The organism is Neobacillus sp. PVCKKU3, assembly GCF_058323225.1.
On record NZ_JBLVQN010000005.1, the window covers coordinates 114,402 to 172,072 of the forward strand.

A 57,671-nucleotide genomic window follows, 5' to 3' on the forward strand; every position below is an offset into this window, starting at 1 on the left:
TTTCAGAAGCTTTTCTGCGTGTCCTCCACGTCATATAGACAGAGGCTTGTCATTCCAGCTTCGATGTTTAAACTCCCTATAACAGCTTAAAGGTTAAAACTTTATTATTGTTACGTACAACGCAGCCTATATTTGTATGTTACATCAAATTAATCTACAGTTCAATGTTAAAAAAATCCAAACAGGTTACTTTATTATTTGTAACTCTTTCGGGAATTTTGTTAATGCTCTCGCTCCATCGGCTGTAATATACACATCATCTTCAATGCGTACGCCTGCAACACCAGGAACGTAGATGCCCGGTTCAATAGTGTATACCATCCCTTCTTGAAGAACAAGCTGGTTTGTTTCCTTTATGGAAGGATATTCATGGATGCTAATTCCCAGTCCATGGCCAAGCCGATGTGGAAAATATTCTCCATAGCCTGCATCCCCGATGATTCTTCTGGCAGTCAAATCAACTTCAGCTGCTGTTACACCTGGCTTGCTTGCCTCTAATGCGGCTAACTGTGCTTTTAATACCGTATCATAGATTTCCTTTTGCTTATCGTTAATATCCCCGTAAGCAACTGTTCTTGTAATATCAGAACAATAGCGGTCGACGATTACACCCAAATCAAATAAGATGAAATCGCCTTTTTTAATTCTGGTCATGCCTGGATTGCCGTGTGGAGAGGCGGCGTTTGCACCAGTTAACACCATAGTTGAAAACGACATTTCTGTTACGCCTTTTTGCTTTAGTGCGTATTCAAGGGCGTTAAGAACATCAAGCTCGGTTTTCCCTTCTTTAATTTCACTGGCGCCAAACTGAACTGCGTAATCTGCAAGGGCGCACGCCTCTTCAATCGCTTTTAATTCTTCTGCATCCTTAATCATGCGGAGAAGTCTTAATTTTTCTTCAGCAGAAATGAACGCTGCATTTGGGAATAATTCCGTAAGCTGTTCATAGCGTTCCACATTCATGTGTTCTTTTTCGATGGCAGCTTTTCCAACGGTAATTCCGCGCTTCTTAATCGCATTTACAATCATATCCCATGGATTGACAATGTCGTTAAAGCCAATGATTTCATGCTGCCAGCCGGCATTTTTTGCATTGTAAATCTCCATTTCCGGACAAACCAAAAACGGTTCTTCTTCTTGAAAGACAGCAAGAGCAAGCAATCGTTCGTGCGGGTCTGTATAGTAGCCGCTTAAGTAAAATACATTTTCAGATGAAGTAACAAAGCTTACATGAATATCATTTTCCTTCATCCAGCTTTGCAGCTTTTCAATTCGTTGATTCATTATCAGGGTCCTCCCTTTTTAAAAGCATTTCCTATTTGAGAGTATCAATAGAAAAATAAAATGTAAACTATCTGATTTTATGATGTGCTAAAACAAGATTGATATGGGTATATTGTGGAAGGATTTCCGAAACTTTTATGGAAGTAGTTAATATAGTTTTTGAAAGGGGTAATGGAAATGAAAATTTCTTATCACGGTCATTCTGTCGTCAAAATTATCACTAATGGAAAAACGATTTTAATTGATCCGTTTATTACAGGAAATAGCTTAACAGATTTAAAGGCCGAGGAAGTACATGCAGATGTGATTGTTTTAACGCATGGGCATAATGACCATGTCGGTGATACTGTGGCAATCGCGAAAAGGTGCGGATCGCTTGTTGTTGCTAATGCCGATCTGACTACATATCTTAGCTGGCAGGGCGTTGAAACACATGGAATGAATATCGGCGGAGCATGTCATTTTGATTTTGGAACAGTTAAACTGACCCAGGCCTTTCATGGTTCAGGCTACGCAACACACAACAATGAAATCATTTATTGCGGCATGCCGACAGGAGTTTTATTTAGCAGTGAAGGCAAAACCATTTACCATGCAGGCGATACTGGATTGTTTTCCGACATGAAGTTGATTGGTGAACGTAATCCAATTGATGTGGCCTTCCTTCCAATTGGCGATAATTTTACAATGGGGCCAGAGGATGCTGCCTATGCCGCTAAGCTATTGGAGGCAAAAACAGTGGTGCCAATTCACTACAATACATTCCCGCCAATCAAGCAGGATCCTAATCGATTCATTGAATTACTTGAAGAGAAAAACGGAAAAGTGTTAAACCCGGGCGAAGCAATCGAAATTTAACTACTTTTTTTCCTCCTTATAGCATAAAAATGAAACAAGCAGTCTGTTAAGGAGGAAGGAAGATGAAAAAGAATAGATATTTACTATGTATTTTACTGGCAGCACTTATGATGTATTTTGCGGTTCCGAGGCTTTCGGTAACGGCTGAGGGGACGCAAGGAATTTTTTCAATCGCTTGGCTTGGATTTGCTCTAATGGTCATTGCCGGAAATCTTACCGCGCTTCTTTATACACCAAAAAAGCACATCTCAAAGCAGCAATTGGGGCAATTAAAGAAGAAATCCCGCTCTTTTCATTAAGGAGCGGGATTTCTATTTAGAGAATCCGCATTGAATCAAGGCTTTTTTAACTTTATAATGAAATTGGAGACATTTTCGGATACGGATAGATTGGAATTTGATTATAAAGGGTGAAGGTCTTGGCGACAAAGCATGAACAAATTTTAGAATATATTGATGGACTGCCGATTGGGGAGAAAATCTCTGTCAGGCAAATTGCCAAAGCTATGAGTGTCAGCGAAGGAACTGCCTATCGTGCCATTAAAGAAGCCGAGAATAAAGGCTACGTCAGTACGATAGAACGGGTTGGCACGATTCGGATTGAACGGAAGAAAAAAGAAAATATTGAAAAGCTTACCTTTGCGGAAGTGGTCAACATTGTCGACGGTCAAGTATTGGGCGGAAGAACGGGACTGCATAAAACGCTTAATAAATTTGTGATCGGTGCTATGAAATTGGAAGCCATGATGCGCTACACTGAGGCGGGGAATCTATTAATTGTTGGAAATCGAACACAGGCCCATGAGCTTGCGTTGAAAGCTGGAGCAGCCGTACTCGTTACCGGAGGCTTTGACACGGAGGAGCAAGTTAAACGACTAGCAGACGAACTTGAGCTTCCGGTTATCTCTTCAAGCTACGACACTTTTACTGTCGCTACGATGATAAATCGGGCGATTTACGACCAATTAATTAAAAAAGAAATTATTTTAGTAGAAGATATCTTAACACCCTTATCGGAGACTTATTATTTAAAAACAACCGATAAGGTTTCAAGATGGCATGAATTAAACCAGCAAACGACACATAGCCGCTACCCTGTTGTTGACCATAACATGAGAATCCAGGGGATGGTAACAAGCAAAGATGTTTTGGGGCAGGATATGGATATAACGATTGATAAAATAATGACAAGGCAGCCTATGACTGTAAACGGTAAAACAAGTATTGCTTCAACGGCACATATGATGGTCTGGGAAGGTATTGAAGTACTTCCTGTAGCCGACGACTCCAATCACTTAGACGGGCTGATCAGCAGGCAGGATGTCCTGAAGGCACTGCAAATGAACCAGCGGCAGCCGCAGGTGGGGGTAACTCTTGATGATATTGTCACCAATCAGATAGGAATTTTACAGGGGAAAGATAAAGGGGAAGATGCTTTTACCTGTGAAGTGACCCCGCAAATGACAAATCACCTTGGGACCATTTCCTATGGTGTATTTACGACCATCGTCTCCGATGCCGCCAACCGAGTGCTGAAAAACTATAAAAAAGGCGATCTTGTCGTCGAAAATATGACAATTTACTTTATTAAACCGGTTCAAATGGAAAGCACATTGGAAATCTATCCAAGAGTGCTGGAAGTAGGTCGAAAGTTTGGAAAGGTAGACGTGGAAGTATTTAATGAAGGCGTTCTTGTCGGAAAAGCAATGATGATGTGCCAATTGATTGACAGATAACATGACAAATAGCCGCTTCCTTCGTATTCAGGGAGCGGCTATACTTATGTTACTTTTCTGTCTCAAGCATTTCAGCTTCTTCAATAGCAAACCGATGGTAATGCTTATATTTTTTGAATCCTACCCAACTAAATAAGACTCCATATATAATGAATATGGCTGCAACAATATAAGCTGCAGTTGAGGTGGAAAGGAAGATGGTATTAATCCCAAACATAAGGACAAAAAGCCCGAGGGCAATATTGGACTTAGCGGAAAGCCATTTCTTTTCAACAGGACGATTGCTCCGGATGTATTTTGTTTTATAAAATAAATAAAAAGCAAATAAAATAACGATAAGAAAAACCAAACCTAGCATCTAATGTTCCTCCAATTTTAAAAATCACCTAATATTTTACCTGTATTTGAAGGAAAATGCTACAATGTTCATAAAAGGATGGTTGAAAAGGAGAATATATGAAAGAGAAAATACTGGAAACAATCAAACAATATGACACGATTATTATCCATCGCCACGTTCGTCCTGATCCTGATGCCTATGGTTCACAGGGCGGATTGGCAGCTATCTTAAAGGCGTCTTTTCCGGAAAAGAATATTTATGCGGTAGGGCAGGAGGAGCCGACCCTCCACTTTATGAGGAGGCTAGATGAAGTCGCAGACGAAGTTTATGAGGGTGCACTGGTGATAGTCTGCGATACGGCCAATCAAGAAAGGATTGACGATAAGCGCTATACCAAGGGGGATATGCTGATTAAAATCGATCATCACCCAAATGAAGATCCGTATGGCCATTTATTGTGGGTCGATACGACTGCAAGCTCCTGCAGCGAAATGATTTATGAATTTTATTTAGATGGAAAAGAAAAAGGGCTAAAAATAAATGATGAAGCAGCAAGGCTGTTATTCGGCGGCATTGTCGGGGATACCGGAAGATTTCTGTTTCCGAGTACAACGGACAAGACATTTGCCTATGCGGGAGAGTTGATCCACTTTAATTTCTCGCGTACGGAGTTGTTTGACAGAATGTATGAACTAGAACCAAATATTGTTAAGTTAAATGGGTACATATTGCAGCACTTTGATATGCAAGAAAACGGCGTTGCAGCAGTTAGACTAACAAAGGACCTGCTTGAGGAATACCATGCAAGACCTGCAGAAGCGTCATTGTTAGTCAGTACTTTAGGGGATGTAAAAGGGATTAAAGCATGGGTTTTCTTCATTGAGGAAAGTGACCAAATAAGGGTGCGGCTTCGTTCAAAGGGACCGGTCATCAATGTGGTCGCCAGGAAGTTTAACGGAGGAGGTCATCCGTTAGCGGCAGGTGCTTCCATCTATTCTTGGGATGAAGTAGATAATGTACTTAGAGAACTACATGCAGTTTGTAAATAATACACAAAGAAACGGCCTGATGAGGCCGTTTCTTCATTCAGCGAATTCCATTTCCAACTGTATGGTCAGGGTGGTATAGATAACCATTTCCTTTACCTTAAGGCGATAGCGCTTTTCGTTTAATTCATATGGTTTGTTTTCAATGATTTTTTTCAGCATGTCTTTGCTTTTAGCGACTGTTTCCAAATCTTTTGCCAGTACGATTTTGATATCATCTCTGACGGCCTCTTCTGTTTGAAAAACACTGAACTGATCTAATTTATATTTCTCCCAGTTGGTTATTCGGATATTTATTTTTTCAATTGTGATTTTTCCTAAATTTTTATTATTCAATTCAGCGTAATCTTGTTGCCAAATTTTAACGTCGTCTTTTAACTCTGCTATATCCTTCTGCTGCTTTCTGATTAATTTCGCATTGTCCTCTTGAAAAACTCCATAAATATATAAAAATATGCACCAGCTGATGGCACCGCCGACGGCCATTCCGGAAATAAAACGCTGCCAGGAAGGTCTGCGGTAATAAGGAGGAATTCTCATGACGAAATATGCTCCTGGGTCAGCCAGTTAATAATCAGTGCACCTGTCTGGGCACCGCCCAAGGCCGAAAGAATTAATAGAAATTGTTTAAATAGGTCTTTCGTATCCGCGTTTAAAAAACCGCGTTCAAATGTATAAACCGTATCAAAAGTTCCTCCTATCGCCGCAACAATCGCCCAAATTCTAAGGGCGGATGATAATCGGTAAACCGTTGTTAATGGAGGCTGTCCAGTTATAAAGGAGGCAATCCCCCCAATAAGCGAACCTCCGAGCACAACTCCCAACGCAATAAAATAGCTTTCGATAAAAGCTGGAAAAAAACCAAGTTCTTTCATTCCTTCAACCGCCTTTGTCTAGCCAAATGATCTTTATACATTTATATGGACAAGTGCAATTTAATATGAGTTGGCAGTGAAAAATAGAACATATTTTCTTTTTTTCATATCAAGTTTTATAATGGAAGTAAGATAAAAGTAGAATGAGAGGTGCGACCGGATGTCTTTTATTCACCTTCATGTATATAGTGCCTATAGTTTATTGACCAGCACGGCGTCTGTATCCGATTTAGTGGAGAATGCCCGAAGCAAAGGATTTCGGACGCTGGCATTAACCGACCGGAATGTTATGTACGGGACGATTGAATTTTATAAGCTTTGCAAAAAACAACAAATAAAACCAATTATCGGACTGACGGTGGATATCGAAAGTGAACGGATGGAAGAAGGAACATATCCACTTGTGTTGTTAGCGGAAAATGACGCAGGCTATAAGAATCTATTAAAGATATCCAGTGCGGTGCAAACAAAGGCTGAAAATGGACTTCCTCACAAATGGCTCAAGGCTTATTCTAAGGGGCTCATTGCCATTACACCGGGAATAGAAGGGGAGATTGAGCAGGCTTTATTAACAAACGAAGTGGCTTTGGCCAAAGATCTTGCTCTTGAACTTTCTGGTATTTTTGGCCGCGGCAATTTTTATCTTGCCCTTCAAAACCATCAGCTTGAACAGGAAAAAACACTTAGAGAACAGCTCCTCCGGCTTTCAAAAGAATGGAATATCCCGCTCGCGGCCACTAATCAAGTCTATTATTTGGAAAAAGAAGATATGTTTGCTCATGAATGCCTGTTAGCCATTAAAAATGGTGACAAATTGCAGGACGACCATCGTCAGCAGCTGGGCAGTGACCAATTCTATTTAAAAAGTTCTGCTGAAATGGCTGAGTGCTTTGCAGATGTCCCGGAGGCGCTGGAAAATACGCTTAGGATTGCTGAACGTTGTAATATAAACATAAATTTAGACAAAACGTACCTGCCATCCTTTCCAACAGAAAACGGCATGCCGGCGAAAGAATATCTGGAAAAACTTTGTCAAAAAGGTTTAAAGGAAAGAATTTCGGAGGAACCATCAACGGAGTACTTGGACCGCCTGGCCTATGAATTGAATGTAATTAAGCGGATGCAGTTCAGCAATTATTTTTTAATTGTTTGGGATTTTATGAGATACGCACGGGAAAAGGGGATTTTAACCGGACCGGGCAGGGGATCTGCTGCGGGGTCCCTAGTCGCCTATGTATTATACATAACCGATGTTGACCCGCTTGAGCATCATCTGTTGTTTGAGAGATTTTTAAACCCTGAACGGATTTCCATGCCTGATATTGATATCGATTTTCCCGACCATCGCCGGGATGAGGTCATTGAATATGTGGCACAAAAATACGGTGAGCTGCATGTTGCGCAAATTGCTACATTTGGTACACTTGCTGCGAAAGCGGCCTTAAGGGATGTCGGAAGGGTGTTCGGTCTTAATACGAAAGAGTTGGATTATATGTCAAGGCTTATTCCTTCTCGCCCGGGTCTAACCTTAAAGGATGCCTATAAGGAATCGGAAGGTTTACGGAAGTTCATCCAGGAGACTCCTTTAAATAGCCGATTGTTTGATACAGCGCTGAAACTGGAAGGGCTGCCCCGTCACACCTCAACGCACGCTGCAGGTGTTGTCATCAGTGAGAAGCCGTTGATCGACTTAATTCCGATTCAGCAAGGATCAGGTGAGATTTTTTTAACCCAGTTTTCTATGGAATACTTAGAGGAACTGGGCCTGCTTAAAATGGACTTCTTGGGGCTTAGAAATTTATCGTTAATTGAAACGATCCTGTCTTCCATCTATCGCCACACAGGAAGGAGATTGGATATTGGCTCTATACCGCTTGATGATGCAAAAACCTTCAATCTATTAGCTCAAGGTGAAACAACAGGTATTTTTCAGCTTGAATCAGAGGGAATGAGGAAGGTGTTAACACGCCTGAAGCCGACTCGTTTTGAGGATATTGTCGCTGTCAACGCTTTGTACAGGCCAGGTCCGATGGAAAATATCCCGCTTTTTATTGACAGGAAGCATGGCCTGCAGAAAATTGATTATCCGCATCCTGACCTTCAGGCGATCCTTGAGAATACGTACGGCGTCATTGTCTATCAAGAACAAATTATGCAGATTGCATCCATCATGGCAGGATTTTCCCTTGGTGAAGCAGATCTGTTAAGAAGAGCGGTTGGGAAGAAACAAAAAGAAGTGTTGGATAAAGAGCGGCAGCATTTTGTCCAAGGCGCGCTGAAGAAGGGATACAGCGAAACCTTGGCGAATGAAATATATGATTTGATTGTCCGATTCGCCAATTATGGGTTTAATCGCAGCCATGCCGTGGCGTATAGCTTAATTGCCTATCAGCTCGCCTTTTTAAAAGCCAATTATCCGGTTCACTTTATGGCTGGCCTGCTTACCTCCGCCATCGGAAACGAGACGAAAATCGGCCAGTATATTTTAGAAGCAAAACAAAAGGAAATTGATATTCTGTCTCCTTCCATTAATTTGAGCAGTTATTTATTTCAAGTGGAGAAAGGAAAAATCCGCTATAGTCTGGGTGCCATCCGCGGGGTTGGGGCGGCTGCTTTGAAGGAAATTCTTCAAACGAGAAAACGAAAGAAGTTTAGCGATTTATTTGATTTTTGTATCAGGGTATCGGGAAAGGCAATCAATCGTAAAACACTTGAATATCTAGTCCATTCCGGCAGTTTTGATGAATTCGGGGAGGACCGGGCCGTCCTCTTGGCCAGTCTGGATGTTGCGATCGAGCATGCGCAAATATTTAAAACGGATGATACAAATCAAATTGATATGTTCGAGGATGAAATGATTCCGAAACCGAAATATGTGCAGGTTGATGAAATGACCCAACAAATAAAGCTTTCCTATGAAAAAGAGGCGCTTGGTTTATATCTTTCCAATCACCCAATCTCCATTTTTGAAAAAAAGCTTAGACGGGCAGGTGCTCAAGCCTTATTTCAATTAAATAGCCAGATCAGGAAGGCGCAAGCAGGAGTCTACATTACATCCAAAAAATCAATCCGGACGAAAAAAGGGGAATCAATGGCCTTTTTAACGATAAGCGATCCAACCGGTGAAATGGAGGCAGTCGTTTTTCCTGATGCATACCGAAAATATTCCCAATACTTAGGGGAAGGATGCTTTGCCCTGCTTGAAGGGAAAGTCGAAGAACGTGATGGAAAGCGGCAATTGATTATTCAACAAGTTACAGAAATCGAGAAATGGCTGGATGCGCATGCAGCAGTCAGACAGACTGTGCTATATTTAAAAATAACCCATGACAAGGAAGATGAAAGGACTCTTCAAGAATTAAACAAGCTTCTAAGTAGCAATAAGGGGAATGCAACGGTAGTCCTGCATTATGACACCACAAAGAAAACAGTAAGGTTAGGCGCGGAAAAAAATATTAACCCCCATCCGGAAATCATCCAATCCTTAAAGGATTTATTGGGTGGTCATAATGTAGTCTTGAAAGATTAAATCTTTACAACTTTGGAAGATATGTTATAGTGGTAAGGAGACATGTGTGGTCTGACCACCAATGTTAAAACGGGGAATTTATTTTATTTTTTTATTCATTTGCGGGGTGACAGTCTTGACTTTAAGAGAAGAAGCATTACATATGCATCGAATTAATAAAGGGAAATTAGAGTCGAAATCGAAGGTGCCAGTAAGAAATGCACAGGATTTAAGCTTAGCCTATTCTCCAGGGGTAGCAGAACCTTGTAAGGATATTTATGAAAAACCGGAAACTGTCTACGACTATACAATGAAAGGGAATATGGTTGCAGTTGTTTCTGACGGAACAGCCGTACTTGGACTTGGCAATATTGGCCCTGAAGCAGCGCTGCCGGTTATGGAGGGTAAAGCGGTCTTGTTTAAGAGCTTTGCAGGCGTCGATGCCTTTCCAATTTGTTTAAATACTACCGATGTAGACAAAATTGTTGAGACTGTTAAGCTTTTAGAACCTACCTTTGGCGGGGTAAATCTTGAAGATATTGCCGCCCCAAACTGCTTTGTCATTGAGGAAAGATTAAAGAAGGAAGCGAATATTCCAGTGTTCCATGATGACCAGCATGGAACAGCTATAGTAACTGTAGCTGGACTTGTCAATGCTTTAAAGCTGACAGGCAAGAAAATGACGGAAATTAAAGTCGTGGCTAACGGTGCAGGAGCAGCGGGGATTGCCATTATAAAATTATTATTTAGCTATGGTGTAAGAGATATCATCATGTGTGACACTAAAGGTGCGATATATGAAGGTCGTCCGGAAGGCATGAACAATGTTAAGGCTGAAGTGGCGAAGTATACGAACCGCGACAGCTTGGCAGGAAGCCTGAAGGATGTAATTAAGGGTGCAGATGTATTCATAGGTGTATCCGCTGCTGGTTCGTTAACCAAAGAAATGGTTGCATCCATGAATACGGATCCGATTATCTTTGCGATGGCAAATCCGGTACCGGAAATTATGCCTGATGAAGCGAAAGAAGCAGGGGCAAAAGTGGTGGGAACAGGACGTTCTGATTTTCCAAATCAGGTAAACAATGTTCTAGCATTCCCTGGGATTTTCCGGGGAGCACTTGATGTTCGCGCTACCCATATTAATGAAAAAATGAAAATTGCTGCAGTTGAAGCCATTGCTGGTTTAATTAAGGAAGAGGAAATCAATGCAGATTATGTCATTCCGGGACCATTTGACGCGCGGGTTGCTCCCAATGTAGCTGCCGCTGTGGCAAAAGCTGCAATGGAAACAGGTGTAGCACGAATAAAAGTAGATCCTGAAGATATAAAGGAAAAAACAAAAAGGCTCGCTCTAATTGGCAAAAGTGAGTGATTCTTTCGTGAGCAATTCTAAAGTGTACCTAGAGATTTTAAAACAGCTAAGAGAAATGATAACGGATGATGGACTAAAGCAGGGGGATAAAATTCCTTCGGAACGTGAACTGTCTGAGCGCCTGAATGTCGGGCGCTCTTCCGTTAGAGAAGCACTGAGAGCTTTGGAACTGTTAGGCTTAATTGAAACACGTCGGGGTGAGGGTACTTATCTTCGTGACTTCCGGGGAAATCAATTGGTCCAGCTTCTCAGCACGTTTATTTTGCAGGATGAAAAAGCAAAACTGGATGTCTTCGAAACAAAAAACTTTATCGAAATGGATGGTCTGCGCCTCGCACTGAAAAGAATGGACCAATCGAATATCGCTGCCGTGAAAGAATGGGTGACGGAGTCAGAAGGATTCCAGGATGATGAATTTTTTTATCAGATTTTTGAAGCCGCAGACAACCATCTTTTTTTTAAGATATGGGAAATCTTAAAGGATTACTATCATTCGTTATCTTCTTCTCCTGTAGAGTACAAGCGTGAAGACTATCTATATTTATTGGATGCAATGGCTGATAAAGACGAAATGAAGGTCCTTTTGGCATACGTTCAATTACGAAAATTGTCATCTGTCTAACGACAGAAAGCAACAGATTTTGAACCTTTTTTATTTTATAGTAAATTATACAAGCCCCTTTATAGGGCATTTTTAAATCCTTCAGTGGTCTGGCCACCTATCGGTATATGTATGAGAAAGCCAATTGTTAGAAAGACTGCTGATAGATTATCGTCATCAGCCAAAATTCCATACAAGGAGGTTTATTTTTTGGCGCTTAAAGATTTATTTTCCAAAAACCAGACAAAAAAGAAGAAATACGCAACCATTCCTACAGAAGCGGCGAAAAGCGACGTTCCTGAAGGAATAATGACAAAATGTCCTTCATGCAAAAAAATTATGTATACAAAAGAACTTTCAAAAAACTTAAAGGTTTGTCTTCATTGCGGACATCATTTTCCTATGAATTCAAAGGAGCGTATTGAAAGTTTTCTTGATGAAGGAAGCTTCGAGGAATTCAACGAAAATATGATTTCAAAGAATCCTTTGAATTTTCCCGACTATCTAGAAAAGGTTGAAAAGGACCGCAAAAAAACCAATATAAATGAAGCGGTTGTCACTGGGGTTGGTACAGTTAACGGCCATAAAGTCGTTGTGTCCGTTATGGATTCAACCTTCCGTATGGGCAGTATGGGATCGGTTGTCGGCGAAAAAATTACCTTAGCGATTGAAAAAGCGGATGAATTGTCCGTTCCATTCGTTATTTTTACAGCATCGGGCGGAGCCAGGATGCAGGAAGGTGCACTAAGTTTGATGCAAATGGCGAAAACAAGTGTTGCCTTAAAGAAATTCAGCGACAATGGCGGTTTAATCATTTCAATTATGACCCATCCAACAACTGGCGGGGTGTCTGCTAGCTTTGCATCATTGGGGGATTATAACCTTGCCGAACCTGGAGCATTAATCGGTTTTGCGGGACGCAGGGTGATTGAGCAGTCAATCCGTGAAAAATTGCCGGAAGACTTTCAAACAGCAGAGTTTTTGTTAAAACATGGGCAGCTTGATGCCATCATTTCCCGATTAGAATTGGCAGAGAAAATTGCAACGATACTTGATATCCATCAGCCAGGGGGTGTGTTTGAATGGCAGGCGAATTAGAATTTGAACGCCCAATCAATGAACTGAGAAAAAAAATAGCTGAGCTTAAGGAATTTACAGATACCACTGATGTGGATTTGAGTTCGGAAATCAATAAATTAGAGGCCCGGTTGGAGAAGCTGGAACGGGAAATATATGAAAATATTAAACCGTGGGACCGGGTGCAAATAGCCCGCCATCCTAACAGGCCAACAACCTTGGATTACATTTCCTATCTATTCGACGATTTCTTTGAATGCCATGGGGACAGGACTTTTGGCGATGATGAAGCGATTGTTGGCGGGATTGCCAAATTTAAAGGGTTGCCTGTCACTGTAATAGGCCATCAGCGGGGAAAGGATACGAAGGAAAATATCCGCAGAAACTTTGGAATGCCACATCCTGAGGGCTACAGAAAGGCTTTGCGGTTGATGAAGCAAGCTGATAAGTTCAACCGGCCGATTATTTGTTTTATTGATACGAAAGGCGCATACCCTGGTAAAGCAGCAGAAGAGCGGGGACAGAGTGAAGCAATTGCCCGTAACCTGTTTGAAATGGCAGGGTTGAAAGTACCAGTTATCTGTATTGTCATTGGTGAAGGCGGAAGCGGCGGCGCGCTTGGACTAGGTGTTGGCAACCGGATTTACATGCTTGAAAACTCCACCTACTCAGTCATTTCGCCTGAGGGAGCGGCGGCAATTTTATGGAAGGACGCTGCCTACGCTAAAAATGCGGCAGAATCTATGAAAATCACGGCGCCTGACCTAAAGGAACTAGGAGTTATCGATGATATCGTTCCAGAAATTAAGGGCGGTGCTCATAAGAATGTGCAAGGACAAGCTGCGGAAATTGAACCTGTCCTAATCAAATCCTTGGAGGAGCTTTTGAAGCTTTCTGCTGACCAATTAATTGCTGATCGATACAAGCGTTTTAGAACAATTGGAGAGTTTGGATTGATAAATGAATACATTGGAGTAAATTAGGGAAAATGCGTGCTCGTTTGGGCACGTTTTTTCGTTGGGCATTCACAAAAAGTTCATATAAAATTGGCTGTAAAACCCATGATAACGTTCTCATTATGATATGAAACGCTTTCAGTTAACGAACTATTCCGTCTATTCTAAAATGGCTATTGACATAGTTGTTATGGTTATTCCTTCGTGATATTTTATTAATATTCAAGGGTTTTATGTTAATAATAGAAGAAGGAAAACAAATGTAATTTTAAACCATCCTTCTTAAAGAGGCTTACATAGTACCTTTATCCTATTAATGAGGTGATTACCATGAAAAAAATTGGGGTGCTGACAAGCGGCGGGGATTCACCGGGAATGAACCCAGCAATCCGCGCTGTTGTCCGAAAAGCCATTTATCACAATGTTGAAGTTTATGGCATCTACGGTGGTTACTCAGGGTTAATTTGCGGCAATATAAAAAAGCTTGAGCTCGGTTCAGTTGGAGATATCATTCATCGCGGAGGAACAATGCTTCAATCGGCCCGCTGCCCGGAATTTAAAACAACAGGGGGCCAGCAAAAAGGAATTGAACAGTTAAAGGCTCATGGTATTGAAGGACTTGTCGTCATTGGCGGTGACGGGTCATATCGTGGTGCGAAGGCATTGACAGAGCTTGGCTATCCTTGTGTTGGTGTACCGGGTACGATTGATAATGACATTCCAGGAACTGATATGACAATCGGTTTTGACACGGCATTAAATACAGTCATTGATGCAATAGATAAAATTCGCGACACGGCTACCTCGCACGAAAGAACTTTTATTATTGAGGTAATGGGGCGAGATGCCGGTGATATTGCCTTGTGGGCAGGGCTTGCCGGAGGAGCGGAAACGATTCTGATTCCAGAAGAGAATTACAACATGGACGAGATTGCTGATCGTTTGAGAAAAGGTCAAGAACGTGGGAAAAAGCATAGTATTATTGTGGTCGCCGAAGGTGTATGCAGCGGGGGTGAGTTTGCTAAGCAGCTAAAGGATGCCACCAACCTCGATACAAGGGTATCAGTATTGGGACATATTCAACGTGGGGGTTCGCCAACTGCCGCAGATCGGGTGCTTGCCAGCAGATTGGGTGCGAGAGCAGTGGAACTTCTAATTGAGGGCAAAGGCGGCCGTGCTGTCGGTGTGGAGAATAACAAGCTTGTCGACTACGACATTATTGACGCTCTTGCCAAAAAACATACATTGGATCTTGAACTATTTAATCTTTCTAAAGAACTTTCGATTTAAAAAAGGGAGGGCAAGAAATGTTGCGCAAAACAAAAATTGTTTGTACGATTGGCCCTGCAAGTGAAAGTGTTGACAATTTAACACAATTAATGAATGCAGGAATGAATGTAGCACGATTAAATTTTTCTCATGGGAATTTTGAAGAACACGGCGCTAGAATCAAGAATATCCGTGAAGCAGCCGGTTTAACAGGTAAAACAGTTGCCATTTTGCTTGATACAAAGGGGCCTGAAATTCGTACCCACAATATGCAAAATGGAGCAATTGAACTGAAGTCCGGAGAAGAAATTATTGTATCAATGACCGAAGTGGAAGGAACCACAGAGAAATTTTCCGTTACATACGAAGGTTTAATTGATGATGTACAAGCAGGCTCCAAAATTCTGTTGGATGACGGTTTAATAGGGCTGGAAGTTATCAACATTGATCATTCTAAGGGTGAAATTAAGACGAAAATTTTAAACAGTGGTACATTGAAAAATAAAAAAGGTGTTAATGTGCCGGGAGTTTCAGTTAACCTGCCCGGTATTACAGAGAAGGATAAACAGGATATTTTATTTGGAATTGAGCAGGGCGTTGATTTTATTGCGGCCTCATTTGTTCGCCGTTCCAAGGATGTCTTGGAAATTCGCCAGCTTTTAGAAGAAAACCAGGCAACACATATCCAAATTATCCCTAAAATTGAAAACCAAGAAGGCGTCGATAATATTGATGAAATTCTTGAGGTTTCAGACGGACTGATGGTAGCACGCGGTGACCTTGGAGTAGAAATTCCTGCAGAAGAGGTTCCATTGGTGCAAAAATCTTTGATTAAGAAATGTAATGCCCTAGGTAAACCGGTTATTACTGCAACACAAATGCTTGATTCAATGCAAAGAAATCCAAGACCAACTCGTGCGGAAGCAAGTGACGTGGCCAATGCCATTTTTGATGGAACAGATGCTATTATGCTTTCTGGAGAAACTGCTGCAGGGCTATATCCGGTTGAAGCAGTGCAAACGATGCATAATATCGCTTCACGGGCTGAGCAGGCTCTGAACCATAAAGAAATCCTTTCACACCGCAGCAAGAATGCAGAACACAACCTAACTGATGCGATTGGTCAATCGGTTGCTCATACAGCATTAAATTTAGAGGTAAAGTCAATTATCACGCCAACTGAAAGCGGACATACAGCAAGGATGATTTCAAAATATCGTCCGAAGGCAGCGATCGTGGCAATTACTGCGGATGAATCAACCTGCAGGCGTCTGGCACTTGTCTGGGGAGTTTATCCACGGATGGGAAGAATGTGTACCACGACGGATGAAATGCTTGAAAGCGCCGTAGAGGAAAGCTTAAACAGCGGCATTGTTAAACACGGTGAGCTGGTGGTTATTACTGCTGGTGTTCCTGTCGGAGAAGCGGGAACAACGAATTTAATGAAAATCCATGTAGTGGGCGATATTATTACGAAGGGACAAGGGATTGGACGCAAGTCCGCTTTTGGAAAAGTCGTTATTGCCCATGATGCAAATGAAGCTACTGAAAAGGTAAAATCAGGTTCCATTCTTGTAACCATCGGCTCCGACCGGGAAATGGTTCCGGCCCTTGAGAAATGTGCCGCCCTTATTACAGAGGAAGGCGGCTTAACAAGCCATGCTGCTGTTGTTGGTTTAAACTTAGGTATTCCTGTTATTGTGGGAGTTGAAAATGCACTCAAACTGTTTAAGGAAGGCCAAGAAATCACGGTGGACGCATCAAGAGGCATTATTTATAACGGACATGCTAGTGTACTATAATAAAAAAACTCGCCAGCCGGCGAGTTTTTTTAGCTAATAAGAAAGTATAAATTCAACTACGCCTCATGAACCGTCCTATCGGACTTGCCAATCGGCGAGTTTTTATTTAGTTTTAAGCTTCTTTTCCCATGATAAACTTCCATAAATCATGAAAAACATTGGCCCTGTATAGCGTGCTTAGGATGACAAGAGTTACGGGACCGACAATTAATCCAAGAAAGCCGATTAGTTTAAAACCTACGAAAAGTGCAATTAGTGTTGCCAAAGGGTCTAGTCCGATGTTTGAAGAAAGGATTTTTGGCTCCATGATCTGTCTTTGAACCAACACGATTATGTAAAGGACACCAAGTCCAATGGCAAGCCCAACGTCGCCGCTTATAACTTCGTACACAATCCAAGGGACGAATACCGCTCCTGTACCAAGGTAGGGAATAATGTCGACTAGACCAGTCAAAAGGGCAATGGTAATGGCATAGTCCACACGAAGAATAAGCAATCCAACAAGAATGATAACCGTTGTTATGGAAATCAGCGTCAACTGCGCTCTAATAAAGCCGAAAAGCGCCTTTTTCAAATCAACAAATACTGTTTTTCCACTTGTTCTGGCTTTTTGTGGTAATAGCCTTCCACCCATCGCCTTTAAACGGTACCAATCCTTGCTGATGAAAAAGGTTGCCAACAAAGAGAAAATCAATACGGTTGCAGCATTTGGAATCCATGAAATAACATTAGGAATGCTGCCAAAAAAGCCTTGAATAAAGTTTCCGACAGTTGACCCTACCCTTTTGCCGATATTTTGAATATTGGTAATGATCGTGTCTTTCTGCCCGGGATTCAACTTATTAAAGACGCTAGTTAATTGATTGTACAAATCTGTAAAATAGTCTTCAAGGAATTTAATTAAAGTGTTTAAATGCTCTGGAATAACTTTAGCTAAGTAAGTTGCTCCGGTAACGATCTCGACTACCAGCAAAGTAAGCAAGCCGGCAAAGATGGCAAATATAATAATAAGAGCAACAAAAACAGCAAGTGCTCTTGGCATTTTTGTCTTATTTTCAAAAAGATTGACTAGCGGGTTTATAGCAAGTGCTATAATAAGGCCTATTAAAAATGGATAGGTTATTTTTGATAAATAGTAAAAGGAAAGCAGCCCTAAAACAACAACGCCGATAACAATTAAAAACCTAATGCTCCGGTTTATGTATTTGGGATTCAAAAGTAATAGACCTCCATTTTTTTAAAATCGCTTACTCTATTTTACCATTTTATTAATTTTTCTGCATATTTTTCCATCGCTTAAAATTTCTTCTTAAATTTATACGTTTAGTTATTAAAATTAGTTTCAGAGGAATATAGAAAAAAACTACTGGAGTTATTGTATTCCACATCATTGATAATGTTATGGTAAAATAACTTTAAGGGGGATTTGGTGAAAACACAGGCTGAAACTATGTGAAATGGCTCGTGTTTTTAGCGCCGTTTTTTTTGAAATAATATTTTTTTGCTATTTTCAATTCCTTTTCATTCACAAAAATCTGATTATTGTTTATAATAGGCTTGTAAGCAATATCTTTTTTTACATAAACCGTATAGGAATACTGGAATACTTGAAAAATTATTTATTCCTGTGAATGAAAGGGCATACAGACTTTTTGGTTTTAATCCGAGCAATCGCTCAGTCACCTAGGGTAATGATCAGTTTATCGGCGATGATTTTGCAGTGGAAATCTTCAAATTACTTTATGCCGTTTCTTTTTATCCTAGACTGAGGATTTTCCGGTTTAAAAGAATTAATGAAGCAGTGGGTAATGGGGAATTTTACAATGTAAAGGAGAGATTTTTGATGACAGTAACACGTGGTCTCGAAGGGATTGTGGCAACTACTTCTTCCATTAGTTCAATTATTGATGATACGCTGACATACGTTGGCTATAACATCGATGATTTAGCTGAAAATGCAAGCTTTGAAGAGGTTATTTATCTATTATGGCATCGCAAGCTGCCTAATTCAGAACAATTGGTTGAATTAAAGCAACAGCTTGCTGAAAGTGCTGCACTTCCACAGGAAGTAATTGAGCACTTTAAATTGTTCCCGGTTCAGACAGTACACCCAATGGCAGCACTTCGTTCAGCTGTTTCTTTATTAGGACTTTACGATACAGAAGCAGATGTAATGGAGAAGGAAGCTAATTATCGTAAAGCGATTCGTCTTCAAGCTAAAATGCCATCTATCGTGGCAGCTTTTGCGCGTATCAGAAAAGGACTAGAGCCAGTTGCACCTAGACAGGATTTGAGCTTTGCAGCGAATTTCTTATATATGCTTTCCGGTAAAGAACCGGAACAAATTGCAGTAGAGGCAATTGATAAAGCCCTGGTTCTACATGCCGACCACGAATTAAACGCTTCTACATTCACAGCCCGTGTCTGTGTTGCTACATTATCCGATGTATATTCTGGTATCACAGCAGCAATCGGAGCGTTAAAAGGACCTCTTCACGGAGGTGCAAATGAAGCGGTTATGAAAATGCTTACCGATATTGGTTCACTTGAAAACGTCGAGCCTTATATCCGCGGCAAGCTTGAGAATAAAGAAAAAATTATGGGCTTTGGCCACAGGGTTTACCGCCAAGGAGATCCTCGTGCCAAGCATTTAAAAGCAATGTCCAAAAAATTAACAGAACTAACTGGCGAACCACAATGGTACGATATGTCAGTGAAAATTGAGAGCATCGTAACCGGTGAAAAGAACCTGCCGCCAAACGTTGATTTCTATTCCGCATCTGTATATCACAGTTTAGGTGTTGACCATGACCTAATGACGCCAATTTTCGCTGTCAGCCGTGTATCCGGATGGCTTGCTCATATTTTAGAGCAATACGACAACAACCGTCTGATCCGCCCGCGTGCTGAATACACAGGTCCTGGAATGCAGAAATATATTCCAATCGAACAAAGAGGATAACATTTTACTTTTTTTCGAAAAATTGGTTAAATAAGATTTGGTAGAGGTTAGGGGTGGATACCTGCTAACCTTTACTTAAGTCTTTACCATATCATCAGGTTTTCACGTTTTTACATACTAGGAGGGAGAACTACCATGCAAGGTGAAAAAATCACGGTAACAAATGGAGTCTTAAACGTACCAAACAATCCAATTATCCCATTCATTGAGGGAGACGGCATCGGTCCAGATATTTGGGCTGCATCTGAGAGAGTTTTAAATGCAGCTGTTGAAAAAGCCTATAAAGGCGAGCGTAAATTAGTTTGGAAGGAAGTTCTTGCTGGAGAAAAAGCATTCAATCAAACTGGCGAATGGCTTCCAAAAGAAACTTTAGATGTAATTAATGAGTACCTAATTGCCATCAAAGGTCCACTTACTACTCCTGTTGGCGGAGGAATTCGTTCGTTAAACGTAGCTTTACGCCAAGAGCTAGATTTGTTTGTGTGCTTACGCCCTGTAAGATGGTTTGAAGGTGTTCCTTCACCAGTTAAGCGCCCGCAAGATACAGATATGGTTATCTTCCGTGAAAACACTGAAGATATTTATGCTGGTATCGAGTATGAAAAAGGAACTGAAGCAGCTAAAAAGGTAATCGACTTCCTTCAAAACGAAATGGGCGTAAATAAAATCAGATTCCCTGAAACTTCTGGTATCGGTATTAAGCCTGTTTCTCAAGAAGGTACAACACGTCTTGTCCGTGCTGCGATTAACTATGCAATTAAAGAAGGTCGTAAATCCGTTACACTCGTGCACAAAGGCAATATCATGAAATTTACAGAAGGCGCGTTTAAAAACTGGGGTTATGAGCTTGCAGAAAAGGAATTTGGCGATAAAGTCTTTACCTGGGCTCAATATGATCGCATTAAAGCTGAGCAAGGTTCAGATGCTGCTAACAAGGCGCAGGCTGATGCTGAAGCTGCTGGCAAGATTATCGTGAAAGATGCGATTGCTGATATCTTCTTACAACAAATCCTAACTCGTCCTCGTGAGTTCGATGTTGTGGCTACAATGAACTTAAACGGCGACTTCATTTCAGATGCACTTGCAGCACAAGTTGGCGGTATCGGGATTGCTCCAGGAGCTAACATCAACTATGAAACTGGACACGCAATCTTCGAAGCAACACACGGTACTGCACCGAAGTATGCAGGTCTTGATAAAGTAAATCCTTCATCGGTCATTTTATCAGGTGTACTACTGCTTGAGCACTTGGGCTGGAATGAAGCAGCTTCAATGGTCATTAAATCAGTGGAAAAAACTATTGCTTCAAAAGTAGTTACTTATGACTTCGCTCGTTTAATGGAAGGCGCAACTGAAGTTAAAACTTCTGAATTTGGTGACGAACTAATTAAGAACATGGAATAAGAAAAGCTAATGTGATAACAACAAAGTGTATTTAGGGCTGTTTTTATAACAGCCCTTTATTTAAAAAGTTCATTCAAAAAGGGGAGAAAAAGTATGTCATTAAAACGTAAAAAGGTTTCTGTAATTGGCGGAGGTTTTACTGGAGCAACTACTGCATTTTTGCTTGCCCAAAAAGAGCTTGGTGATGTTGTATTAGTTGATATTCCGCAAATGGAAAATCCCACTAAAGGGAAAGCGTTAGATATGCTTGAAGCAAGCCCTGTTCAAGGATTTGATGCCAATATTACCGGAACATCAAATTATGAAGATACGAAAGACTCAGACATCGTTGTTATCACAGCAGGTATCGCACGCAAACCGGGCATGAGCCGTGATGATTTAGTGCAAACAAACCAAAAAGTAATGAAAGCTGTTACCTCTGAAATCGCAAAATATTCTCCAAACTGTACCATCCTTGTATTAACGAACCCGGTGGATGCCATGACCTACACTGTGTTTAAGGAATCTGGTTTCCCTAAAAACCGTGTAATCGGTCAATCCGGTGTACTTGATACAGCTCGTTTCCGCACCTTTGTTGCACAAGAATTAAACATCTCTGTTAAAGATATTACAGGCTTCGTACTAGGCGGCCATGGGGATGACATGGTTCCGCTTGTACGGTATTCTTATGCCGGTGGTATCCCATTAGAAACTCTAATTCCAAAAGATCGGTTAGAAGCAATTGTTGAACGCACAAGAAAAGGCGGCGGTGAAATCGTTAACCTTCTTGGTAACGGAAGTGCCTACTATGCCCCTGCAGCCTCATTGGTTGAAATGTGTGAAGCGATTTTAAAAGACCAACGCCGTGTATTACCTTCTATCGCTTACCTTGAAGGTGAATATGGTTATGAAGGCATTTATTTGGGTGTACCGACTATCCTAGGTGCCAATGGTATTGAAAAAGTAATCGAACTTGACCTGACTGCAGATGAAAAAGCTGCGTTAGATAAATCGGTTGAATCTGTCCGCAATGTCATGAATGTCTTAGTTTAATATTAATGCTTTGGTATTCGGGAAGGGCGAAAAGGCCTTCCCGAATTTTCCTGAGTTTATGAAATCGTTTTCAATGGAGGTTTGTGATGCTTTTAGGAAAAAAACGTAAGCTAGGAAGAAGAATTGAAGAAATTACCGTTGGGGAAAAACTCTCCTTCTCGGAGAAGGTGGAGGATAAAGACCTTCTTTTATATTTAGGAATAACCGACGATGCTAATCCACTCTACATACAGCACGACTATGCTTCACAGACCCCTTTTGAAAAGCCGATTGTTCCAAGCGTTATGCTGACAGGGATGATAACTTCAGCCATCTCAAAATATCTCCCTGGTCCGGGAAGTCATGTAATGAGCCAAACGATTGAATTTACAAAGCCTGTTTACCATTATTCAACAGTTGAATTTCTATTTGAAGTAATCGAGGTAAATCGTGAAGGGCATTTTGTTGCTATTCGTGTTTCGGCATTCAACGAAAAAAACGAAACGGTTATCACCGGTGTGCTTAAAGTCTGTCCGCCATATCGTCTGGAAGAAATCCATGCCAGAGCATTAGATAATTTTTAATAGGAACAGCTTTATTCTTCTAATTATAATTGCTGGTTTTTATTAATAGATAGTCTCCGCTGACGGGCCTGTTGCTTTCCGCTCCGGGCACTCGCTTTCCGCGGGGAGGTCCTGGAGCCTCCTCGGCGCCTTGGCGCCTGTGGGGTCTCCAGTGACCTCTATATCCCGCAGGAGTCGAGTGCCCTCCGCTCCAATCAACAGGGAGGTAAATCAACTAAAAGTATTGCAACACACTTTTTCTAAGATTGCTAAGTGTGTTGCAATACTTTTTATTATTTTCCCAAGTTGGGTATGGAGTGTAGGATTACTTGCATTCTTCAATCTCTCTAACCAGCATTAACAAAGCCTTTCCAGCCATATTGTCTCCGAAGCTTTGGTCAAGACAACAGAACAACCTCTTTTTTTATTTTTTATTGTGAGTTTACGGTCTTTATTAAATACACCTGTTGATTGGAGCGGAAGGCGCGAAGACTCCTGCGGGAGTACGGGGCAGGGGAGACCCCGCAGGAGCGATAGCTCCGAGGAGGCTCCCCGGCACGCCCGCGGAAAGCGAAGCGCCTGGAGCGCAAATCAACAGACCTGTTGAAAAACCTTTAAACTAATAACATCATAAAAAATTAACGCGTTGAAATTGTTAAAGATTGGGGTGAACTAAAAGGATATCGAAAGTTATTCAACAGCATGAGGAATGTGCAGATACACATTCCTTTTCGTATTTTCAGTGCGAGTTATCCGATAAAGGTTTTCTTTTCGGATTTATATTATAATAATGTTAAATGAAGGAAAGAGAGAAGCGAAATCGGAGGGCCTTACGATGAAAACAAAGGTATTGGTAGTTGATGACGAACACTCTATTGTGACACTTCTAAAATACAATTTGGAACAGGCGGGATATGAGGTAATTACCGCAATGGATGGGGAAGAAGGGCGGCAGCTAGCTGTACAGGAATCACCAGACATCATCCTGCTGGATTTAATGCTTCCTAAAATGGATGGTATGGAAGTGTGCAAGCAGCTTCGGCAAGAGCGTATAATGACACCTATATTGATGTTAACGGCAAAAGATGAAGAGCTTGATAAAATCTTGGGCTTGGAGCTTGGCGCGGATGACTATATGGTGAAGCCGTTCAGTCCAAGGGAAGTGATTGCACGTGTTAAGGCGATTCTTAGAAGAACTTATTTGCAGACGGATGCGGGAGACCCAAGCCCAAAAGAAGATTCATTGATTACGATTGGAAAAATAACTATTTTTCCGGGAAAATATGAAGCATTTATTGAGGGGAATTTGCTTGAGCTAACTCTTAAAGAATTCGAATTGCTGCACTACCTTGCCCAAAACAAAGGAAATGTCTTAACCCGGGATCAATTATTAAGTGCTGTTTGGAATTATGACTTTGCTGGCGATACTAGGATAGTCGATGTACATATTTCTCATTTAAGAGAAAAAATTGAAAAGGATACCAGAAAACCGGCTTATATAAAAACTATTCGCGGACTTGGTTACAAATTGGAGGAGCCAAAAGAAGAATGACAAAGTTTCGAACTAAACTTTTGTTTTCTTTAATTATATTAATTTTTTCAGAGTTAATCGGATTGGGAATTCTGTTCGGCCAGTTGTTCCATAGCTATTTTGTACATTCATTTAATGAAAGGCAAATATGGTGGATCCTATCCGTCAGTCTTTTAATTGACCTTATCATCATTGTTTATCTCGGAATCCGAATTTCCAGCAGATATATAAAGCCGATAAAGTCTGTGACAAATGTAGCGGTTGAACTCTCAAAGGGAAATTACCGTGCCCGGACAACTGTTGACAGAAATGATGAAGCTGGGATGCTAGCTGTCACCATTAACAGGCTGGCAGAAAATCTTCAGGAACTCAAAAAAATGCAGGAAATGCAGCAGGACCGTTTGAAGGCATTAATTGAGAACATGGGAGCAGGTTTAATTCTTATTGACAGCCGAGGGTATATTAATTTAATTAATAAAGGCTATATTGAACTATTCCAAGTAGAACCATCTGATTATTTAAATAAGCTTTATTATGAGGTTCTTCAGGATAAAGAACTATGCCAGATCATAGCAGAGGTTTTCCGGACAGAACAAAAAGCAAGAAAGCAGCTGCTTATCCCATTGCAAATTGAAAGAAGATATTTTGATGTATACGGTGTTCCAATCATTGGGAAAAACAATGTCTGGAAAGGAATTTTACTCGTTTTTCATGACATTACGGAAATGAAAAAGCTCGAACAAACGCGAAAAGACTTTGTCGCCAACGTTTCGCATGAACTAAAAACACCAGTCACATCAATTAAAGGTTTTTCAGAAACTCTTCTGGATGGAGCAATGAATGACAAAGAGACATTGGAATCATTTCTTTCTATTATTTTAAAAGAAAGCGATCGGCTACAATCCCTAATCCATGACCTGCTAGAACTTTCAAAGATTGAGCAGCATAACTTCCTGTTAAACATTAATGAATTGGATTTATTCGAGCTGCTAGAGGACGTCATTACTCTATTATCCGGTAAAGCACAAGCGAAAAACATTCAGCTTGAGCTTGTCAGCGAGCAAAAAAGTGCCAGCCTAAAAGGTGATATTGACCGATTAAAGCAAGTTTTTATTAATCTAATAGGGAACGCCATTACCTATACACCTTTAGAAGGAGTGGTAAAGGTATTACTCGTTGAAGAGGACGAAGTTGTCCGTGTTCATGTTAAGGACTCCGGTGTAGGGATAAAGAAGGATGAAATTCCCCGGATTTTTGAACGTTTTTACCGGGTCGACCGGGCCAGAGATCGAAATTCAGGCGGGACAGGCCTTGGTTTGGCCATCGTGAAACATTTGATTGAGGCACACCATGGAAATATTAGAGTGAAAAGTGATTTAGGAAGCGGCAGCGAGTTTATAATCGAACTGCCGAAGAACGTGAACTATTTTTTAGGAAGGTGATTGAATGGAAAACAAAAAGCTTGTGCTGATTGATGGCAATAGTATTGCATACCGAGCCTTTTTTGCATTGCCGCTTTTGAACAATGATAAAGGTATTCACACTAATGCGGTCTACGGCTTTACAATGATGCTGATGAAGATTTTGGAGGAAGAGAAGCCAACCCATATTTTGGTTGCTTTTGATGCCGGCAAAACAACCTTCCGCCACAAAACCTTTGAAGAATACAAAGGCGGCAGACAGAAGACACCGCCGGAATTATCAGAGCAATTTCCGTTTATTAGGGAGCTATTAGATGCTTACGGAATATCAAGATATGAATTGGAGAATTACGAAGCGGACGATATTATTGGGACGCTTTCATTAACAGCTGAAAAAGACGGATTTGAAGTAAAGGTTATTTCCGGCGACAAGGATTTAACACAGCTTGCTTCACCGCATACTACCGTGGGGATTACCCGTAAAGGGATTACAGATATAGAGGTGTACACGCCGGAGCATGTTCAGGAAAAGTATGGCTTAATCCCTGACCAAATTATTGATATGAAAGGTCTAATGGGGGACTCATCCGATAATATCCCTGGCGTACCAGGGGTAGGCGAAAAAACCGCCATCAAGCTGCTGAAGGAATTTTCAACTCTTGAACAATTATTAGAATCAATTGACAAGGTTAGCGGGAACAAGCTGAAGGAAAAGCTTACAGAGTTTAAAGAGCAGGCGGCAATGAGTAAGCAGCTTGCAACGATTGAAAGACATGCGCCGGTGGAGGTAGACTTAGAGGATATCTCATATGATGGGTTTACGAGAGAAAAATTAATAGGCTTGTTTAAGGAATTAGGATTTTCATCGTTATTGGATAAATTTGGTGAAGATTCGGCAGTAGATGTGATACAAGAGCTTGAAGAGGTTGAATACATAATTCCATCCGAAATTAGCGGCGATTTATTTGCGAATACCAATTATTTTTATGTGGAAATGCTGGAAGATAACTATCATCAGGCGGAAATCATCGGATTTTCGATCGTTAACGACAATGGACATTTCTTTCTCCCGACGGAACAAGCGCTAAATTCGGAATCGTTTAAGAACTGGGCTGAGGATGAAGGGAAGAAGAAAACGGTATATGACGCAAAACGCACCGAAGTTTCCTTAAGAAGACAGGGAATTCATTTAAAAGGGGCGGATTTTGATATTTTAATGGCTTCTTATATTTTGAATCCATCAGAAACGGGTGAGGATTTAGCGGCAATTGCGGGTAAGTATGGCATTCGTAATATTCAATCTGATGAATCGTTTTATGGAAAAGGGGCTAAACAAAGGATTCCTGAAACAGACCGGCTTGCCGAGCACCTTGTCCGCAAGGGGATGGCTATGGCCGAATTAAAAGACAAATTAGAAGATGACCTAAAGAAAAATGAACAATATAGTTTATTTACGGAACTTGAAATGCCGTTATCACTCATCTTAGCTGATATGGAATCATGCGGCATTAAGGTGGAGCGGGAGCGCCTGGAGTCAATGGGTCGTGAGCTTAACGAACGGCTTATTGAAATCGAGGAGAAAATCTGTGAATTAGCCGGTGAAAAATTTAATATTAATTCTCCAAAACAATTAGGCGTCATTTTATTTGAAAAATTGCAGCTCACTTCTTTTAAGAAAACGAAAACCGGGTATTCGACCTCGGCCGATGTTTTAGAAAAGCTGGCTGGTGAACATGAGATTATTGAACATATTCTTCTTTACCGTCAATTAGGCAAGCTGCAATCCACTTATATTGAAGGATTGCTAAAGGTAATCGAACCAGAGACAGATAAGGTTCATACAAGATTCCAGCAAACCTTAACGGCTACAGGGAGGTTAAGCTCCATTGATCCCAACCTGCAAAATATCCCGATCCGTCTCGAGGAAGGGAGAAGAATCCGTCAGGCCTTCGTTCCGTCTGAGAAAGACTGGTTGATTTTTGCAGCGGACTATTCACAAATTGAGCTGCGGGTTCTTGCACATATTTCCGGTGATGAAAAGCTAATCCAAGCTTTTAAAGAGGATATGGATATTCATACACGCACAGCCATGGAGGTATTCCATGTTGATGCAGACCAAGTTACCTCCAATATGAGACGGCAGGCAAAGGCTGTAAACTTCGGGATCGTTTATGGAATCAGCGATTATGGACTCTCCCAGTCGCTCGGGATTACGAGGAAGGAAGCAGGGCAGTTCATCGAGCGTTATTTGAACAGTTATCCGCGTGTAAAGGAATATATGGAGACAATCGTCCATTCAGCGAAGCAGAAAGGATATGTCTCTACATTGCTCCATAGGAGAAGATACCTTCCGGAAATAACGGCCCGAAATTTTAACGTGAGAAGCTTTGCCGAAAGAACGGCAATGAATACGCCCATTCAGGGAAGTGCCGCTGATATCATAAAAAAAGCGATGATTGATATGGATGAGGCATTAAAAGATAAAGGGTTGAAATCACGATTACTCTTGCAGGTACATGACGAATTGATTTTTGAAGCTCCTGAGGAGGAATTGGAAATTCTTAAACAATTAGTGCCGTTAGTGATGGAAAATGCGATTGAGCTAACCGTCCCGTTAAAAGTAGATTATGCTTACGGACCAACATGGTTTGATGCAAAGTAAATACACCAGCAAAGGGGGCTGCATTGTATGCCAGAGCTTCCAGAAGTAGAAACAGTCAGGAGAACGCTGGAAAAGCTTGTTCTTCAAAAAACCATCGAAGATGTAACCGTGTATTGGCCGAAAATCATTAAAAATCCTGTTGAAGTGGAACAATTCATCGATGCTTTAAAAGGTGAGACTTTTGCTTCAATCGGAAGACGAGGAAAATTTCTAATCCTTTATACAGAGAATTTCGCCTTAGTTTCCCATTTGCGTATGGAGGGCAGATACGGATTATACCCGAAGGAAGAGCCATTTGATAAGCACACCCATGTGATTTTTCACTTTACAGATGGGACTGAACTGCGCTACCGGGATGTCCGGAAATTTGGAACCATGCATCTATACAAAAAGGGTGAGGAATTTACTAAGCCTCCCCTTATCCAGCTTGGTCCTGAACCTTTTTCAGAAGACTTTACCAAAGAGTACTTAGGGGAAATGCTTAAAAAAACGAATCGAAAAATTAAAACGGCTTTATTGGACCAAAATCTATTTGTTGGTCTTGGAAATATATATGTTGATGAAGCGTTATTTCGGTCAGGTATCCACCCCGAAAGGCTGGCGGGATCACTGAAGAAAAAAGAAATTGAGTTGCTGCATAAAGAAATTGTTGAAACTTTAAGTGAAGCAGTCGAAAAAGGCGGCAGCACGATTCGCTCCTATGTGAATTCTCAAGGGGAAATTGGCATGTTTCAACTAGAGTTATATGCCTATGGCCGCAAAGGGGAACCTTGTAAGAAATGCGGAACGCCCCTTGAAAAAACGACCGTAGGGGGAAGGGGCACCCATTATTGCCCGAAATGTCAAAGGCTTAAAATTAAAAGAGCAAAGAATGAATCTGTCTAGATTCCAGTTTTAACACTGGATAGGCTCCTGCCATATACTATCGTAGTATTTTGCAGGAAGGAGTCCTAGACACATCATGGTTCAGTTGTTCTCACTTCTCATACTCGCTCTTGCTCTCAGTCTTGACAGCTTTAGCGTAGGGTTTACGTATGGATTAAGAAAAATGGTTATGCCGTTTAAGTCCATTCTCATCATTGCATGCTGCTCAGCCATCTCATTGATGATTGCGGTATCAATTGGACATGGACTTGAAAAAGTATTATCACCGAGTATTACAGCAAGACTTGGGGGATTTATTTTAATCGGGCTAGGAGCATGGGTGTTATACCAGTTTTTCCGCCCTGAGAAAGAAAAAGAACCGATTGAACATGAAAAAACAATTGTAAACTTTGAAATTCGTTCATTGGGGCTGGCAATCAATATTTTAAGAAAACCGATGTCGGCGGATTTTGACAAATCCGGGACGATTACCGGGATAGAGGCATTAATGTTAGGCTTCGCTCTCTCACTGGATGCCTTTGGTGCAGGAATTGGAGCAGCGATGCTTGGATTCCCTCCCATTTATTTAGCATTGACTGTTGCGGTTATGAGTTCATTATTTGTGTTATTGGGAATTAAATTCGGGTCCTTTTTTTACCGTTTTGACTGGGTTCAAAAGTTTACGTTTATACCGGGAATCTTATTAATCATCATAGGAATATGGAAGATATAACAATAGGAAAGGGAAAGGGCAGGAGTATGTCACTTGTTATCGGTTTAACAGGCGGAATCGCCAGTGGAAAAAGCACAGTATCTAATATGTTAAAAGAAATGAATATAACAGTTGTTGATGCAGATGTCGAAGCGCGTCTGGCGGTAGACAAAGGAGAACCTGCCTACTTGAAAATCATTGCCGAATTTGGTCAGGATATCTTATTAGAAAATGGGGAAATAGACAGACAAAAACTCGGCGCAATTATTTTTTACCAAGAAGAAAAAAGGCAGCTTTTGAATCAAATTGTTCATCCCGAAGTTAGAAAAAGAATGATGGAGAAGATTCAAAAGGCTTCGGAGAATCAAGAAGAAGTAATTATTCTTGATATTCCTTTGTTATTTGAAAGCAAGCTGACCTTCATGGTTGAAAAAACTATCCTTGTTTATGTAGACAGAGAAACGCAGTTGAATCGGCTGATGCAGAGAAACCAACTATCAGAAGCGGATGCACAGGCCAGGGTCAATTCGCAAATGCCGCTTGCTGAAAAAGTAAAACTGGCCGATGCCGTGATTGATAATAATGGATCAATAGAAGAAACAAAAAAGCAGCTCATTGAAATATTAGCCGGATGGGGAATTCAAAAAACATATCAATAACCTATGGAAGGGGGCATTCACCCCTTCTTTTTTTATGTGAAGTTATCTGAATTATAAAACTTTTAAAAAATACGCTTTTTATTCATCACAAATAAAACTAAATGTGTTATACTAATACCATCAGATGGAGATAAAAGTATAACATTAATGCGGAAGGGGCCGTAAAATGAGAGCAAGAATTGCCATTAACGGGTTTGGAAGAATTGGAAGGATGGTTTTTAGACAAGCAATCCTTGAGAAAAAGCTAGATGTTGTCGCAATCAACGCCAGCTATCCTGCTGAAACGTTAGCACATTTAATTAAATATGATACCAATCACGGAACATTCCAGGGAGAAGTTATCCCTTTAGATAATGAACTGCTTGTAAATGGAAAAAGAATCAAGCTTTTAAGTAATCGTAATCCAGAAGAACTTCCATGGAGAGAATTGGGAATTGATATTGTCATTGAAGCAACTGGAAAGTTTAACTCTAGGGAAAAGGCTGCGCTGCATTTAGAAGCGGGAGCAAAGAAGGTAATCCTTACTGCACCGGGTAAGAATGAAGACGTTACGATTGTTATGGGTGTAAATGAAGAAATGCTCGATATTGAACACCATGAAGTGATTTCTAATGCATCTTGTACAACAAACTGCCTTGCACCAGTTGCAAAGGTTTTAGATGATAAATTTGGAATTGAATGCGGATTAATGACCACTGTCCATGCTTACACAAATGATCAAAAAAATATCGATAATCCACACAAGGATTTACGACGGGCTCGTGCGTGCGGACAATCTATCATTCCGACTACAACAGGAGCAGCAAAAGCATTATCCCTTGTTTTGCCGCAATTGAAGGGCAAATTACATGGTATGTCACTGCGCGTTCCAACGCCAAATGTTTCCCTTGTTGATTTAGTTGTAGACCTTAAGCAAGATGTAACGGTGGATGATGTTAACAAGGCGTTTAGAGAAGCTGCCGGAGGTCCGTTAAAAGGAATTTTAGACTTTACGATGGAACCATTAGTTTCAGTGGATTTTAATACGAATGAACATTCCGCCATTATCGATGGACTTTCCACGATGGTAATGGGGACAAGAAAAGTAAAAGTATTGGCTTGGTATGATAATGAGTGGGGCTATTCTACACGTGTAGTCGACTTAAGTTTACTTGTCGCCGAAGAAATGGCTAAAATGTCGCAGGTAAAGGTTAGCTAAATAAGATAAGATTAAAAAGAGGTTGCTTTACAGGCACCTCTTTTTATATTTTCCGGATATTGATATACACTAGAAACAAAGGTTTACAAGGAGGAACGCTAATGGCGATTTTATTGGGGCTCTTTACCCGTTTTAAAAGACAAATTGAAACAACAGATAAACAAACTGATGATTCTTTAAAAACTCATTATTATAAAGGGACATTTAATCAGGTTTTCGATTCAGTAGAACAAATTTTTAAAGAAGATGCTGATTGCCAAGTTACAACGGTTTCTAAGGAGCACGGCGAAATTGCTGTTGATATCCAGAAGCCCTTTCCATGTTTTCTTATTGCCACAATTGTCTCTGTTAAACCGATGGAAACAGCTGTGGATTTCACTATTTCATCCGAAAAGTTCGCAATGCTTGGGACCTATCCGGAATTAAAAAAACGTATTGTCGCCTACTATAAGCGAATTAGCCAAATACATACCAATATTGGAACAGGAAAAAACTATTAATACTTTTACTTGTGAAAAGGTGTTCTTTTTTATAAGATAATAGTAAGAATTGCTGCGGAAAATGTTCGGATTTACCTATTAGATTTGGAGTTGGTTTAGGAGATGAAATGCCCTTCATGTCAGAATTATGGCACACGCGTACTTGATTCCCGGCCTGTGGATGAGGGACGTGCAACACGAAGAAGACGAGAATGCGAAGAATGCGGGTACCGTTTTACTACATTTGAGAAAATCGAAGAGATTCCTTTAATTGTCGTCAAAAAGGAAGGAACGAGGGAAGAATTCAGCCGCGATAAAATCCTGCGCGGGCTTATTAAGGCATGTGAAAAGCGCCCTGTTGCTTTAAAGGAATTAGAGGACATTACACATGGTGTAGAGAAAGCTCTTCGAAGTCAGGGTGTTTCCGAAATTAAAAGTGATGAGATTGGCGAAATGGTGATGGACAGGCTCTCAAAAGTAGATGAGGTTGCATATGTCCGCTTTGCATCAGTTTACCGCCAATTTAAAGATATTAATGTTTTTATCGAAGAATTAAAAGAATTAATGAACAAAGAGAAATTATAAAGAGCTGTTTCGGCTCTTTTTTAGCTAATAGGAAAGGTTTGAATGAAAATGGCGCAGCATTGGCAGGAAATACTTCCAATCGATCGTTATATTGTTACCGCTAATGGACTGCTGCATGAGTATGACCGAAAAGTGCTGACGTTTTTATACCAGCCTTTAATTGGGTCAACTTGCTTTAGCTTGTTTATGACACTCTGGGCTGAACTGGAAGAAAATCGATTATGGTCGGAATCTTCCACACACCACTTATTAATGAATCTACTAGGTCGGAATCTAAATGAAATCTATGAAGCACGCCTAAAACTTGAAGGAATCGGCTTGGTGAAGACTTATGTTAAAACGGAGGATGAGGTTCGTTCCTTTATTTATGAACTCCACCCCCCGTTAAGCCCGGACCAGTTTTTTTTGGATGGTATGCTTAACATTTATCTTTATCGTAAAATTGGAAAAAGTCACTTTTCCCGTTTAAAACGCTTTTTCTCGGAACAGCAAATCCCGAAAGGTACAGGATATCAGGAAACCACTAAGGCGTTTCAGGAAGTATTTATGTCAGCAACACCCGGTACTATCCAATATATGCAGGATAACTCTGAGGATCTTGCTGCCGATACAGACCAGCACTTTATAGGGCGTCACGATTCAAGTGGTGTGCAAATTGATATCGGTACGTTTGATTTTGATCTGCTTATCGCCGGTTTAAATGAATCGCTTGTCCCGAACAAAGCTTTAAACCATAAGGTAAAAGAGGTTATTAGTAAACTCGCATTTCTTTATAACATCGATGCTATTCAAATGAAAAATATTATTCTCAGTGCTGTTAATGAAGCAAATGAAATTGATTTGGAAGAGTTGCGAAAAGCTGCGCGTGATTGGTATCAATTTGTGAACTATGACCAGCTGCCGACACTCATCGAACGTACCCAGCCGGCTGCCCATCGGGTTCAAACGGAAGAGCCAAAAACAAAGGAAGAGAAGCTCATTCATTATTTGGAAACAACGTCCCCTTTGCAGTTTTTAAAAGACCTGTCGGGAGGGGCAGAACCATCAAAATCGGAAATTGAGCTGATTGAGGAGATCATGTTCAATCAAAAGCTTCTTCCGGGTGTTTTAAATGTGCTGATGCATTTTGTGATGCTAAAGACCGATATGAAGCTGACAAAGGGGTACACCGGGACAATTGCCAGCAACTGGGCAAGGCTGCAAATAAAGACGGTCAAAGAAGCGATGGAGCAAGCCAAGAAGGAATCCCAAAAAACGGCCAAAAATAAACAGGCTACCGGAAAAACATCAAAGCAAAAGCCAATCCGGACGGAGTTTCTTCCAGAATGGTTTGACGAAGATCCATCCAAAAAGGCTGAGCCTCACAAGGAAACGACCAAAGATTTAGAAGCAAAAAAACGTGAAATAGAAGAAATGCTTAAGGCATTTGATGACTAGATGCTGGAGGTGAATTATGGAAAAGATCAACAAAACTCTAAAACGGTTAGCCTCACATGAGAATTTTCAAAAACGATTTGCGCAAATGCGTGAGGACACATTGGCCAATCCTGATGTCAGGGATTTTTTAAGGAAGCATCAGCAGGACCTCACGGAGGAGATTATTGAGAAGAGCCTGATGAAGCTTTATGAATATACGCAGCAAAGCAGGTACTGTCACAAGTGTGAAAGTCTTGAGGCATGTACCAACATGATGAAGGGGTATCATCCTGAATTAATTTTAACGAGGAGTTCCATCGATTTGCGGTACGACCGCTGTCCGCGAAAAATTATGGAAGATGAGAAGCGGAAAAATGAGAAACTCATTAAAAGTTTACATGTGCCAAAGGATATCCTGAATGCTTCGTTCGAGGAACTTGAACATGATGAGGAACGGATCGATGCCGTTCAGAAAGCTGCCGCTTTTTTACTGAAATATGAGCAGGGCAAGCCGGTGAAGGGACTTTATTTCTACGGGAAGTTTGGCGTTGGAAAATCCTATTTATTAGGTGCCATTGCCAATAAACTTGCCAAAAAGCAGATTTCTTCGATGGTTGTCTATGTTCCGGAGTTGCTGCGGGAGATGAAAAGCTCCATCGCCGATTCAACTTTAAACGAAAAAATTGATGCGTTAAAAAAAGAGCCGATTTTAATGCTTGATGATATTGGTGCTGAAGCGATGTCCAGCTGGACCCGCGATGAAGTTCTTGGACCAATCCTGCAATTTCGCATGCTTGAGAGTCTGCCGACTTTTTTTACTTCTAATTTTGATTTTCAAGGGCTCGAGCACCATTTAACCTACAGCCAACGCGGCGAAGAGGAAAAAATGAAGGCCCGCCGCATAATGGAGCGAATTCGTTCCTTGAGCGAACCCGTAATGGTGGGCGGTTCCAACCGCAGAAATTAATGTTACAAGGGATTCCGGTATTCGCCGGAGTCCTTTTTTACACTTTTAAAACTTCTATTTTGGCCAAGTCCCCCATATATATTAAAACAGAGATTCGGTTTTTAGGGGGGATTTGGTTGGCAGAAATCATCTTCCAAAATAAGATGGATGCAATCCGTTTTTATAATCATTTGCAAAAAGTATTAAATAATCTTCTTGATTATGAAAATATTCTTCTTTTTGAAGATCGACATATAGTGAAAATAATGGATGGCTCTTGTTCTGACCATTTATTTGCCAAGGTTAAAGACGCTTTTTATGAGTTTATTACATGTATCAAACGCGATGACTGGTTTATGGATATTTTGGAGCAACAATTTTTTTACGAAGACCTGGAGGAACGGCAGCAAATTTTGGAGATTCTTTATTCCATTTTAGAAGGACATCGCTTTGAACTGTCTTCTTTTTTACAGGAAAATAATGAGGAGCCTAATATTAAGGAAGCCATTCATCATGTTTTTCAGGAAAATATTTCGTTCTCGTTTGATTCCTTTGCGAAATTTAGATTGCGCTCGTATCTCCAGCTTCTTGAAAGCTATGTGGAGCTTTCGATTGATGAATATAAAATGGAGCAGGAATACCAAATGTTTGTGAATATGCTGAGAGATTTTTTGGCAAATCGGGAACCGAAAATTGAAGTGCTGCATCTATTATTTGATGATGAAATCACCTTTTACAATGAACATTTTGAAGAAATGAAACGAAGCGAATTGATTCGTTTAATTGACAGAAAACTGTTGGTGAATCATCCAGTATACGTCGATTCGGCCTCGATTGCCCCGCTATTATCACTAGCGCCAACATCTATATTTCTTTATACAAATGATCCGGAGGCCCCGCTTGTCAGAACGATTAAGAATATTTTTGAGGAAAGAGTGAAGGTCAGGCAATTCGAGGCGCTCCGGGAAGTGAAAAATTGGGTAGGAAAAGCAGCTTCTTCCGAAAACCATGGATAAAAGATACAAATTGTTGAAATAATTTGTCTTATGAAGTTGATTTTTTAAAACTAAATCATTATAATAACGTACATAGCTTATATCATAGTAAATGTAATGATAAGGATAACAGTATTTTTTTACGGTTTTTAGAGAGGGAGGACATGGCTGGAAGCCTCCTAACACGATAGAAATACTTACCACCTTTAAACTTCACCAGTGAACACTTCATTTTTCATGAAGCCAGTAATTGTTGACGGCAATCAGCCGTTACCCTGACCTAAAGTCATTTTCAGTATGCCCTGTTGGAGATTCTGAAAATGAAAAATTGGGTGGAACCACGTGTTAATCAAAACTCGTCCCTATTCCTAGGGACGGGTTTTTTATTTTTATTTTATAAGGAGGAATTGATGATGTCAGATGTTGTAAAAATTGCATTTCCTGATGGGGCAGTAAAGGAGTTCCCAAAAGGAACGACAACAGAAGATATTGCGGCATCCATCAGCCCTGGTCTGAAGAAAAAGGCTATTGCCGGCAAACTAAACGGTCAAATGTATGATCTTCGCCGTCCAATTCAAGAAGACTGTTCAATAGAAATCGTGACACCAGAATCTAAGGATGCCCTTGAGGTATTGCGCCACAGTACTGCCCACTTAATGGCACAGGCTGTTAAGCGTTTGTACCCGGGAGCCAAGCTTGGTGTCGGCCCTGTTATTGAAGGCGGATTTTATTACGATATGGATTTAGAGGAATCTTTAACACCTGAAGATCTTCCTAAAATCGAAAAGGAAATGGCGAAAATCGTTAGCGAGAACATTGAAGTTGTTCGCAAGGAAGTCAGCCGTTCCGAAGCGGTTCAGCTTTTTAAAGAAATTGACGATGAGTATAAGCTTGAGTTGATTGAAGCCATTCCTGATGAGGAACAAGTAACGATCTATGAGCAGGGGGATTTCTTTGACCTATGCCGCGGTATCCATGTTCCATCAACTGGAAAAATTAAAGAATTTAAGCTGTTAAGCATTGCGGGTGCCTACTGGCGCGGCGACAGCAATAACAAAATGCTTCAGCGCGTATACGGCACTGCCTTTTTCAAAAAGGAAGAGTTGGCTGAACATCTTCGTTTGCTTGAAGAAGCAAAAGAGCGTGACCATCGCAAGCTTGGTAAGGAGCTTAACTTATTTACTAATTCTCAAAAGGTAGGGCAAGGGTTGCCGCTTTGGCTGCCAAAGGGTGCAACAATCCGTCGTATCGTTGAGCGCTATATCGTGGACAAAGAGGTCAGCCTAGGCTATGACCATGTTTATACACCGATTATGGCAAACGTGGAGTTATATAAAACTTCCGGCCACTGGGATCATTACCATGAAGATATGTTCCCGGTAATGGAAATGGACAATGAGCAATTAGTGCTCCGTCCGATGAACTGCCCACACCATATGATGGTGTACAAAAATGCGATGCACAGCTACCGCGAGCTACCAATCAGGATTGCTGAGCTAGGCACAATGCACCGCTACGAAATGTCTGGCGCCTTATCCGGCCTGCAGCGCGTTCGTGGAATGACTTTGAATGATGCGCATATCTTTGTTCGTCCGGATCAAATTAAGGAAGAATTCCAGCGCGTTGTTCGTCTGATTCTAGAGGTCTATAAAGATTTCGATATTAAGGAATATTCATTCCGATTATCGTATCGTGATCCTCAAGATAAGGAAAAGTACTTCGATGACGATGTGATGTGGGAAAAAGCACAAAGCATGTTAAAAGAAGCGATGGATGACCTTGGCCTTGATTATTTCGAAGCAGAGGGAGAAGCGGCGTTCTACGGTCCTAAATTGGATGTTCAAGTCAGAACTGCTTTAGGCAAGGACGAAACTTTGTCGACTGTGCAATTGGATTTCTTGCTGCCTGAACGTTTTGATTTAACTTATGTAGGTGAAGACGGCAAGCAACACCGTCCAGTTGTTATCCACCGTGGCGTAGTTTCTACTATGGAACGATTTGTTGCTTACTTGATTGAAGAATACAAGGGCGCATTCCCAACTTGGCTGGCGCCTGTACAGGTTCAAGTGATTCCTGTTTCGCCAGAAGCACATTTTGATTATGCCCGCAAGGTACAGGAACAGCTTAAGGCTGCAGGCTTCCGCGTTGAATTGGATGGCCGTGATGAAAAAATCGGCTATAAGATCCGTGAAGCGCAAATGCAAAAAATTCCTTATATGCTGGTTGTCGGTGATAAGGAAGTCGAGGAAAACGCCGTTAACGTTCGTAAGTATGGCGAGCAGAAGTCGGAGACTAAGGCGTTTGAGGAGTTCTTAGCTGGGTTGAAGGCGGAAGTGGAGAAATAATATTGAGAGGGAGAGCAATCTCCCTCTTTTTGTTTTTTAAGGACAAAACTGCTTGAAATAGGGGCGGAAGTGTCCGAACCTGAGTAACCTTGGGACAAAACCGGTTGAAAATGAGATAGAAGTGTCCGAACCCGAGTAACCTTCGGACAAAACCGGTTGAAAAGGTGATGGAAGTGTCCGAACCTGAGTAACCTTCGGACAAAACCGGTTGAAAAAGAGATGGAAGTGTCCGAACCCGAGTAACCTTTGGACAAAATCGGTTGAAAATGAGATAGAAGTGTCCGAACCTGAGTAACCTTGGGACAAAACCGGTTGAAAAGGTGATGGAAGTGTCCGAACCTGAGTAACCTTGGGACAAAACCGGTTGAAAAAGAGATGGAAGTGTCCGAACCCGAGTAACCTTTGGACAAAATCGGTTGAAAATGAGATAGAAGTGTCCGAACCCGAGTAACCTTCGGACAAAATCGTCCCGGACTTACTCGTAAAAAGTATTTGAACTAATCCCAATTGCTTTAAAGTGCTTATTCAAAATTCTTCTAACTCTCTTTTTAGATTCAACCACCCCGCACCATTCATAAACAACATTAGTCGTTATTTTCATCCAAGGAAAAAGCAGCTTAATTTCCCTCACACATTGCAAAACAGCGTCTGTCACCAACTCTTCATGTCCGCAATCCAAGCAAATACAATTTTTCCCTTCAACAGAAATCGAAAACGAGTTGCAGATTTTACAGGTATGTCCTTTTCTTAGTTGATCATACCGATAAGGAGGCAATTGTGTATAAGGCGATTTCTTAATATGGAGAGAAACGAGTTTATCAGCAAGCCTCTTGTGAGAGTCATTTAGCTTTAATGGCGACTTGTCCAATTTTTCTAAATAACTGGATACCTGTGTTGGAAAAATAAAGGGCTTAGTGAGGGGAGCTTGGTATAGTGTGAACTTGGGATTGATGAAAATTACTTTGGCTTCAATCGGCAGATTTACTCCTAGGCTTTGGAGCAATTGGCGGAGCAGAGATTCACTCCGAATTAACTGGTAAAGCGGGTTAGTATATTCAGTCTTGGGCAGCTTAAATAATCTATCTGATTCTGGTTCGGATTCTGGTCCTAACTCGTAAAAATAATTATCTTCATAATTTTTTACTTCATACAAATAAATCTGTCTAGGCACAATAATCAATGAGTCAATTTGAAAAGTTTGATTGTTTACCGTAAACAATAAATCGTTTAAAATAATGCTTTCGCATCTGAGCTGCTCCGTCAGCTTATCGAACATTATTTCTCCTTCATATCCCTTTTTTAGTCGTAGATAATGCTTCTTGTCATCATCTGATAAAGTCATCCGGGCATTTAACACTCCTAAAATGAGTAATTCTTCAGACTCGGTTCGCGGTTTATACGCCATTTAGCCACATCCTTTCTCAAAATTTATTTTAATAAAAAATGATTCTCCTAGGGATGAATATTTTGTTAACTTTTACCTTTAATAAAAATATGTTGAATAATTTCCGCTTTCCTGCTAAAATAAATTTCGTTGTCACAAAAGGAGTTCATTTGACAAAAGTTCTTTGCTTGTGATATAGTATCTAAGGTATAAATTGAATACTTGTTTCTAGGGAAAGAAGAAGCACCCGCTTCTCACCTGATTGACGCAGTTTGGCAGTTGGCAGGTTTTACGAGGACTTTTAGTTATTTTAACTTTGTTCGTAAAGTGTGGGTGTGTACATCCACACTTTTTTATTTGTACTTCTCATGGACTGCCAAACATAAAAAAATCTTGGTGGGGAGTATGTTTTTCCAAACGTTGTATTCTTGATTAAACCTTGGAGGTGGCTAATTATTAGCAAAGACATGTTAGTAAATGATGGGATTCGCGCTCGTGAAGTTCGCTTGATTGATCAAAATGGCGAGCAGTTAGGAATTAAATCCAAAATTGAAGCGCTGGAGATTGCCGGACGAGTGAATTTAGATTTAGTGCTTGTAGCACCAAACGCTAAGCCTCCGGTAGCCCGGATTATGGACTACGGCAAATTTAAATTCGAGAATCAAAAGAAAGAAAAAGAAGCTCGAAAGAACCAAAAGATTATCACGACAAAAGAAGTTCGTTTAAGTCCAACAATTGATGAGCACGACTTTAATACAAAGCTTCGCAATGCTATTAAGTTCTTGGAAAAAGGCGACAAGGTAAAGGCCTCCATCCGTTTCAAGGGCCGGGCAATTACCCATAAAGAAATCGGTCAGAAAGTATTAGACCGTTTTGCAACAGAGTGTAAGGAAGTAGCTACGATTGAGTCTCATCCAAAAATGGATGGCCGTAGCATGTTCTTGGTTTTAGCACCTAAAATCGAAAAGTAATAAGGAGGACATCCCAATGCCAAAAATGAAAACTCACCGCGGCGCTGCTAAGCGTTTCAAGAAAACTGGATCTGGTCAATTAAAGCGTGACCACGCTTATACAAGCCACTTATTCGCAAACAAATCTACAAAAGCTAAGCGTAAGCTTCGCAAGTCTTCACTTGTATCTAAAGGTGATTTCAAACGCATTCGTCAATTATTAACAAACGTAAAGTAATCGATATAAGCATTGATTTAATCTAGGAGGGAAATTACATGCCACGTGTAAAAGGCGGTACAGTTACTCGCAAACGTCGTAAAAAAGTTCTTAAATTAGCTAAAGGTTATTTTGGTTCAAAACATACATTATATAAAGTTGCTAACCAACAGGTTATGAAATCTTTAATGTATGCATTCCGCGACCGTCGCCAAAAGAAGCGCGACTTCCGCAAACTTTGGATTACTCGTATCAACGCAGCAGCTCGCATCAACGGTCTTTCTTACAGCCGTTTAATGCATGGCTTAAAGCTTGCTGGTATCGAAGTAAACCGCAAAATGCTTGCTGAATTAGCAATCAGCGATGCAAACGCATTTGCTGAATTAGCAAACGCTGCTAAAGCTCAACTAAATAAATAATTAAACATATGGCCATTCTCTATGATGAGGATGGCCTTTTCTGTAGAGGAGATTGTTTATGGTAGGATTATGGGCAGCTATTATGGCTATAAACATAGTTGCGTTTAGCTTAATGGGCGTTGATAAAAACAGAGCGAAGAAACATCAATACCGGATTCGGGAAAGAACGTTATGGCTTGCAGCGTTATTTGGCGGTGCTGTTGGCGCTACGGTTGGGATGTACTTTTTCCGGCATAAAACAAAGCATCTGCAGTTCAAGATTGGCTTTCCGATTCTGGCAATCATCGATGTAATACTTTTTATAAAGGGAGTGTTCTAATAATGAACCTTGTGAAGTTGTTTCAAATGCAAAAGGCATTAGATTCGCATATTGAGGAAAAGCATCAGCTTCAGGACGAGGATTTATTCAGCCGAAAAATTCTTGCTTTATTAGTTGAGCTTGGTGAGCTCGCTAACGAAACCCGCTGCTTTAAATTTTGGAGCGTTAAGCCTTCATCCCCAAAAAATGTGATTCTTGAGGAGTTCGTTGATGGGGTTCATTTTATTTTATCGCTGGGGATTGAGTGCGGATTTGATCAAAAGGAAATGGAATTAAAGGCAACACAGCCTGAGTGCAACGTGACAGAACAGTTCTTACGTGTTTATGAAGGGGTCACCATTTTTCAAAAAACAAAAAGCTTTAAGGATTACCTGCGATTATTCGAAGCATATTTGCAGCTTGCAGTCCTGTTGGGGATATCTTATGAAGAAATGGAACAGGCATATTTTTCAAAAAACGAAGTAAATTATCAAAGACAGCAAAACAACTATTAATTTGTTAATTGTCAAATAGTTTCGTTATAATGAAAATGATCGTACATATAAAAGGGGGCTAAATAATGGCAAAAATGGATGAAACATTGACCATGCTGAAGGATTTAACCGATGCCAACGGAATTCCAGGCAATGAGCGTGAAGTCCGCGAAGTCATGAAAAAATACATAGCACCATATGCAGATGAAATCTCGACTGACGGATTAGGCAGTTTAATTGCAAAGAAAGTCGGCAAGGAGGGCGGCCCTAAAATCATGGTAGCCGGCCACTTGGACGAAGTTGGCTTTATGGTGACGGCGATTGATGACAAAGGCTTCCTGCGCTTTCAAACGGTCGGTGGCTGGTGGGGCCAGGTGATGCTTGCCCAGCGAGTGACCATTGTAACAAGAAAGGGCAATGTAACAGGGATTATCGGCTCTAAGCCGCCGCATGTTTTATCAGCGGAAGCCCGCAAGAAGCCAATTGAAATCAAAGATATGTTTATTGATATCGGTGCATCAAGCCGGGAGGAAGCATCTGAGTGGGGCGTGCGTCCTGGAGATATGGTCGTGCCATATTTTGAATTCACCGTAATGAACAATGAAAAGATGCTTCTTGCGAAAGCTTGGGATAACCGCATCGGCTGTGCGATTGCGATTGATGTTTTAAAGCAATTGCAAGGTGTTGATCATCCGAATGTTGTTTACGGCGTCGGAAATGTTCAAGAAGAGGTTGGCTTACGCGGTGCCAAGACAGCTACTTATAAAATCCAGCCTGATATCGGCTTTGCTGTTGATGTAGGTATTGCCGGCGATACACCTGGAATTAGCGAAAAAGAAGCGATGAGCAAAATGGGCAAAGGGCCGCAAGTGGTTGTCTATGATGCGTCGATGGTAGCGCACAAGGGACTGCGTGATTTTGTAACGGATACTGCGGATGAACTCAACATCCCTTACCAGTTTGAATCCATCCCAGGCGGTGGAACAGATGCGGGCTCCATCCATTTAACGCATAATGGTGTACCTGCACTGGCAATTACGATTGCGACTCGTTATATTCATTCACATGCTGCAATGCTTCATCGTGATGACTATGAAAATGCTGTTAAGCTGATTGTAGAGGTCATAAAGCGTTTGGATCGCGAGGCTGTTGATAAGATTACGTTTGAATAAGGTTTTGGGGTCCCCGGCTGCTGTGTTTGTGCCGGGGATTCTTAGTGTTTTGCCAATTCGCCAATAGGATGGGGAAATTCGCCAATAGAATGCGAAGATTCGCCAATAGAAACCTGAAATTCGCCAATAGCGAGCATAAAACAGCCGCCAACCCATCGGGCCAGCGGCTTCTAAACCAATTTTTAATGCTTTAACCCGCTTTCAAGCGTGCTAAGCATCTCTTTCTTCTCTTGTTCAGTTGCATTCTGCCAAATAACTTCAAATAACACGCCTAAACCTGGCAGCATTTTCTCTTCCCCGCTTTGAATCGCATCGACAATGGTATCCTCTAATTGGTCTTGCGTATTATTGGAAACATTGTGAATTACAGCATTTCGCAAATTGAAATTCATAATGGGCCACTCCTTCTTTATGGTTAAATTCTTTAGCTAATAGGGAATTATAAATTCCCCAAATTTATAATTCCCTAACGCATAAATTCAACTACGCTTCTGTCTTCGTCCTAACGGACTCGCCAATCAGCTAGTTTTCATTTATTATCATTTCTAATTTTGGTTTTAATATGTATTTTAATTGGGCTATAATGTTAAAATCAGAGTAATTTTTTAAAGGGGAAACAAAATTGAAATATATACAATCGCAACAAAATCCGCAGGTTAAGCAATGGAAAAAGCTTTTAACGAAAAAAGAGCGGGACCGCTCAGATACATTTTTAGTGGAAGGCTTTCATTTAGTGGAAGAAGCACTCAAACAGGATGAACAGATTTTAGAAATCATTATTTCTGAAAAAATAGGTGTGCCGCCTCGCCTCGATGCTGGTCAGACACCTATTTACATGGTGACGGAGGAAATCGCCGATTCCTTATCGGAAACGGAGACGCCCCAGGGGATTTATGCTGTCTGCCGGCAAACCAATCAAAAAACAGACTTGAAAAATGCAAAAACGTACCTCCTGATCGATGCTGTTCAAGATCCGGGAAATCTCGGCACGATGATTCGGACAGCCGATGCGGCGGGAATTGATGCGGTAATTGTAGGCAAAGGCAGCGTCGATGTCTTTAACGGAAAGGTTCTTCGTTCCGCTCAAGGAAGTCACTTTCACCTTCCAATCATAAGAGGCGACCTTCAAGAATGGACGACAAAACTGAAAGAAAAGAATATACCTGTCTATGGAACAGCACTTGAGGGAGCCTCTGCATATACTGAAATTTCAACCGGTGAAGCTTTCGCCCTGATTGTCGGCAACGAAGGGAGCGGCATGGATAAAGAACTTCTGTCCCAAACAACCGCCAACCTTTATATTCCGATTTACGGCAAAAGCGAATCGCTGAATGTCGCGGTTGCGGCAGGAATTCTTTTATATTACTTGAAAAAATAAATTTGAAACACTCAAAAAATTAGTATATAATAATGAACAATGTTGATATTTAAAAGACAATGACGGAGAAGAGTATCTTGTCAAATGACCATTTTTAGGGAGAAAGTGCCGCGACTGAAAGCACTTTTATGGACAGGGCAGGAGAAGTTCACCTCCCGAGTCGGCATCGGGACCATTTCCATTGGAGATGTAAAGATGCATCGGCACATGCCGTTATCCGAATGAAGCGAACACAATATGTGTATACATAAGTGTTTACAAGGGTGGTACCGCGATCTAATACCTCGTCCCTTTTTTGGGGGCGGGGTTTTTTATTTTTTACATAATAAATAAAGGAGGAAACACAATGCAAGAGCGTTTAAAAGAATTGCAAGCTGAAGCAATTCAGAAAGTGGAACAGTCTTCAAGCTTAAAAGACTTGAATGACATCCGTGTTGCATATTTAGGAAAAAAAGGTCCGATTACCGAGGTATTGCGTGGCATGGGTAAATTATCGGCGGAAGAGCGTCCGGTGATTGGAGCTCTCGCTAATGAAGTACGTGAAGCTATCGCTGCTAAAATCGAAGCTAAGCAAAATCAGCTGGAAGAAGCAGCTGTCTTAGAAAAATTGGCTTCTGAAAGCATTGACGTTACCCTTCCAGGGCGTCCTGTTAAGGTTGGGAACCATCATCCATTAACAAAAATCATCGAGGAAATCGAAGACTTGTTTATCGGAATGGGCTATGAAATAGCAGAAGGACCTGAGGTAGAGCAGGATTATTATAACTTCGAAGCGTTGAACCTGCCGAAAGGCCACCCAGCCCGCGACATGCAGGATTCCTTCTACATTACAGAAGAAATCTTGCTTCGCACCCATACATCACCGGTTCAGGCCCGGACGATGGAAAAGAACAACGGTAAAGGTCCGATCAAAATCATCTGCCCTGGTAAAGTATACCGCCGCGATAATGATGATGCGACGCACTCACATCAGTTCATGCAGATTGAGGGCTTAGTGGTAGGCGAAAATATCCGCATGAGTGACCTTAAGGGAACATTGGATGTATTTGCGAAAAAGATGTTCGGCCAAGACCGTGAAATCCGTCTTCGCCCAAGCTTTTTCCCATTCACAGAACCTTCCGTTGAGATGGATATATCCTGTAAAGTATGCGGCGGCCACGGCTGTAATGTTTGTAAGCAGACAGGCTGGATTGAAATCCTTGGCGCAGGAATGGTTCATCCAAACGTACTTGAGATGGCTGGCTATGATTCAAAGAAATACACTGGATTTGCTTTTGGAATGGGACCTGAGCGGATTGCGATGCTGAAATACGGTGTTGATGATATCCGTCATTTCTATACAAATGATGTTCGTTTCTTAAAGCAATTTTCGGTAGAAGAATAGGAGGTTGACATTATGTTCGTTTCATATAAATGGCTCCAGGATTACGTAGACTTAACTGGAGTATCGGCAAATGAATTAGCTGAAAAAATTACTAAAAGCGGGATTGAAGTAGAAGGCGTTGAAATCCTAAATGAAGGCATTAAGGGTGTTGTGGTTGGTCATGTAGTAGAACGTGTGCAGCATCCAAATGCCGATAAATTAAGCAAGTGTCAGGTTGATATTGGCGAGGGTGAGCCGGTTCAGATTATCTGCGGTGCGCCGAATGTCGCCCAGGGTCAGAAGGTAGCCGTTGCAAAAGTTGGTGCCGTTCTTCCAGGCAATTTTAAAATTAAGAAAGCAAAGCTTCGCGGCGAAGAATCAAACGGTATGATTTGTTCTTTACAAGAGCTTGGCATGGAAGGAAAAATTGTTCCTAAAGAATACGCAGAAGGAATCTTTGTTTTTCCAGCAGATGCAGAGGTCGGGACAGATGCACTTGCCTTGTTGAATCGCGACGACGAAGTTCTTGAACTTGGGTTAACGCCAAACCGTGCTGATTGCTTAAGCATGTTAGGTGTTGCTTATGAAGTGGCAGCGATTCTTGGCAGAGAGGTTACGCTTCCGGAAACAAGCCTAGAGCCGCTTAGTGAAAAGGCAACGGATTATGTAAAGGTTGTTGTCGAGGCGACTGAGGATAATCCGCTATACGTTGCGAAAATGATTAAAAATGTGAAAATCGGGCCGTCGCCACTTTGGATGCAAACCCGCTTAATGTCAGCGGGAATCCGTCCGCACAATAACGTGGTTGATATCACAAACTACATTCTTCTCGAATATGGCCAGCCGCTTCATGCGTTTGACTACGACCGTTTGGGTTCAAAAGAAATCCTTGTCCGCCGTGCGAACGATGGCGAGAAATTTGTGACGCTTGATGATGTAGAGCGCACATTAACGGCTGACCATTTAGTGATCACGAACGGAACAGAACCTGTTGCGCTTGCTGGTGTAATGGGCGGTGCCAATTCTGAGGTCACTTCTGATACGACTACTGTGTTATTGGAAGCAGCTTATTTTAACGGAGCAACAGTAAGAAAAGCTTCTAAAGATCACGGCCTGCGCAGTGAAGCTAGCGCCCGGTTTGAAAAAGGGGTAGACCCGAACCGTGTACGTGTTGCTGGTGAACGTGCAGCCTACTTAATGGCTAAGTACGCTGGCGGTGAAGTGTTAGAAGGCGCTGCAGAGGTTGATACATTAACTGTTGAGCCGGCAGTGGTTTCAGTTACTCTTGAAAAAATCAACCGCGTACTGGGAACCGGTCTTGAAATGAAGGATGTGGAAGCCATCTTCGACCGCCTTCAATTTGGGGTTTCTGTTGAAGGGGACACGGTTACTGTAACGGCACCAACACGCCGCGGCGATATCAAAATCGAAGAGGATTTACTCGAAGAGGTTGCCCGCCTATTCGGCTATGACAACATCCCGAAAACCTTGCCGATTGGTTCCACAACACCAGGAAAGCTATCTGAATACCAAAAGAAACGCCGTGTCGTCCGTGCTTATTTAGAAGGAGCCGGTCTGTACCAGGCCGTAACTTATTCTTTAACAAGTGAAGAAAAAGTATCTCAGTTTGCTATGGAAAAGCGGGATTTCATTCGCCTAGCGATGCCAATGAGCGAAGACCGCAGTATACTTCGCCTAAGCATCCTGCCACAGCTGCTGGAAGTATTGAAATACAACAGTGCTCGTCAAAATGACAGCCTAGCAGTATACGAAACCGGAAATGTCTTTTTAGCCAACGGTGTGGAAGTACTTCCTGAAGAAAAAGAGCATTTAGCTGGAGCGATTACCGGTCTTTGGAACAATCATTCTTGGCAGGGCGAAAAGAAACCTGTTGATTTCTTCGTTTTAAAAGGTATTTTGGAAGGATTATTCGCAAAGCTAGGTCTGACAGAGCGTGTCTCATATGTTCAAGCACAAGTAGAAGGCATGCACCCAGGGCGCACCGCTGAAATCCGGTTAGACAGCTCGAAAATTGGTTTTGCCGGCCAGCTACATCCAAGCGTCCAAAAAGACTTCGATTTAAAGGATACCTATGTATTTGAATTATCATTAAAAGCAGTTCTTGGTGTAGAAACGGAAGCACTGCAATATCAGTCTATTCCGCGCTACCCATCCATCACAAGAGACATTGCTCTTGTGGTAAACCGAGAAACGGTGTCAGGCACGTTGAAGGATATTATCGTTAAAGCTGGTTCACCTCTTTTGAAAGAAGCTTATGTCTTTGATTTATATGAGGGCGATAAGATGGAGGAAGGTAAGAAGTCGATTGCGTTCTCATTGAAATATGTGGATCCGGAACGTACTTTGACAGATGAAGAGGTAACAAAGGTTCACGCGCGCGTGCTTGAGGCATTAAAAGAGCAAGCAGGTGCGGTTTTAAGGGGATAAGTATTAAAAAAGAGTATCCATTGGCGTGGATACTCTTTTTGCGTTTATTTGTGTTTCCCGTAGAGGGTGTCATATTGTTTTGCAAGGGAGATATCTAGGTCGGTTAAACCTCCAGCATGCCAGGAGGTTATTTTTAAAGTGACCATTTTATAGTCAATCGTTATGAATGGATGGTGATTTTTTTCTTCCGATAATTGGGCGATGTCATTAACGAATGCAATCCCTTTTAAAAATTCCTGAAAGCGGTACTTTTTTACAATGAACTTTCCGTCCAGTTTCCAGCCGGTTAAACTATTAAGCTCAGCAGCAATTTCTTCTTCACCTAATCTCTTCAAGTGAATCCCTCCCTTAATTATCATTTTCTCTTCTTATTAACTAAGGCCACTGCTTTTTCAGTATTAGCAAAATGCATCTTTACAAACGATGGCAGCGCATCTTGCCCTTTTTTCAAAATCAACTTGGCTGCGGCTTCATCGACCTGGGCACCGGCCCCCTTCGGTACTCGGAAACCGGCCGCCTCGCTAAGTTTATCGATATATTGGATAAATGCATAACGAGCCAGAATACTGGCTGCAGCAACCGCCAAATGGATGCCCTCGGCCTTCGTGCTGAAATAAACATTTTCCCTAGCGATAGCTTTTTGTCCCTTTAGGTGCTGAAAATAAGTAGCCGCCTGCACAAATTGGTCAATCAAAATTGCATCAGGCTTTTCCGGACCAATCTTCTCTAATACTTTTAATATCGCTTGATTATGAAGTAAAGCCTTCATTTTCCCTTGAGTCATTCCTGCCGCCTGAACCTGATTATACTTTTCATTTTTTAATGTCATGAGGCTAAAGGGAACAATATCCTTGATCACCTTTGCGATTTCAATTATTTTGTCATCGTTTAAATCCTTTGAATCTCTGACGCCCAATTCTTTTAACAAAGGAATATCCTTTTTCCTGACATAGGCAGCGACAACCGTAATCGGGCCAAAGAAGTCCCCCGTGCCTACTTCATCCGAACCAATGACAGACCATTCACTAAATCCGGCCGGAAGCCCCGCCCCTGCCTTGGAAGAGGAAGACGTCATTTTTCCATTGCCGGCTGCCTTCTTGGCTGGTCCGGCTCCTGAAGCGGCCCCGCCCCATCTTCCCGCTTCCTTCTCATAATCATTCCCCTGAAACAAAACCTTTCCCGATTTATAAGCGGTAATGGCACAACCGGGAGTTTTCGCGGCAAACACGCTTCCGGGCGGAACCTTATCCGTTAAATGCTTGCTGTAAAAGTCTTTCATCTTTAAAATTGTATTCATATTACATACCAAAACAACATTTGCCATTAAAAGCACCACATTTCTATTGAATATATTCATTATTACAACTTTTCGACTTTAATCTTTTCATGTTATGATATACTGTAGGATTCCTGAAAGGGGCATTAACATTGTCGAATACTCAGAAAAATAGAATTACCGTAGAAATTTACGGGCAACAATACGTGATCTTAGGCACGGAAAGTCCGAGTCATATTCGCTATGTAGCATCGTTGGTCAACGCTAAAATGCGCGAAATTAGTTCTAAGAATCCAGGACTCGAGGTAAATAAACTTGCAGTTTTAACAGCAGTTAACGCAGTCAATGATTATATCAAAATAAAAGAAGAGATGGAACGACTGACGATAGAACTTCAAAAAGAAAAGGAATAAAAACAATGTTAGATTTAGTCATTATTTTATTTTTAATTATTGGTTTTTTTGTCGGCCTGAAAAGAGGCTTTATCCTGCAGCTTGTACATTTAACAGGGTTCATAATTGCCTACATCGCCGCCTATATTTACTACGACGATCTTGCACCAAAACTGACCCTTTGGATTCCTTACCCAAACCTTGGCGAGGATACGGCATTAAAAATTATCACTGATGCCGCAAACATGGAGACCGCCTTTTATCGGGCGATTGCTTTTGTTATTATCTTTTTTGCTGTAAAGGTGATTATGCAAATTATCGGGTCCATGTTTGATTTTATCGCCCATTTACCGGTACTAAGACTGTTGAACGTATGGGCCGGTGGAATTTTAGGATTTTTGGAAGTCTATTTAATTATCTTTATTGTATTATATATTGGCGCCTTATTACCAATTGAGATTTTCCAAAATATGCTAGACGGCTCCTTCATGGCAAAGGCGATTGTGAATTACACCCCTGTTCTTTCTCAGCAGATTAAGGACTGGTGGATCGAATATAAAGCTGCGTGAACTTCTCTAATGCAGAGAAGTTTTTCTATTGTTGGAAAAAAGGTTAAAATGAAAATGTGTTAATTAAAGGCAGGTGGAGTTTATGGAAGTGAATAAAAAAGAAGTCATTCGTTTATTGGAAACAATCGCGATTTATATGGAATTAAAGGGTGAGAACCCATTTAAAATTTCGGCCTTCCGCAAGGCTGCAAATGCTTTGGAGACGGACGAACGAAGTTTATTAGAAATAGATGACTTTACAGCACTATCCGGTATCGGCAAAGGGACGGCTGCTGTTATCGAAGAATACATAAAGGATGGTTCCTCCACCGTTTTAAAGGAGCTAAAGGAACAGGTTCCGCCAGGTTTGATTCCGCTTCTGCAAATCCCAGGTCTTGGTGGTAAAAAAATCTCCAAGCTTTATCAGGAATTAGGAATTATCGATGTATCAAGCTTAAAAGAAGCATGTGAAGCCGGCCGAGTACAGGGGCTGGCGGGTTTTGGAAAGAAGACGGAGGAAAAAATCTTAAGTGCAATCTCGAACGTAGGGACAAGACCAGAGCGGCTGCCCCTCGCTTACATGCTTCCGATTGCGGAGTGGATTGAAGTGAACCTGGGGAAATTCACCAATATTGACCGGTTCTCAAGGGCCGGAAGCCTGCGGAGGATGCGGGAAACTATTAAGGATCTGGATTTTATCATTGCTACTGATCAGCCAGAAACTATCCGTGAACAGCTGTTAAAATTGCCGAATATTAAAGAAGTGATTGGCGCGGGGGATACAAAGGTATCAGTTACCTTGGAATTTGATTATGATATATCCGTTGATTTCCGCTTGGTGAAGCCGGAGGAATTTATTACAACGCTGCACCATTTTACCGGTTCAAAGGACCATAACGTTCGGATGAGACAATTAGCTAAGGAACGCGGCGAAAAAATAAGTGAATACGGCGTTGAAAACGTGGAAACAGGGGAAATCCTCACCTTCTCTTCCGAAGAGGAATTTTTCAAGCATTTCGACCTTCCATTTATCCCTCCTGAAGTGAGAGAGGATGGCCGAGAAGTAGATACATTCAAAGCTGATGAGGAATTAATCGAACTTGAAGACATCAAAGGCGACCTGCACATGCATTCGACCTGGAGTGATGGGGCCCATACTATTGAACAAATGGTGGAGGCCTGCCGGGCCAGGGGCTATCAATACATGGCCATTACCGACCATTCTCAGTATTTGAAGGTGGCAAACGGATTAACCCGGGAAAGACTGCTGCAGCAAAAAGAAGAAATTAAGAAGCTAAATGAAAAATATGATGACTTTTTGATTTTATCTGGTGTGGAAATGGACATTTTACCGGACGGCAGTCTGGATTACGAGGATGACCTGCTAGAGGAAATGGATTTTGTAATTGCCTCCATCCATTCAGCTTTTTCACAGCCAAAGGAAAAAATTATGGAGCGCCTAAAGAACGCGCTGCAAAATGCCCATGTCGATTTAATCGCCCATCCGACCGGCCGCAAAATTGGCCGCAGGGAGGGCTATGAAGTCGATATGGACTTACTGATCCAATTGGCAAAAGAAACGAACACAGCATTAGAGTTGAACGCAAATCCAAATCGCCTAGACCTTGCCGCAGAGCATTTACGGAAAGCCCAGGAGGCTGGCGTAAAAATATTAATTAACACCGACGCCCATCAATTGGATACATTAAAGCATATGGAAATCGGTGTGTCCGCGGCTAAAAAAGGCTGGATTAAAAAATCAACTGTAATTAATGCCTTAGATAAAAAGGACTTGCTTAATTTTCTGCATAATAGATAAAAAAGGAGGCTCGCCCTCATGCAAGATAGAGTTTTAAAGGTTTTAGAGTTTACCAAGGTCAGGGAGCAGCTGTTAGAGCACGCTTCCTCCTCCCTTGGAAGAGAAAAAATAAAAAATTTGGTGCCCTCAACAGACTATGATGAGGTCGTTAAGCTGCAAGCCGAAACAGATGAGGCGGCAACTGTTTTACGTATAAAAGGCAATGTACCGCTCTCAGGCATTCACGATATCCGCCCGCATATAAAACGCTCTGTAATTGGTGGTGTTTTGAGCCCGCATGAGCTTGTGCAGATTGCCAGCACAATTCATACAAGCCGCCAAATGAAGCGTTTCTTGGAGGAAATTGCTGAGGAACGGACGGAAATTCCAATACTACTTGATCAGGTGGATCAAATTATTCCACTAACGGATCTCGAGCAGGCCATCAAAATGGCCATTGACGAAAGCGGTGAAGTCCTTGATGGCGCAAGCGAACTGCTTCGTTCGTTAAGACATCAGCTTCGTACCAGCGAAGCGCGGGTACGTGAAAAGCTGGAAAGCATGATTCGCTCTTCTAGTGCCCAAAAAATGCTTTCCGATGCGATTATAACGATTCGTAATGACCGTTTTGTCATACCTGTAAAGCAGGAATACCGCGGGCATTATGGCGGGATTATTCATGATCAAAGTTCATCAGGTCAGACGCTATTTATCGAACCCCAAGTGATTGTGCAGCTGAATAACCAGCTCCAGGATATCCGAGTGAAAGAGCATCTGGAGATTGAGCGGATTTTAATAGAGCTTTCCGCCAAGGCAGCAGAATACGAGAGTGAACTTCAGGTCATTGTTAAGATTTTGGCCAATTTGGATTTTGTTTTTGCAAAGGTCCGCTATGGGCGAAAGATAAAAGCGTCAATGCCAGCGATGAACAATGAGGGTAGAATCTCCTTATATAAGGCAAGACACCCCTTAATTCCTATCGAGGAAGTGATCGCGAACGATATTATGCTCGGCAAGGACTATACGACCATTGTCATTACCGGTCCAAACACCGGGGGGAAAACGGTTACCTTAAAAACACTCGGCCTATGCACCTTGATGGCACAGGCGGGCCTGCAGGTACCAGCTCTGGATGGTTCTGAGCTGGCAGTGTTCGGGGCAGTCTACGCCGATATTGGTGATGAGCAATCGATTGAACAGAGCTTGAGTACATTTTCCTCTCATATGGTGAACATTGTTGGCATTTTAGAAAGGGTTGATTTCAACAGCCTCGTTCTGTTTGATGAACTGGGGGCTGGTACGGACCCACAGGAGGGGGCTGCATTGGCCATTTCCATTCTAGACGAAGTTCATAATCGAGGAGCAAGGGTAGTTGCTACAACCCACTACCCGGAATTAAAAGCATACGGCTATAACCGTGAAGGTGTGTTAAATGCAAGTGTTGAGTTTGATGTAGAAACATTAAGTCCAACCTATAAGCTGCTCTTAGGCGTCCCAGGCCGGAGCAATGCTTTTGAAATCTCGAAACGGCTGGGCCTGAATGAGCGGGTCATTGGGGCAGCACGATCGCATGTAAGCGAGGATACAAATCAAATTGACAAGATGATTGCCTCTCTTGAAGAAAGCAGACGTCAGGCTGAAAACGACCGTGATGAGGCTCTTGATTATTTAAAGCAGGCTGAAAAGCTGCACAAAGACTTGCAACAGCAAATGATCGAGTTTTATGAGAAGAAGGACTCGATGCTTGAGAAAGCCGCAGAAAAGGCGGAGGTAATCGTCGAAGAGGCGAAAAGAGAAGCGGAGCAAGTAATTCGCGACCTTCGCAAGATGCGGACCGAAAAGCATGCTGATATCAAAGAACACGAATTAATTGAAGCAAAAAGGCGCCTAGAAGGCGCGGCACCGGAAATCAAGAAATCGGATAAGCTTATCAATAAGAAAACGAAAAAGTATACTTTAACACCAGGGGATGAGGTAAAGGTACTTACGTTTAACCAAAACGGAATTCTGGTGGATAAAGTCTCGGATAACGAATGGCAGGTGCAGATAGGCATCTTAAAAATGAAGGTTAGAGAAAAGGATTTAGAATATATCGGTGCTTCTCAAACAAAACAAACGGAAATGAAGCCGCTGGCGATTGTTAGGGGGCGGGATTCCAATGTGAAGCTTGAATTGGACCTAAGGGGAGAACGTTATGAGGATGCTCTCTTAAAAGTGGAAAAATATATTGATGATGCCCTGCTGGCCAATTATCCGCGTGTTTCCATTATCCATGGAAAAGGAACAGGTGCATTGAGACAAGGAGTTCAGGAGTATTTGCGGAACCATCGCTCCGTCAAGAAAATCCGCTTTGGAGAAGCCGGTGAAGGCGGTTCAGGTGTCACCGTCGTTGAATTTAAATGAAAACTCGCCGATTGACTAGTCCGTTAGGATGAAGGCAGAGGAGTAGTTGAATTTATGCTAATCGGAATTTGAAAAAATTCCGATTAGCAAAATAGATTCAGGGGAGAGTAGGCAATGGACCAGTTCTGGGAAAACGAATATATTCAAATAGCGGCCTATTACAGTGTTGTCATTTTATGTATGATTGTATTTTTAGCCGTTTTCGAAATGGTTACGAAATACAAAAATTGGGATGAAATAAAGAAGGGAAATTTGGCTGTGGCAATGGCAACCGGAGGAAAAATTTTTGGCGTTGCCAATATTTTTAGACATACCATTGAAGACCACAGTTCATTGCTTTCCATGATTGGCTGGGGCATATACGGCTTTGTACTGCTGCTGGCCGGTTACTTTATCTTTGAATTTTTAACTCCAAAGTTTAAAATTGATGAAGAAATTCAAAATGATAATCGGGCTGTAGGCTTGATTTCGATGATTATTTCCATTGGGCTATCCTATGTCATCGGGGCAGGAATATCATAAGGGGAGAGAGTTTGTGGAAACATTAGCAAAAGTACTAATAGGATTATGCGGACTATTCGTGGTGCTGGGCGTTATCTATCTCTTATTTTAAATTAAGGAAAATCACCGTGTGAAATTATTGCACGGTGATTTTTTATTTTATAAACATAATGATTACGAAAAAAATCATGAATTTGAAACGTGAATAGACTAGATAAACTATTGCTTATTTAGTTGATAGACAAAAGGTAGTAATTATTTCAAGATATGGAAATGGAAATTGTTTATTGTAAAAATTTGTTCTATAATAGGTTTAGATGTTGGAATTTTCACAATTTAATAAACATAAGGGGGCATATTATGTCGGAGTTAAAACCGTGGTTGAAAAATTATCCTAAAGAAGTACCTGCCACACTGGAATACTCCACAGAACCAGTACACAAATACTTGGAAGTAACAGCCAAGAAGTTTCCGGATAAAGTGGCACTCCACTTTATGGGGAAGGAGCTTACCTTTAAACAGCTCTATGAAGATGCCCAAAGCTTTGCCGGCTATCTGCAAGCGGATCTTGGAGTTCAAAAGGGTGACCGGGTTGCAATTATGCTTCCGAATAGCCCGCAAAATGTTATCTGCTTCTTCGGAATTCTGATCGCCGGCGGGGTAGTCGTGGAAACCAATCCATTATACACAGAACGAGAGCTTGAACACCAAATGAATGATTCTGGCGTAAAGGTCATTGTCACAATGGATATCCTTTACCCGCGCGTCGCAAAAGTAATGCCGCACACTGATTTAAAACACATCATTGTTACCGCTATCAAAGATTTCCTCCCATTTCCTAAAAACTTAGTTTACCCTTACATCCAGAAAAAACAATACAGAATTGTTGTAAATGTAAAACATGAGGGCAGCACCCATTTGCTGACAGAGGTTTTAAAACAAAAAAAGAAAAAATTAATGGAATATGACTTCAATATTGATGAAGATATTGCCTTGCTTCAATATACCGGTGGAACGACCGGCGTGGCCAAAGGTGTCATGCTAACCCATAAAAATGTGAATGCCAATACCACGATGAACCAGGCCTGGGTCTTTAAAGCCCAGCCAGCAAAAGAAGTCATCTTGGGAATATTGCCTTTCTTCCATGTCTTTGGCTTAACCACGGTTATGATTCTGTCCGTAAAGATGGCTGCTAAATTAATTTTAATGCCTAAATTTGATGCGCTTGAGACGTTGAAAACGATACAAAAACACCGTGTAACACTTTTTCCGGGAGCACCAACGATTTTTATCGGCCTGTTAAAACATCCAGATTTGAAAAGATATGATTTATCATCAATTGAGGCATGTATCAGCGGCTCGGCTCCGCTTCCCCATGAAGTCCAGGAAAAATTTGAGGCAATTACAGGTGGTAAGCTTGTCGAGGGCTATGGTCTTTCAGAAGCATCACCAGTTACTCACTCCAATTTCTTATGGGGGGCAGTAAGAGTTAAGGGCAGTATCGGCGTTCCGTATCCTGATACAGATTCCAAAATTGTATCTTCTGAAACAGGAGAAGAGATACCTGCTGGAGAAATTGGCGAACTCATCATTAAAGGTCCGCAGGTAATGAAGGGATACTGGAATCGTCCCGAGGAGACAGCGCAAACAATAAAAGACGGCTGGCTGTATACAGGTGATCTGGGATACATGGATGAAAACGGTTATTTTTATGTGGTTGACCGGAAGAAAGACATGATTATCGCCGGCGGATTTAATATTTATCCGCGTGAAATAGAAGAAGTTTTATATGAACATCCCGATGTTGTCGAAGCAGTCGTCGCCGGTGTGCCTGACCCTTATCGGGGTGAAACGGTTAAGGCGTACATTGTTTTAAAAGAGGGCGTAACAGTTACTGCTGAGGAAATGAACAAGTATGCCAGAAAATTTCTTACTGCTTATAAAGTGCCAAGGCTTTACGAATTCAGAAGTGAACTTCCGAAAACCGCTGTAGGAAAAATACTGCGAAGAATGCTGGTCGAAGAGGAAATTCAAAAATTAGAAGACGAGGCTAAAAAGCACGCGTAACTTGTCAAATATAAATTTTTAAAATATTATGAAGAAAATAGCTTGTCTTTCTTGACAGAAAGTTATATAAAAACTATTATAAAA

Annotated in this window: 53 protein-coding genes, 1 other RNA gene and 2 other annotated features (1 of these 56 only partly in view); of the genes, 44 read left to right on the plus strand and 10 right to left on the minus strand. The window is 41.4% G+C overall.

Translation table 11 applies throughout. From position 1 onward, the window contains the following. Together ssrS and ACNQGS_RS05280 are read right to left on the minus strand one after the other, a co-directional pair. Positions 1 to 131: non-coding RNA, 6S RNA (ssrS, locus tag ACNQGS_RS05275), on the minus strand; it reaches 66 nt to the left of the window's first position. Between the two features lie 55 nt (positions 132 to 186). Beyond that, entirely contained in the window at positions 187 to 1,284 is a 1,098-nt protein-coding gene (locus tag ACNQGS_RS05280) for a M24 family metallopeptidase (RefSeq protein WP_213144614.1), read from the minus strand. 177 nt (positions 1,285 to 1,461) lie between these two features. Here ACNQGS_RS05280 and ACNQGS_RS05285 point away from each other — a divergent pair, with 177 nt between their 5' ends. The 3 genes from ACNQGS_RS05285 to ACNQGS_RS05295 all read left to right on the plus strand — a co-directional run bounded on the left by ACNQGS_RS05285 (position 1,462) and on the right by ACNQGS_RS05295 (position 3,877). Next, positions 1,462 to 2,142, plus strand: a complete 681-nt coding sequence (locus ACNQGS_RS05285) for a metal-dependent hydrolase (RefSeq protein ID WP_491486431.1) — start codon at positions 1,462 to 1,464, stop codon at positions 2,140 to 2,142. 62 nt (positions 2,143 to 2,204) lie between these two features. Continuing rightward, entirely contained in the window at positions 2,205 to 2,441 is a 237-nt protein-coding gene (locus ACNQGS_RS05290; protein WP_491486432.1) for a hypothetical protein, read from the plus strand. 119 nt (positions 2,442 to 2,560) lie between these two features. After that, positions 2,561 to 3,877 (plus strand): DRTGG domain-containing protein, encoded by a 1,317-nt coding sequence (locus tag ACNQGS_RS05295; protein WP_491486433.1) that lies wholly within the window; start codon positions 2,561 to 2,563, stop codon positions 3,875 to 3,877. Positions 3,878 to 3,926: 49 nt separating this feature from the next. Here ACNQGS_RS05295 and ACNQGS_RS05300 read toward each other — a convergent pair whose 3' ends face one another. After that, complete coding sequence (locus ACNQGS_RS05300; RefSeq protein WP_491486434.1) at positions 3,927 to 4,235, minus strand: YtpI family protein; 309 nt, start codon at positions 4,233 to 4,235, stop codon at positions 3,927 to 3,929. Positions 4,236 to 4,333: 98 nt separating this feature from the next. Here ACNQGS_RS05300 and ACNQGS_RS05305 point away from each other — a divergent pair, with 98 nt between their 5' ends. Continuing rightward, on the plus strand, positions 4,334 to 5,266 hold the full coding sequence (locus ACNQGS_RS05305) for a DHH family phosphoesterase (protein WP_491486435.1): 933 nt from the start codon (positions 4,334 to 4,336) through the stop codon (positions 5,264 to 5,266). Positions 5,267 to 5,299: 33 nt separating this feature from the next. On the opposite strand, the gene ytrI is transcribed toward ACNQGS_RS05305, so the two are convergent. Beyond that, on the minus strand, positions 5,300 to 5,803 hold the full coding sequence (gene ytrI / locus ACNQGS_RS05310; RefSeq protein WP_213119916.1) for a sporulation membrane protein YtrI: 504 nt from the start codon (positions 5,801 to 5,803) through the stop codon (positions 5,300 to 5,302). Next, positions 5,800 to 6,138, minus strand: coding sequence for a sporulation membrane protein YtrH (ytrH, locus tag ACNQGS_RS05315; RefSeq protein WP_213144620.1), 339 nt, complete (start codon positions 6,136 to 6,138; stop codon positions 5,800 to 5,802). Before ytrH ends, ytrI begins: the two co-directional genes overlap by 4 nt. A 160-nt stretch (positions 6,139 to 6,298) precedes the next feature. Between ytrH and dnaE the strand changes: the two genes are divergently transcribed. The 7 genes from dnaE (at position 6,299) to pyk (ending at position 16,726) form a co-directional block, all read left to right on the plus strand. Further along, positions 6,299 to 9,667, plus strand: coding sequence for a DNA polymerase III subunit alpha (gene dnaE, locus ACNQGS_RS05320; protein WP_491486436.1), 3,369 nt, complete (start codon positions 6,299 to 6,301; stop codon positions 9,665 to 9,667). Positions 9,668 to 9,782: 115 nt separating this feature from the next. Then, positions 9,783 to 11,021 (plus strand): NADP-dependent malic enzyme, encoded by a 1,239-nt coding sequence (ystJ, locus tag ACNQGS_RS05325; protein ID WP_491486472.1) that lies wholly within the window; start codon positions 9,783 to 9,785, stop codon positions 11,019 to 11,021. Positions 11,022 to 11,076: 55 nt separating this feature from the next. Further along, a complete protein-coding gene (locus ACNQGS_RS05330; protein WP_491486473.1) occupies positions 11,077 to 11,643 on the plus strand; it encodes a FadR/GntR family transcriptional regulator in 567 nt (188 codons plus the stop codon). Positions 11,644 to 11,832: 189 nt separating this feature from the next. Further along, positions 11,833 to 12,720, plus strand: a complete 888-nt coding sequence (gene accD / locus ACNQGS_RS05335; protein WP_423799293.1) for an acetyl-CoA carboxylase, carboxyltransferase subunit beta — start codon at positions 11,833 to 11,835, stop codon at positions 12,718 to 12,720. Next, positions 12,705 to 13,682: an acetyl-CoA carboxylase carboxyl transferase subunit alpha gene (gene accA, locus ACNQGS_RS05340; RefSeq protein WP_213144624.1), complete on the plus strand. Its 978-nt coding sequence runs from the start codon at positions 12,705 to 12,707 to the stop codon at positions 13,680 to 13,682. Before accD ends, accA begins: the two co-directional genes overlap by 16 nt. 303 nt (positions 13,683 to 13,985) lie before the next feature. Then, positions 13,986 to 14,945, plus strand: a complete 960-nt coding sequence (gene pfkA / locus ACNQGS_RS05345) for a 6-phosphofructokinase (RefSeq protein ID WP_423799292.1) — start codon at positions 13,986 to 13,988, stop codon at positions 14,943 to 14,945. A 20-nt stretch (positions 14,946 to 14,965) separates the two neighbouring features. Next, positions 14,966 to 16,726: a pyruvate kinase gene (pyk, locus tag ACNQGS_RS05350; protein WP_491486474.1), complete on the plus strand. Its 1,761-nt coding sequence runs from the start codon at positions 14,966 to 14,968 to the stop codon at positions 16,724 to 16,726. Between the two features lie 112 nt (positions 16,727 to 16,838). Here the strand turns inward: pyk and ytvI are convergent, their stop codons facing one another. Beyond that, the gene (ytvI, locus tag ACNQGS_RS05355; protein ID WP_491486437.1) at positions 16,839 to 17,942 is read right to left on the minus strand and encodes a sporulation integral membrane protein YtvI; all 1,104 of its coding nucleotides are present in this window, start codon (positions 17,940 to 17,942) and stop codon (positions 16,839 to 16,841) included. Positions 17,943 to 18,569: 627 nt separating this feature from the next. Here ytvI and citZ point away from each other — a divergent pair. From citZ to thrS, 17 genes are all read left to right on the plus strand, one after another. Beyond that, positions 18,570 to 19,688, plus strand: coding sequence for a citrate synthase (gene citZ, locus ACNQGS_RS05360; RefSeq protein WP_491486438.1), 1,119 nt, complete (start codon positions 18,570 to 18,572; stop codon positions 19,686 to 19,688). Between the two features lie 135 nt (positions 19,689 to 19,823). After that, positions 19,824 to 21,092 carry an NADP-dependent isocitrate dehydrogenase gene (gene icd / locus ACNQGS_RS05365; protein ID WP_491486439.1) on the plus strand — a complete coding sequence of 423 codons (1,269 nt, stop codon included), beginning with the start codon at positions 19,824 to 19,826 and terminating at the stop codon, positions 21,090 to 21,092. Between the two features lie 93 nt (positions 21,093 to 21,185). Then, the gene (gene mdh / locus ACNQGS_RS05370) at positions 21,186 to 22,124 is read left to right on the plus strand and encodes a malate dehydrogenase (protein WP_491486440.1); all 939 of its coding nucleotides are present in this window, start codon (positions 21,186 to 21,188) and stop codon (positions 22,122 to 22,124) included. An 86-nt stretch (positions 22,125 to 22,210) separates the two neighbouring features. After that, the gene (locus ACNQGS_RS05375) at positions 22,211 to 22,687 is read left to right on the plus strand and encodes a MaoC/PaaZ C-terminal domain-containing protein (RefSeq protein WP_491486441.1); all 477 of its coding nucleotides are present in this window, start codon (positions 22,211 to 22,213) and stop codon (positions 22,685 to 22,687) included. 814 nt (positions 22,688 to 23,501) lie between these two features. Beyond that, positions 23,502 to 24,218 (plus strand): response regulator transcription factor, encoded by a 717-nt coding sequence (locus tag ACNQGS_RS05380; RefSeq protein ID WP_213144630.1) that lies wholly within the window; start codon positions 23,502 to 23,504, stop codon positions 24,216 to 24,218. After that, positions 24,215 to 25,639, plus strand: coding sequence for a two-component system histidine kinase PnpS (gene pnpS, locus ACNQGS_RS05385; protein ID WP_491486442.1), 1,425 nt, complete (start codon positions 24,215 to 24,217; stop codon positions 25,637 to 25,639). Before ACNQGS_RS05380 ends, pnpS begins: the two co-directional genes overlap by 4 nt. A 4-nt stretch (positions 25,640 to 25,643) precedes the next feature. After that, complete coding sequence (polA, locus tag ACNQGS_RS05390) at positions 25,644 to 28,280, plus strand: DNA polymerase I (protein WP_491486443.1); 2,637 nt, start codon at positions 25,644 to 25,646, stop codon at positions 28,278 to 28,280. Positions 28,281 to 28,307: 27 nt separating this feature from the next. Beyond that, entirely contained in the window at positions 28,308 to 29,165 is an 858-nt protein-coding gene (mutM, locus tag ACNQGS_RS05395) for a DNA-formamidopyrimidine glycosylase (protein WP_491486444.1), read from the plus strand. Between the two features lie 76 nt (positions 29,166 to 29,241). Then, entirely contained in the window at positions 29,242 to 29,877 is a 636-nt protein-coding gene (gene ytaF, locus ACNQGS_RS05400) for a sporulation membrane protein YtaF (RefSeq protein ID WP_423799283.1), read from the plus strand. A gap of 26 nt (positions 29,878 to 29,903) precedes the next feature. Further along, positions 29,904 to 30,515, plus strand: coding sequence for a dephospho-CoA kinase (coaE, locus tag ACNQGS_RS05405; RefSeq protein ID WP_491486445.1), 612 nt, complete (start codon positions 29,904 to 29,906; stop codon positions 30,513 to 30,515). 166 nt (positions 30,516 to 30,681) lie between these two features. Continuing rightward, positions 30,682 to 31,713, plus strand: coding sequence for a glyceraldehyde-3-phosphate dehydrogenase (locus ACNQGS_RS05410; RefSeq protein WP_491486446.1), 1,032 nt, complete (start codon positions 30,682 to 30,684; stop codon positions 31,711 to 31,713). Between the two features lie 101 nt (positions 31,714 to 31,814). After that, positions 31,815 to 32,213 carry a hypothetical protein gene (locus ACNQGS_RS05415; protein ID WP_491486447.1) on the plus strand — a complete coding sequence of 133 codons (399 nt, stop codon included), beginning with the start codon at positions 31,815 to 31,817 and terminating at the stop codon, positions 32,211 to 32,213. A 102-nt stretch (positions 32,214 to 32,315) separates the two neighbouring features. Continuing rightward, entirely contained in the window at positions 32,316 to 32,777 is a 462-nt protein-coding gene (gene nrdR / locus ACNQGS_RS05420) for a transcriptional regulator NrdR (protein ID WP_213144638.1), read from the plus strand. Positions 32,778 to 32,825: 48 nt separating this feature from the next. Next, positions 32,826 to 34,214: a replication initiation and membrane attachment family protein gene (locus ACNQGS_RS05425; RefSeq protein ID WP_491486448.1), complete on the plus strand. Its 1,389-nt coding sequence runs from the start codon at positions 32,826 to 32,828 to the stop codon at positions 34,212 to 34,214. 16 nt (positions 34,215 to 34,230) lie between these two features. Beyond that, a complete protein-coding gene (gene dnaI / locus ACNQGS_RS05430; RefSeq protein ID WP_213144639.1) occupies positions 34,231 to 35,160 on the plus strand; it encodes a primosomal protein DnaI in 930 nt (309 codons plus the stop codon). Between the two features lie 116 nt (positions 35,161 to 35,276). Beyond that, entirely contained in the window at positions 35,277 to 36,155 is an 879-nt protein-coding gene (gene ytxC, locus ACNQGS_RS05435) for a sporulation protein YtxC (RefSeq protein ID WP_491486449.1), read from the plus strand. An 87-nt stretch (positions 36,156 to 36,242) separates the two neighbouring features. After that, positions 36,243 to 36,501: a binding site (T-box leader), on the plus strand. 46 nt (positions 36,502 to 36,547) lie between these two features. Then, positions 36,548 to 38,479, plus strand: coding sequence for a threonine--tRNA ligase (thrS, locus tag ACNQGS_RS05440; protein WP_491486450.1), 1,932 nt, complete (start codon positions 36,548 to 36,550; stop codon positions 38,477 to 38,479). Positions 38,480 to 38,954: 475 nt separating this feature from the next. Here thrS and ACNQGS_RS05445 read toward each other — a convergent pair whose 3' ends face one another. After that, positions 38,955 to 39,884, minus strand: a complete 930-nt coding sequence (locus tag ACNQGS_RS05445) for a nuclease-related domain-containing protein (RefSeq protein ID WP_491486451.1) — start codon at positions 39,882 to 39,884, stop codon at positions 38,955 to 38,957. Positions 39,885 to 40,092: 208 nt separating this feature from the next. Continuing rightward, positions 40,093 to 40,224 (plus strand) — a sequence feature (ribosomal protein L20 leader region). A gap of 106 nt (positions 40,225 to 40,330) precedes the next feature. Here ACNQGS_RS05445 and infC point away from each other — a divergent pair. The 6 genes from infC (at position 40,331) to ACNQGS_RS05475 (ending at position 43,413) form a co-directional block, all read left to right on the plus strand. Then, the gene (gene infC / locus ACNQGS_RS05450) at positions 40,331 to 40,834 is read left to right on the plus strand and encodes a translation initiation factor IF-3 (protein WP_491486452.1); all 504 of its coding nucleotides are present in this window, start codon (positions 40,331 to 40,333) and stop codon (positions 40,832 to 40,834) included. A gap of 16 nt (positions 40,835 to 40,850) precedes the next feature. Next, on the plus strand, positions 40,851 to 41,051 hold the full coding sequence (gene rpmI / locus ACNQGS_RS05455) for a 50S ribosomal protein L35 (protein ID WP_213119942.1): 201 nt from the start codon (positions 40,851 to 40,853) through the stop codon (positions 41,049 to 41,051). 38 nt (positions 41,052 to 41,089) lie between these two features. Further along, entirely contained in the window at positions 41,090 to 41,449 is a 360-nt protein-coding gene (gene rplT / locus ACNQGS_RS05460; RefSeq protein ID WP_213119943.1) for a 50S ribosomal protein L20, read from the plus strand. Between the two features lie 58 nt (positions 41,450 to 41,507). After that, a complete protein-coding gene (locus ACNQGS_RS05465) occupies positions 41,508 to 41,768 on the plus strand; it encodes a DUF1294 domain-containing protein (protein WP_491486453.1) in 261 nt (86 codons plus the stop codon). Between the two features lie 2 nt (positions 41,769 to 41,770). Continuing rightward, the gene (locus ACNQGS_RS05470) at positions 41,771 to 42,262 is read left to right on the plus strand and encodes a dUTP diphosphatase (RefSeq protein ID WP_491486454.1); all 492 of its coding nucleotides are present in this window, start codon (positions 41,771 to 41,773) and stop codon (positions 42,260 to 42,262) included. Positions 42,263 to 42,327: 65 nt separating this feature from the next. Then, on the plus strand, positions 42,328 to 43,413 hold the full coding sequence (locus ACNQGS_RS05475; protein ID WP_491486455.1) for a M42 family metallopeptidase: 1,086 nt from the start codon (positions 42,328 to 42,330) through the stop codon (positions 43,411 to 43,413). Between the two features lie 182 nt (positions 43,414 to 43,595). Here the strand turns inward: ACNQGS_RS05475 and sspI are convergent, their stop codons facing one another. Further along, positions 43,596 to 43,805: a small acid-soluble spore protein SspI gene (gene sspI / locus ACNQGS_RS05480; RefSeq protein WP_491486456.1), complete on the minus strand. Its 210-nt coding sequence runs from the start codon at positions 43,803 to 43,805 to the stop codon at positions 43,596 to 43,598. A 230-nt stretch (positions 43,806 to 44,035) separates the two neighbouring features. Between sspI and ACNQGS_RS05485 the strand changes: the two genes are divergently transcribed. The 4 genes from ACNQGS_RS05485 to pheT all read left to right on the plus strand — a co-directional run bounded on the left by ACNQGS_RS05485 (position 44,036) and on the right by pheT (position 48,602). Next, positions 44,036 to 44,791 carry a TrmH family RNA methyltransferase gene (locus ACNQGS_RS05485; RefSeq protein ID WP_491486457.1) on the plus strand — a complete coding sequence of 252 codons (756 nt, stop codon included), beginning with the start codon at positions 44,036 to 44,038 and terminating at the stop codon, positions 44,789 to 44,791. 84 nt (positions 44,792 to 44,875) lie between these two features. Then, entirely contained in the window at positions 44,876 to 45,016 is a 141-nt protein-coding gene (locus ACNQGS_RS05490) for a hypothetical protein (protein ID WP_491486458.1), read from the plus strand. 121 nt (positions 45,017 to 45,137) lie between these two features. Next, on the plus strand, positions 45,138 to 46,175 hold the full coding sequence (gene pheS / locus ACNQGS_RS05495; RefSeq protein ID WP_423799271.1) for a phenylalanine--tRNA ligase subunit alpha: 1,038 nt from the start codon (positions 45,138 to 45,140) through the stop codon (positions 46,173 to 46,175). 12 nt (positions 46,176 to 46,187) lie between these two features. Continuing rightward, positions 46,188 to 48,602: a phenylalanine--tRNA ligase subunit beta gene (pheT, locus tag ACNQGS_RS05500; RefSeq protein WP_491486459.1), complete on the plus strand. Its 2,415-nt coding sequence runs from the start codon at positions 46,188 to 46,190 to the stop codon at positions 48,600 to 48,602. 44 nt (positions 48,603 to 48,646) lie between these two features. On the opposite strand, the gene ACNQGS_RS05505 is transcribed toward pheT, so the two are convergent. Both ACNQGS_RS05505 and rnhC read right to left on the minus strand, forming a co-directional pair. Continuing rightward, positions 48,647 to 48,937 (minus strand): 4a-hydroxytetrahydrobiopterin dehydratase, encoded by a 291-nt coding sequence (locus ACNQGS_RS05505; protein ID WP_491486460.1) that lies wholly within the window; start codon positions 48,935 to 48,937, stop codon positions 48,647 to 48,649. A gap of 20 nt (positions 48,938 to 48,957) precedes the next feature. Beyond that, positions 48,958 to 49,926 (minus strand): ribonuclease HIII, encoded by a 969-nt coding sequence (gene rnhC, locus ACNQGS_RS05510; RefSeq protein ID WP_491486461.1) that lies wholly within the window; start codon positions 49,924 to 49,926, stop codon positions 48,958 to 48,960. Between the two features lie 104 nt (positions 49,927 to 50,030). On the opposite strand from rnhC, the gene zapA reads away from it, so the two are divergent. From zapA to ACNQGS_RS05540, 6 genes are all read left to right on the plus strand, one after another. Beyond that, complete coding sequence (zapA, locus tag ACNQGS_RS05515; RefSeq protein ID WP_213144651.1) at positions 50,031 to 50,291, plus strand: cell division protein ZapA; 261 nt, start codon at positions 50,031 to 50,033, stop codon at positions 50,289 to 50,291. A gap of 5 nt (positions 50,292 to 50,296) precedes the next feature. Further along, positions 50,297 to 50,839, plus strand: coding sequence for a CvpA family protein (locus ACNQGS_RS05520; RefSeq protein WP_378584258.1), 543 nt, complete (start codon positions 50,297 to 50,299; stop codon positions 50,837 to 50,839). 82 nt (positions 50,840 to 50,921) lie between these two features. After that, the gene (gene polX, locus ACNQGS_RS05525) at positions 50,922 to 52,637 is read left to right on the plus strand and encodes a DNA polymerase/3'-5' exonuclease PolX (RefSeq protein ID WP_491486462.1); all 1,716 of its coding nucleotides are present in this window, start codon (positions 50,922 to 50,924) and stop codon (positions 52,635 to 52,637) included. 18 nt (positions 52,638 to 52,655) lie between these two features. After that, positions 52,656 to 55,019 (plus strand): endonuclease MutS2, encoded by a 2,364-nt coding sequence (locus tag ACNQGS_RS05530; protein ID WP_491486463.1) that lies wholly within the window; start codon positions 52,656 to 52,658, stop codon positions 55,017 to 55,019. Positions 55,020 to 55,133: 114 nt separating this feature from the next. Continuing rightward, entirely contained in the window at positions 55,134 to 55,541 is a 408-nt protein-coding gene (locus ACNQGS_RS05535; RefSeq protein WP_423799264.1) for a DUF350 domain-containing protein, read from the plus strand. Between the two features lie 339 nt (positions 55,542 to 55,880). Continuing rightward, positions 55,881 to 57,587, plus strand: a complete 1,707-nt coding sequence (locus ACNQGS_RS05540; RefSeq protein WP_491486464.1) for an AMP-binding protein — start codon at positions 55,881 to 55,883, stop codon at positions 57,585 to 57,587. The last annotated feature ends 84 nt before the right edge of the window (positions 57,588 to 57,671 follow it).

Coding starts and splice junctions, on each gene's coding strand:
- ACNQGS_RS05280 (WP_213144614.1), bottom strand. CDS start 1,284: ATGAATCAACGAATTGAAAAGCTGCAAAGCTGGATGAAGGAAAATGAT.
- ACNQGS_RS05285 (WP_491486431.1), top strand. CDS start 1,462: ATGAAAATTTCTTATCACGGTCATTCTGTCGTCAAAATTATCACTAAT.
- ACNQGS_RS05290 (WP_491486432.1), top strand. CDS start 2,205: ATGAAAAAGAATAGATATTTACTATGTATTTTACTGGCAGCACTTATG.
- ACNQGS_RS05300 (WP_491486434.1), bottom strand. CDS start 4,235: ATGCTAGGTTTGGTTTTTCTTATCGTTATTTTATTTGCTTTTTATTTA.
- ACNQGS_RS05305 (WP_491486435.1), top strand. CDS start 4,334: ATGAAAGAGAAAATACTGGAAACAATCAAACAATATGACACGATTATT.
- ytrI (WP_213119916.1), bottom strand. CDS start 5,803: ATGAGAATTCCTCCTTATTACCGCAGACCTTCCTGGCAGCGTTTTATT.
- ytrH (WP_213144620.1), bottom strand. CDS start 6,138: ATGAAAGAACTTGGTTTTTTTCCAGCTTTTATCGAAAGCTATTTTATT.
- dnaE (WP_491486436.1), top strand. CDS start 6,299: ATGTCTTTTATTCACCTTCATGTATATAGTGCCTATAGTTTATTGACC.
- ACNQGS_RS05330 (WP_491486473.1), top strand. CDS start 11,077: ATGATAACGGATGATGGACTAAAGCAGGGGGATAAAATTCCTTCGGAA.
- accA (WP_213144624.1), top strand. CDS start 12,705: ATGGCAGGCGAATTAGAATTTGAACGCCCAATCAATGAACTGAGAAAA.
- pfkA (WP_423799292.1), top strand. CDS start 13,986: ATGAAAAAAATTGGGGTGCTGACAAGCGGCGGGGATTCACCGGGAATG.
- citZ (WP_491486438.1), top strand. CDS start 18,570: ATGACAGTAACACGTGGTCTCGAAGGGATTGTGGCAACTACTTCTTCC.
- icd (WP_491486439.1), top strand. CDS start 19,824: ATGCAAGGTGAAAAAATCACGGTAACAAATGGAGTCTTAAACGTACCA.
- mdh (WP_491486440.1), top strand. CDS start 21,186: ATGTCATTAAAACGTAAAAAGGTTTCTGTAATTGGCGGAGGTTTTACT.
- ACNQGS_RS05375 (WP_491486441.1), top strand. CDS start 22,211: ATGCTTTTAGGAAAAAAACGTAAGCTAGGAAGAAGAATTGAAGAAATT.
- ACNQGS_RS05380 (WP_213144630.1), top strand. CDS start 23,502: ATGAAAACAAAGGTATTGGTAGTTGATGACGAACACTCTATTGTGACA.
- pnpS (WP_491486442.1), top strand. CDS start 24,215: ATGACAAAGTTTCGAACTAAACTTTTGTTTTCTTTAATTATATTAATT.
- polA (WP_491486443.1), top strand. CDS start 25,644: ATGGAAAACAAAAAGCTTGTGCTGATTGATGGCAATAGTATTGCATAC.
- mutM (WP_491486444.1), top strand. CDS start 28,308: ATGCCAGAGCTTCCAGAAGTAGAAACAGTCAGGAGAACGCTGGAAAAG.
- ytaF (WP_423799283.1), top strand. CDS start 29,242: ATGGTTCAGTTGTTCTCACTTCTCATACTCGCTCTTGCTCTCAGTCTT.
- coaE (WP_491486445.1), top strand. CDS start 29,904: ATGTCACTTGTTATCGGTTTAACAGGCGGAATCGCCAGTGGAAAAAGC.
- ACNQGS_RS05410 (WP_491486446.1), top strand. CDS start 30,682: ATGAGAGCAAGAATTGCCATTAACGGGTTTGGAAGAATTGGAAGGATG.
- ACNQGS_RS05415 (WP_491486447.1), top strand. CDS start 31,815: ATGGCGATTTTATTGGGGCTCTTTACCCGTTTTAAAAGACAAATTGAA.
- nrdR (WP_213144638.1), top strand. CDS start 32,316: ATGAAATGCCCTTCATGTCAGAATTATGGCACACGCGTACTTGATTCC.
- ACNQGS_RS05425 (WP_491486448.1), top strand. CDS start 32,826: ATGGCGCAGCATTGGCAGGAAATACTTCCAATCGATCGTTATATTGTT.
- dnaI (WP_213144639.1), top strand. CDS start 34,231: ATGGAAAAGATCAACAAAACTCTAAAACGGTTAGCCTCACATGAGAAT.
- thrS (WP_491486450.1), top strand. CDS start 36,548: ATGTCAGATGTTGTAAAAATTGCATTTCCTGATGGGGCAGTAAAGGAG.
- ACNQGS_RS05445 (WP_491486451.1), bottom strand. CDS start 39,884: ATGGCGTATAAACCGCGAACCGAGTCTGAAGAATTACTCATTTTAGGA.
- infC (WP_491486452.1), top strand. CDS start 40,331: ATGTTAGTAAATGATGGGATTCGCGCTCGTGAAGTTCGCTTGATTGAT.
- rpmI (WP_213119942.1), top strand. CDS start 40,851: ATGCCAAAAATGAAAACTCACCGCGGCGCTGCTAAGCGTTTCAAGAAA.
- rplT (WP_213119943.1), top strand. CDS start 41,090: ATGCCACGTGTAAAAGGCGGTACAGTTACTCGCAAACGTCGTAAAAAA.
- ACNQGS_RS05465 (WP_491486453.1), top strand. CDS start 41,508: ATGGTAGGATTATGGGCAGCTATTATGGCTATAAACATAGTTGCGTTT.
- ACNQGS_RS05470 (WP_491486454.1), top strand. CDS start 41,771: ATGAACCTTGTGAAGTTGTTTCAAATGCAAAAGGCATTAGATTCGCAT.
- ACNQGS_RS05475 (WP_491486455.1), top strand. CDS start 42,328: ATGGCAAAAATGGATGAAACATTGACCATGCTGAAGGATTTAACCGAT.
- sspI (WP_491486456.1), bottom strand. CDS start 43,805: ATGAATTTCAATTTGCGAAATGCTGTAATTCACAATGTTTCCAATAAT.
- ACNQGS_RS05490 (WP_491486458.1), top strand. CDS start 44,876: ATGACCATTTTTAGGGAGAAAGTGCCGCGACTGAAAGCACTTTTATGG.
- pheS (WP_423799271.1), top strand. CDS start 45,138: ATGCAAGAGCGTTTAAAAGAATTGCAAGCTGAAGCAATTCAGAAAGTG.
- pheT (WP_491486459.1), top strand. CDS start 46,188: ATGTTCGTTTCATATAAATGGCTCCAGGATTACGTAGACTTAACTGGA.
- rnhC (WP_491486461.1), bottom strand. CDS start 49,926: ATGGCAAATGTTGTTTTGGTATGTAATATGAATACAATTTTAAAGATG.
- ACNQGS_RS05520 (WP_378584258.1), top strand. CDS start 50,297: ATGTTAGATTTAGTCATTATTTTATTTTTAATTATTGGTTTTTTTGTC.
- polX (WP_491486462.1), top strand. CDS start 50,922: ATGGAAGTGAATAAAAAAGAAGTCATTCGTTTATTGGAAACAATCGCG.
- ACNQGS_RS05530 (WP_491486463.1), top strand. CDS start 52,656: ATGCAAGATAGAGTTTTAAAGGTTTTAGAGTTTACCAAGGTCAGGGAG.
- ACNQGS_RS05535 (WP_423799264.1), top strand. CDS start 55,134: ATGGACCAGTTCTGGGAAAACGAATATATTCAAATAGCGGCCTATTAC.
- ACNQGS_RS05540 (WP_491486464.1), top strand. CDS start 55,881: ATGTCGGAGTTAAAACCGTGGTTGAAAAATTATCCTAAAGAAGTACCT.